The organism is Salmonella sp. HY31 (assembly GCF_042604575.1).
Taxonomy (GTDB): Bacteria; Pseudomonadota; Gammaproteobacteria; order Enterobacterales; family Enterobacteriaceae; genus Salmonella; species Salmonella diarizonae.
Genome location: NZ_CP170479.1, coordinates 3,506,379 through 3,564,049, shown reverse-complemented (window position 1 = coordinate 3,564,049; position 57,671 = coordinate 3,506,379). Strand labels below are relative to the sequence as shown.

General features: G+C 52.9%; 55 protein-coding genes (2 of these 55 cut by a window edge). 32 read left to right on the top strand and 23 right to left on the bottom strand.

Translation table 11 applies throughout. The annotated features are described in order from the left end of the window. The 5 genes from phoB to malZ form a co-directional block, all read left to right on the top strand. Positions 1-429, top strand: partial view of a phosphate response regulator transcription factor PhoB gene (gene phoB, locus ACE15A_RS16945; RefSeq protein ID WP_000113921.1) — the 3' portion only. It extends 261 nt beyond the left edge of the window; only the last 429 of its 690 coding nucleotides appear in the window; the start codon falls outside the window, past its left edge; the stop codon is at positions 427-429. A 69-nt stretch (positions 430-498) separates the two neighbouring features. Then, on the top strand, positions 499-1,794 hold the full coding sequence (gene phoR / locus ACE15A_RS16940) for a phosphate regulon sensor histidine kinase PhoR (protein ID WP_023246143.1): 1,296 nt from the start codon (positions 499-501) through the stop codon (positions 1,792-1,794). Between the two features lie 408 nt (positions 1,795-2,202). Continuing rightward, on the top strand, positions 2,203-3,522 hold the full coding sequence (gene brnQ, locus ACE15A_RS16935) for a branched-chain amino acid transporter carrier protein BrnQ (protein ID WP_023246144.1): 1,320 nt from the start codon (positions 2,203-2,205) through the stop codon (positions 3,520-3,522). Positions 3,523-3,596: 74 nt separating this feature from the next. Next, positions 3,597-4,967: a proline-specific permease ProY gene (proY, locus tag ACE15A_RS16930; RefSeq protein WP_129382466.1), complete on the top strand. Its 1,371-nt coding sequence runs from the start codon at positions 3,597-3,599 to the stop codon at positions 4,965-4,967. Between the two features lie 161 nt (positions 4,968-5,128). Beyond that, complete coding sequence (gene malZ / locus ACE15A_RS16925; RefSeq protein WP_053508577.1) at positions 5,129-6,946, top strand: maltodextrin glucosidase; 1,818 nt, start codon at positions 5,129-5,131, stop codon at positions 6,944-6,946. A 71-nt stretch (positions 6,947-7,017) separates the two neighbouring features. Here the strand turns inward: malZ and ACE15A_RS16920 are convergent, their stop codons facing one another. Next, positions 7,018-7,620 carry a peroxiredoxin gene (locus ACE15A_RS16920; protein ID WP_023246147.1) on the bottom strand — a complete coding sequence of 201 codons (603 nt, stop codon included), beginning with the start codon at positions 7,618-7,620 and terminating at the stop codon, positions 7,018-7,020. A 209-nt stretch (positions 7,621-7,829) separates the two neighbouring features. Next, positions 7,830-8,411, bottom strand: coding sequence for an ACP phosphodiesterase (gene acpH, locus ACE15A_RS16915; RefSeq protein WP_001009858.1), 582 nt, complete (start codon positions 8,409-8,411; stop codon positions 7,830-7,832). Positions 8,412-8,504: 93 nt separating this feature from the next. Here acpH and queA point away from each other — a divergent pair, with 93 nt between their 5' ends. The 6 genes from queA (at position 8,505) to yajD (ending at position 14,620) form a co-directional block, all read left to right on the top strand. Further along, on the top strand, positions 8,505-9,569 hold the full coding sequence (gene queA / locus ACE15A_RS16910; RefSeq protein ID WP_053508575.1) for a tRNA preQ1(34) S-adenosylmethionine ribosyltransferase-isomerase QueA: 1,065 nt from the start codon (positions 8,505-8,507) through the stop codon (positions 9,567-9,569). 196 nt (positions 9,570-9,765) lie between these two features. Beyond that, positions 9,766-10,893 carry a tRNA guanosine(34) transglycosylase Tgt gene (tgt, locus tag ACE15A_RS16905; protein ID WP_000667308.1) on the top strand — a complete coding sequence of 376 codons (1,128 nt, stop codon included), beginning with the start codon at positions 9,766-9,768 and terminating at the stop codon, positions 10,891-10,893. Between the two features lie 22 nt (positions 10,894-10,915). Next, complete coding sequence (gene yajC, locus ACE15A_RS16900; protein WP_000007628.1) at positions 10,916-11,248, top strand: preprotein translocase subunit YajC; 333 nt, start codon at positions 10,916-10,918, stop codon at positions 11,246-11,248. A gap of 27 nt (positions 11,249-11,275) precedes the next feature. After that, the gene (secD, locus tag ACE15A_RS16895) at positions 11,276-13,123 is read left to right on the top strand and encodes a protein translocase subunit SecD (RefSeq protein WP_000934813.1); all 1,848 of its coding nucleotides are present in this window, start codon (positions 11,276-11,278) and stop codon (positions 13,121-13,123) included. Between the two features lie 10 nt (positions 13,124-13,133). After that, positions 13,134-14,105 (top strand): protein translocase subunit SecF, encoded by a 972-nt coding sequence (gene secF, locus ACE15A_RS16890; RefSeq protein ID WP_000046648.1) that lies wholly within the window; start codon positions 13,134-13,136, stop codon positions 14,103-14,105. Positions 14,106-14,272: 167 nt separating this feature from the next. Next, positions 14,273-14,620 carry an HNH nuclease YajD gene (yajD, locus tag ACE15A_RS16885; protein ID WP_053508574.1) on the top strand — a complete coding sequence of 116 codons (348 nt, stop codon included), beginning with the start codon at positions 14,273-14,275 and terminating at the stop codon, positions 14,618-14,620. Between the two features lie 76 nt (positions 14,621-14,696). Here yajD and ACE15A_RS16880 read toward each other — a convergent pair whose 3' ends face one another. Together ACE15A_RS16880 and ACE15A_RS16875 are read right to left on the bottom strand one after the other, a co-directional pair. Then, on the bottom strand, positions 14,697-15,560 hold the full coding sequence (locus ACE15A_RS16880) for a nucleoside-specific channel-forming protein Tsx (RefSeq protein WP_023246150.1): 864 nt from the start codon (positions 15,558-15,560) through the stop codon (positions 14,697-14,699). A 298-nt stretch (positions 15,561-15,858) separates the two neighbouring features. Beyond that, complete coding sequence (locus tag ACE15A_RS16875; RefSeq protein WP_053508571.1) at positions 15,859-16,398, bottom strand: DUF3251 domain-containing protein; 540 nt, start codon at positions 16,396-16,398, stop codon at positions 15,859-15,861. 151 nt (positions 16,399-16,549) lie between these two features. Between ACE15A_RS16875 and nrdR the strand changes: the two genes are divergently transcribed. The 6 genes from nrdR to pgpA all read left to right on the top strand — a co-directional run bounded on the left by nrdR (position 16,550) and on the right by pgpA (position 20,654). Then, positions 16,550-16,999 (top strand): transcriptional regulator NrdR, encoded by a 450-nt coding sequence (gene nrdR / locus ACE15A_RS16870; protein ID WP_000543533.1) that lies wholly within the window; start codon positions 16,550-16,552, stop codon positions 16,997-16,999. A 3-nt stretch (positions 17,000-17,002) separates the two neighbouring features. Further along, positions 17,003-18,106, top strand: coding sequence for a bifunctional diaminohydroxyphosphoribosylaminopyrimidine deaminase/5-amino-6-(5-phosphoribosylamino)uracil reductase RibD (gene ribD, locus ACE15A_RS16865; RefSeq protein WP_023246152.1), 1,104 nt, complete (start codon positions 17,003-17,005; stop codon positions 18,104-18,106). A gap of 88 nt (positions 18,107-18,194) precedes the next feature. Further along, the gene (ribE, locus tag ACE15A_RS16860; protein WP_053508569.1) at positions 18,195-18,665 is read left to right on the top strand and encodes a 6,7-dimethyl-8-ribityllumazine synthase; all 471 of its coding nucleotides are present in this window, start codon (positions 18,195-18,197) and stop codon (positions 18,663-18,665) included. Between the two features lie 20 nt (positions 18,666-18,685). Then, the gene (nusB, locus tag ACE15A_RS16855) at positions 18,686-19,105 is read left to right on the top strand and encodes a transcription antitermination factor NusB (protein ID WP_000801129.1); all 420 of its coding nucleotides are present in this window, start codon (positions 18,686-18,688) and stop codon (positions 19,103-19,105) included. Between the two features lie 78 nt (positions 19,106-19,183). Next, positions 19,184-20,161, top strand: a complete 978-nt coding sequence (thiL, locus tag ACE15A_RS16850) for a thiamine-phosphate kinase (RefSeq protein WP_023246154.1) — start codon at positions 19,184-19,186, stop codon at positions 20,159-20,161. After that, complete coding sequence (gene pgpA / locus ACE15A_RS16845; RefSeq protein ID WP_023246155.1) at positions 20,139-20,654, top strand: phosphatidylglycerophosphatase A; 516 nt, start codon at positions 20,139-20,141, stop codon at positions 20,652-20,654. Before thiL ends, pgpA begins: the two co-directional genes overlap by 23 nt. A gap of 73 nt (positions 20,655-20,727) precedes the next feature. On the opposite strand, the gene ACE15A_RS16840 is transcribed toward pgpA, so the two are convergent. The 4 genes from ACE15A_RS16840 to xseB are packed head-to-tail and all read right to left on the bottom strand — an operon-like array spanning position 20,728 to position 24,787. Continuing rightward, entirely contained in the window at positions 20,728-21,702 is a 975-nt protein-coding gene (locus ACE15A_RS16840; protein ID WP_023246156.1) for an aldo/keto reductase, read from the bottom strand. 56 nt (positions 21,703-21,758) lie between these two features. Beyond that, the gene (gene dxs, locus ACE15A_RS16835; protein ID WP_023246157.1) at positions 21,759-23,621 is read right to left on the bottom strand and encodes a 1-deoxy-D-xylulose-5-phosphate synthase; all 1,863 of its coding nucleotides are present in this window, start codon (positions 23,619-23,621) and stop codon (positions 21,759-21,761) included. A gap of 23 nt (positions 23,622-23,644) precedes the next feature. Beyond that, positions 23,645-24,544, bottom strand: a complete 900-nt coding sequence (gene ispA, locus ACE15A_RS16830) for a (2E,6E)-farnesyl diphosphate synthase (RefSeq protein WP_023246158.1) — start codon at positions 24,542-24,544, stop codon at positions 23,645-23,647. Next, on the bottom strand, positions 24,545-24,787 hold the full coding sequence (gene xseB / locus ACE15A_RS16825; RefSeq protein WP_023246159.1) for an exodeoxyribonuclease VII small subunit: 243 nt from the start codon (positions 24,785-24,787) through the stop codon (positions 24,545-24,547). Positions 24,788-24,996: 209 nt separating this feature from the next. Between xseB and thiI the strand changes: the two genes are divergently transcribed. Continuing rightward, complete coding sequence (gene thiI / locus ACE15A_RS16820) at positions 24,997-26,445, top strand: tRNA uracil 4-sulfurtransferase ThiI (protein WP_129382465.1); 1,449 nt, start codon at positions 24,997-24,999, stop codon at positions 26,443-26,445. 47 nt (positions 26,446-26,492) lie between these two features. Here thiI and ACE15A_RS16815 read toward each other — a convergent pair whose 3' ends face one another. The 3 genes from ACE15A_RS16815 to panE form a co-directional block, all read right to left on the bottom strand. Continuing rightward, positions 26,493-26,828 carry a hypothetical protein gene (locus tag ACE15A_RS16815; RefSeq protein WP_223232419.1) on the bottom strand — a complete coding sequence of 112 codons (336 nt, stop codon included), beginning with the start codon at positions 26,826-26,828 and terminating at the stop codon, positions 26,493-26,495. Between the two features lie 287 nt (positions 26,829-27,115). Then, entirely contained in the window at positions 27,116-27,706 is a 591-nt protein-coding gene (gene yajL, locus ACE15A_RS16810; RefSeq protein ID WP_053508563.1) for a protein deglycase YajL, read from the bottom strand. Then, on the bottom strand, positions 27,669-28,580 hold the full coding sequence (gene panE, locus ACE15A_RS16805; protein ID WP_000705814.1) for a 2-dehydropantoate 2-reductase: 912 nt from the start codon (positions 28,578-28,580) through the stop codon (positions 27,669-27,671). Before panE ends, yajL begins: the two co-directional genes overlap by 38 nt. Positions 28,581-28,705: 125 nt before the next feature. Here panE and ACE15A_RS16800 point away from each other — a divergent pair, with 125 nt between their 5' ends. Next, positions 28,706-29,197, top strand: coding sequence for a YajQ family cyclic di-GMP-binding protein (locus ACE15A_RS16800; protein ID WP_023246164.1), 492 nt, complete (start codon positions 28,706-28,708; stop codon positions 29,195-29,197). Positions 29,198-29,243: 46 nt separating this feature from the next. On the opposite strand, the gene ACE15A_RS16795 is transcribed toward ACE15A_RS16800, so the two are convergent. From ACE15A_RS16795 to ACE15A_RS16755, 9 genes are all read right to left on the bottom strand, one after another. Next, entirely contained in the window at positions 29,244-30,608 is a 1,365-nt protein-coding gene (locus ACE15A_RS16795; RefSeq protein ID WP_053508561.1) for an MFS transporter, read from the bottom strand. A gap of 320 nt (positions 30,609-30,928) precedes the next feature. Next, a complete protein-coding gene (locus ACE15A_RS16790; RefSeq protein ID WP_053508559.1) occupies positions 30,929-31,987 on the bottom strand; it encodes a peptidase inhibitor family I36 protein in 1,059 nt (352 codons plus the stop codon). Positions 31,988-32,318: 331 nt separating this feature from the next. Beyond that, positions 32,319-33,209 (bottom strand): heme o synthase, encoded by an 891-nt coding sequence (cyoE, locus tag ACE15A_RS16785; RefSeq protein ID WP_000971352.1) that lies wholly within the window; start codon positions 33,207-33,209, stop codon positions 32,319-32,321. 11 nt (positions 33,210-33,220) lie between these two features. Continuing rightward, positions 33,221-33,550: a cytochrome o ubiquinol oxidase subunit IV gene (locus ACE15A_RS16780; protein WP_000019878.1), complete on the bottom strand. Its 330-nt coding sequence runs from the start codon at positions 33,548-33,550 to the stop codon at positions 33,221-33,223. Then, on the bottom strand, positions 33,550-34,164 hold the full coding sequence (locus ACE15A_RS16775; protein WP_064055903.1) for a cytochrome o ubiquinol oxidase subunit III: 615 nt from the start codon (positions 34,162-34,164) through the stop codon (positions 33,550-33,552). The genes ACE15A_RS16780 and ACE15A_RS16775 overlap by 1 nt, the downstream gene beginning before the upstream one ends. Next, the gene (gene cyoB / locus ACE15A_RS16770; RefSeq protein ID WP_000467156.1) at positions 34,154-36,145 is read right to left on the bottom strand and encodes a cytochrome o ubiquinol oxidase subunit I; all 1,992 of its coding nucleotides are present in this window, start codon (positions 36,143-36,145) and stop codon (positions 34,154-34,156) included. The genes ACE15A_RS16775 and cyoB overlap by 11 nt, the downstream gene beginning before the upstream one ends. Before the next feature lie 10 nt (positions 36,146-36,155). Next, entirely contained in the window at positions 36,156-37,112 is a 957-nt protein-coding gene (gene cyoA / locus ACE15A_RS16765; RefSeq protein ID WP_023246683.1) for a cytochrome o ubiquinol oxidase subunit II, read from the bottom strand. A gap of 452 nt (positions 37,113-37,564) precedes the next feature. Then, entirely contained in the window at positions 37,565-39,040 is a 1,476-nt protein-coding gene (ampG, locus tag ACE15A_RS16760; RefSeq protein ID WP_053508554.1) for a muropeptide MFS transporter AmpG, read from the bottom strand. 43 nt (positions 39,041-39,083) lie between these two features. Next, positions 39,084-39,662: a lipoprotein gene (locus ACE15A_RS16755; protein ID WP_023182804.1), complete on the bottom strand. Its 579-nt coding sequence runs from the start codon at positions 39,660-39,662 to the stop codon at positions 39,084-39,086. 303 nt (positions 39,663-39,965) lie between these two features. Here ACE15A_RS16755 and bolA point away from each other — a divergent pair, with 303 nt between their 5' ends. From bolA to fadM, 9 genes are all read left to right on the top strand, one after another. Next, positions 39,966-40,283 (top strand): transcriptional regulator BolA, encoded by a 318-nt coding sequence (gene bolA / locus ACE15A_RS16750; RefSeq protein ID WP_000973433.1) that lies wholly within the window; start codon positions 39,966-39,968, stop codon positions 40,281-40,283. 346 nt (positions 40,284-40,629) lie between these two features. Then, the gene (gene tig / locus ACE15A_RS16745) at positions 40,630-41,928 is read left to right on the top strand and encodes a trigger factor (protein WP_023246685.1); all 1,299 of its coding nucleotides are present in this window, start codon (positions 40,630-40,632) and stop codon (positions 41,926-41,928) included. Between the two features lie 246 nt (positions 41,929-42,174). Further along, entirely contained in the window at positions 42,175-42,798 is a 624-nt protein-coding gene (gene clpP / locus ACE15A_RS16740; RefSeq protein ID WP_000122251.1) for an ATP-dependent Clp endopeptidase proteolytic subunit ClpP, read from the top strand. A 126-nt stretch (positions 42,799-42,924) separates the two neighbouring features. Continuing rightward, positions 42,925-44,196 (top strand): ATP-dependent protease ATP-binding subunit ClpX, encoded by a 1,272-nt coding sequence (gene clpX / locus ACE15A_RS16735; protein ID WP_053508553.1) that lies wholly within the window; start codon positions 42,925-42,927, stop codon positions 44,194-44,196. 185 nt (positions 44,197-44,381) lie between these two features. Next, a complete protein-coding gene (lon, locus tag ACE15A_RS16730; protein WP_001067727.1) occupies positions 44,382-46,736 on the top strand; it encodes an endopeptidase La in 2,355 nt (784 codons plus the stop codon). A 208-nt stretch (positions 46,737-46,944) separates the two neighbouring features. Next, positions 46,945-47,217: a nucleoid-associated protein HU-beta gene (gene hupB, locus ACE15A_RS16725; protein WP_001043544.1), complete on the top strand. Its 273-nt coding sequence runs from the start codon at positions 46,945-46,947 to the stop codon at positions 47,215-47,217. A 290-nt stretch (positions 47,218-47,507) separates the two neighbouring features. Continuing rightward, positions 47,508-49,379, top strand: a complete 1,872-nt coding sequence (gene ppiD, locus ACE15A_RS16720) for a peptidylprolyl isomerase (RefSeq protein ID WP_053529239.1) — start codon at positions 47,508-47,510, stop codon at positions 49,377-49,379. A gap of 149 nt (positions 49,380-49,528) precedes the next feature. After that, the gene (locus ACE15A_RS16715) at positions 49,529-49,903 is read left to right on the top strand and encodes a helix-hairpin-helix domain-containing protein (protein ID WP_023246687.1); all 375 of its coding nucleotides are present in this window, start codon (positions 49,529-49,531) and stop codon (positions 49,901-49,903) included. A 103-nt stretch (positions 49,904-50,006) separates the two neighbouring features. Next, complete coding sequence (fadM, locus tag ACE15A_RS16710; protein ID WP_001194543.1) at positions 50,007-50,405, top strand: long-chain acyl-CoA thioesterase FadM; 399 nt, start codon at positions 50,007-50,009, stop codon at positions 50,403-50,405. A gap of 108 nt (positions 50,406-50,513) precedes the next feature. Here the strand turns inward: fadM and queC are convergent, their stop codons facing one another. Both queC and ACE15A_RS16700 read right to left on the bottom strand, forming a co-directional pair. Next, positions 50,514-51,209, bottom strand: coding sequence for a 7-cyano-7-deazaguanine synthase QueC (gene queC / locus ACE15A_RS16705; protein WP_053508549.1), 696 nt, complete (start codon positions 51,207-51,209; stop codon positions 50,514-50,516). Positions 51,210-51,273: 64 nt separating this feature from the next. Then, positions 51,274-52,974 (bottom strand): SgrR family transcriptional regulator, encoded by a 1,701-nt coding sequence (locus tag ACE15A_RS16700; protein WP_053508547.1) that lies wholly within the window; start codon positions 52,972-52,974, stop codon positions 51,274-51,276. Between the two features lie 100 nt (positions 52,975-53,074). Between ACE15A_RS16700 and cof the strand changes: the two genes are divergently transcribed. Continuing rightward, complete coding sequence (cof, locus tag ACE15A_RS16695) at positions 53,075-53,893, top strand: HMP-PP phosphatase (protein ID WP_053508545.1); 819 nt, start codon at positions 53,075-53,077, stop codon at positions 53,891-53,893. Positions 53,894-53,943: 50 nt separating this feature from the next. Here cof and cdsH read toward each other — a convergent pair whose 3' ends face one another. Beyond that, positions 53,944-54,999, bottom strand: coding sequence for a cysteine desulfhydrase (gene cdsH / locus ACE15A_RS16690; protein ID WP_072158679.1), 1,056 nt, complete (start codon positions 54,997-54,999; stop codon positions 53,944-53,946). A 112-nt stretch (positions 55,000-55,111) separates the two neighbouring features. On the opposite strand from cdsH, the gene decR reads away from it, so the two are divergent. The 3 genes in view from decR to ACE15A_RS16675 are tightly spaced (at most 40 nt apart) and all read left to right on the top strand, a layout consistent with a single transcriptional unit that may run on beyond the window. Further along, positions 55,112-55,570: a DNA-binding transcriptional regulator DecR gene (gene decR / locus ACE15A_RS16685; protein ID WP_023246692.1), complete on the top strand. Its 459-nt coding sequence runs from the start codon at positions 55,112-55,114 to the stop codon at positions 55,568-55,570. 40 nt (positions 55,571-55,610) lie between these two features. Further along, positions 55,611-57,383: a SmdA family multidrug ABC transporter permease/ATP-binding protein gene (locus tag ACE15A_RS16680; protein WP_053508541.1), complete on the top strand. Its 1,773-nt coding sequence runs from the start codon at positions 55,611-55,613 to the stop codon at positions 57,381-57,383. Continuing rightward, positions 57,376-57,671, top strand: partial view of a SmdB family multidrug efflux ABC transporter permease/ATP-binding protein gene (locus ACE15A_RS16675; protein WP_023246694.1) — the 5' end (the start) only. 1,486 nt of this gene lie beyond the right edge of the window; the window shows 296 of its 1,782 coding nt (coding positions 1-296); it begins with the start codon at positions 57,376-57,378; its stop codon lies off the right edge, out of view. Before ACE15A_RS16680 ends, ACE15A_RS16675 begins: the two co-directional genes overlap by 8 nt.

Genomic DNA, 57,671 nt, shown 5'->3' with positions numbered 1-57,671 from the left:
GAAGAAGATCGCGTGCGCGGGCTGGAAACCGGCGCCGACGATTACATTACCAAGCCGTTTTCCCCCAAGGAGTTGGTGGCGCGCATTAAGGCCGTTATGCGGCGTATCTCACCGATGGCGGTCGAAGAGGTGATCGAGATGCAGGGACTGAGCCTTGATCCTGGCTCTCATCGCGTGATGACCGGCGACAGCCCACTGGATATGGGGCCGACCGAATTTAAATTACTCCATTTCTTTATGACGCATCCGGAACGGGTTTATAGTCGCGAACAGCTACTCAACCATGTCTGGGGCACCAATGTGTACGTTGAAGACCGGACGGTCGACGTGCATATTCGCCGTTTGCGTAAGGCGCTGGAGCACAGCGGCCACGACCGGATGGTGCAAACGGTACGCGGGACAGGGTATCGTTTTTCGACCCGCTTTTAATGCCTTTTCCGCCAGTAGATCACAGGCTTCTGGCGGAGAAGGCTTTCCATTCTTGAGGGAGTATGACGCGTGCTGGAACGGCTGTCATGGAAAAGGCTGGTGCTGGAGTTGGTGCTCTGTTGCATCCCCGCGCTTATCCTTAGCGCTTTTTTTGGTTATCTGCCGTGGTTTTTACTGGCGGCGGTGACGGGACTGCTTGCCTGGCATTTCTGGAATTTATTGCGCCTCTCCTGGTGGCTGTGGGTCGACAGAAGTATGACGCCGCCGCCGGGACGGGGAAGTTGGGAGCCGCTGTTATACGGTTTACACCAGATGCAGTTGCGAAATAAGAAGCGCCGCCGCGAGCTGGGGAACCTGATTAAACGTTTTCGCAGCGGCGCGGAGTCGCTGCCTGATGCAGTGGTACTGACCACAGAAGAGGGCGGCATTTTTTGGTGTAACGGTTTGGCGCAACAGATACTGGGGCTACGCTGGCCGGATGACAGCGGGCAGAATATTCTCAATCTGCTGCGTTACCCGGAGTTTACCCAGTATTTAAAAACGCGTGATTTCACCCGTCCGCTTCATCTGGTGCTGAATACCGGGCGGCACCTGGAGATCCGTGTCATGCCTTATACCGATAAACAACTCCTGATGGTGGCGCGCGATGTGACGCAAATGCATCAGCTTGAAGGCGCCAGGCGTAACTTTTTCGCCAACGTTAGCCATGAGTTGCGTACGCCATTGACGGTATTGCAAGGCTATCTGGAAATGATGCAGGAACAGGCGCTGGAGGGGGCGACGCGAGAGAAAGCGCTGCATACGATGCGCGAGCAAACGTATCGTATGGAAGGGCTGGTAAAACAATTGCTTACGTTGTCTAAAATTGAGGCGGCCCCGGCGCTGTTATTAAATGAAAAAGTGGATGTACCGATGATGCTGCGGATCGTGGAGCGTGAAGCGCAGACGCTCAGCCAGCAGAAGCATACCTTTACGTTTGAGGTCGACGATAGTCTTAGCGTTTTGGGCAACGAAGAGCAGCTACGCAGCGCGATCTCAAACCTGGTGTATAACGCGGTAAACCATACGCCGGCGGGAACGCATATTACGGTGAGCTGGCGACATGTCGCGCATGGCGCTGAGTTTTGCATACAAGATAACGGTCCGGGGATTGCCGCTGAGCATATTCCTCGTCTGACCGAACGCTTCTACCGTGTCGATAAAGCGCGTTCGCGTCAAACGGGCGGCAGCGGCCTGGGGTTGGCGATTGTGAAACATGCGCTGAATCATCATGAAAGCCGCCTTGAAGTCGACAGTTTGCCTGGTAAAGGAACGCGATTTAGCTTTGTTCTGCCGGAACGTTTAATTGCCAAAAATAGCGTCTAATTACCTTTCGTAAGTATAACTTTCCATAAGCCAGCGGATGCTGGCTTATTTTCTTTGCAGTTAATGCGGGGGCGCTGAAACTTTCAACGTCTGGTGGTTTTTTGTTCGCATGATTAGCCATAACTTTTTCATGAGAATGGTGTTTTATTCTGGTTGTAAATTTCATATCGCTATATTCATCTGGTTTTTAGATCCCACCTTGCTTTAAAACGTTATAAGCGTTTAAATTGCGCTCCAGGTGCTGTCATTACGGCTGCATTTGCGCGGTAAATCGAAAAACAATTCTTCGCCGCATCGGTCCGGGAGTTTTTCCCGCTGAAATTGATAAAAAACGCCGCTTTATAATCCTCCGGGAAAGGCAAAAATTTTAATGTTTACAACATCACCATCCACAGGCAGTAAGACTTTATGACCCATCAGTTAAAATCGCGCGATATCATCGCCCTGGGCTTTATGACATTTGCGCTGTTCGTTGGCGCAGGCAATATTATTTTTCCTCCTATGGTCGGTTTGCAGGCGGGTGAACACGTCTGGACAGCCGCTATTGGCTTTCTGATTACCGCCGTGGGTCTACCGGTTCTTACCGTTGTGGCGCTGGCGAAAGTCGGCGGCGGCGTAGACAGCCTCAGTACGCCGATTGGTAAAGTGGCGGGCCTCCTGCTGGCGACCGTTTGTTATCTGGCCGTCGGGCCATTATTTGCGACGCCGCGTACCGCGACGGTGTCGTTTGAGGTCGGTATCGCTCCGTTGACCGGCGATTCTGCAATGCCGTTGCTGATTTACAGCGTGGTCTATTTCGCTATCGTTATTCTGGTTTCCCTCTATCCGGGTAAGCTGCTGGATACGGTAGGGAATTTCCTGGCGCCGTTGAAAATTATTGCGCTGGTCATCCTTTCCGTTGCGGCTATCGTTTGGCCTGCCGGTCCAATCAGCAACGCCCTGGACGCTTATCAGAATGCGGCCTTTTCTAACGGATTTGTGAACGGCTATCTGACGATGGATACGCTGGGCGCGATGGTGTTTGGTATCGTTATTGTGAACGCGGCGCGTTCTCGCGGCGTTACCGAAGCGCGCCTGTTGACGCGTTACACGGTCTGGGCCGGCCTGATGGCGGGCGTGGGGCTGACGCTGCTTTACCTTGCCTTGTTCCGCTTAGGCTCTGACAGCGCGACGTTGGTCGATCAGTCAGCGAACGGCGCGGCGATTCTTCATGCCTACGTTCAGCATACCTTTGGCGGCGCGGGAAGCTTCCTGTTGGCGGCGCTAATCTTTATCGCCTGTCTGGTGACGGCGGTGGGGCTGACTTGCGCCTGCGCTGAGTTCTTCGCGCAGTATATTCCGCTGTCTTACCGGACGCTGGTCTTTATCCTCGGCGGCTTCTCTATGGTGGTGTCAAACCTCGGACTGAGCCATCTGATTCAAATCTCCATTCCGGTGCTGACGGCTATCTATCCGCCGTGTATCGCACTGGTTGTATTAAGTTTTACCCGCTCATGGTGGCATAATTCCACCCGCATCATCGCACCGGCAATGTTTATCAGCCTGCTTTTTGGTATCCTTGACGGCATCAAAGCATCTGCCTTTGGCGATGTGTTGCCAGCCTGGAGCCAGCGTTTGCCGCTGGCGGAACAAGGACTGGCGTGGTTGATGCCAACGGTGGTGATGGTGATCCTGGCGATTATCTGGGATCGCGCGGCGGGTCGACAGGTGGCCTCCAGCGCTCACTAAAATCGCTGACATATGTGTACACCACGGGGCTTAACGCCCCGTGGTTTTTTATTGTGTTGATAGGTCAGAAATTGATGGAAAGCAATAATAAGCTAAAGCGTGGGCTGAGTACCCGGCACATTCGCTTTATGGCATTAGGTTCGGCAATCGGCACCGGCCTGTTTTACGGCTCGGCGGACGCCATCAAAATGGCGGGGCCGAGCGTGCTGTTGGCCTATATTATTGGCGGGGTCGCGGCATATATCATTATGCGCGCATTGGGGGAAATGTCCGTTCACAACCCTGCCGCCAGCTCATTTTCGCGCTATGCGCAGGAAAACCTCGGCCCGCTGGCGGGCTATATTACCGGCTGGACCTACTGTTTTGAGATCCTGATCGTCGCTATTGCCGACGTGACCGCGTTCGGCATTTATATGGGCGTCTGGTTCCCCGCCGTGCCGCACTGGATTTGGGTTCTTAGCGTGGTGCTGATCATTTGCGCCATCAATCTGATGAGCGTCAAGGTGTTCGGCGAGCTGGAGTTTTGGTTCTCCTTCTTCAAAGTCGCCACCATTATTATCATGATTGTCGCGGGTATCGGTATCATTGTGTGGGGAATTGGCAACGGCGGGCAGTCCACCGGCATTCATAACCTGTGGAGCAACGGCGGGTTCTTCAGCAATGGCTGGCTGGGAATGATCATGTCGCTGCAAATGGTGATGTTCGCTTACGGCGGGATTGAGATTATCGGTATCACCGCCGGGGAAGCGAAAGACCCGGAGAAATCCATTCCGCGGGCCATTAACTCGGTACCGATGCGTATCCTGGTATTTTATGTCGGCACGTTGTTCGTCATTATGTCTATCTATCCGTGGAATCAGGTCGGCACGGACGGTAGCCCATTTGTGCTGACGTTTCAGCATATGGGGATTACCTTTGCCGCCAGCATTCTGAACTTTGTGGTATTGACTGCCTCGCTTTCCGCTATCAACTCCGATGTGTTTGGCGTAGGCCGTATGCTGCATGGTATGGCGGAGCAGGGGAGCGCGCCGAAAATCTTTGCCAAAACGTCACGCCGTGGTATTCCGTGGGTCACTGTGCTGGTGATGACGATTGCGCTGCTGTTTGCGGTTTATCTGAACTACATCATGCCGGAAAACGTTTTCCTGGTGATTGCCTCCCTGGCGACGTTTGCGACAGTATGGGGGTGGATTATGATCCTGCTGTCGCAAATCGCCTTCCGTCGTCGTTTACCGCCGGAAGAGGTAAAAGCGCTGAAGTTTAAGGTGCCGGGCGGTGTCGTAACGACGATAGTGGGTCTGATTTTCCTGGTCTTCATTATTGCGCTTATCGGCTATCATCCGGATACCCGCATCTCACTATATGTGGGCTTCGCCTGGATAGTTTTGCTGTTGATTGGCTGGATGTTTAAACGCCGTCGCGACCGTCAGTTGGCGCAGGCGTAGTCGTTTTTCTCTGCCTTATCCGGTCTGCAGGCAACTGTAGGCCGGATAAGCGGAGCCGCTTCTCCTCCTTGCGTCTCCTCCCCTAATAAACCCTCGGATGATGAGTTATCCTTTAAATCCCTATGGCAAGGTGACCCCATTTTCAGTAGAGGGGATACGAGATGTTGAATGCCTGGCACCTACCGGTTGCCCCATTTGTGAAGCAACATAACGATAAATTAATCATTACGTTGTGGCTGAGGGGAGAAGATCCGCCTTCTCGCGTGACGTTGCGCTCAGAATTTGATAATGAAGAAATCTCGCTGGCGATGCGCAAACAGCGCCGCCAGCCGCAGCCGGGCGTGACGGCGTGGCGAGCGACGCTCGATATCGCGTTAGGGCAGCCCCGTCGCCGTTACAGCTTTAAATTGCTTTGGCATGACCGTCAGCGATGGTTTACGCCGCAGGGATTTAGCCGTTTTCCGCCTGCGCGTCTGGAACAATTTGCGGTTGATGCGCCGGATAGCGGCCCACAGTGGGTCGCCGATCAAATTTTTTATCAGATCTTCCCGGATCGTTTTGCCCGCAGCGAGACGCGTGAAGCAGATCAGGACCGAGTGTATTACCATCATGCCGCGGGGCAGGAGATTGTGCTGCGTGACTGGGACGATCCTTTAACCATCCAGGCGGGCGGTTCTACCTTTTACGGCGGCTGTCTGAATGGCATTTGCGAGAAGCTACCGTATCTGAAAAAACTGGGCGTCACAGCGCTATATCTGAACCCGGTATTTACCGCGCCGAGCGTCCATAAGTATGACACGGAAGATTATCGCCATGTCGATCCGCAATTTGGCGGCGATCGGGCGCTGCTGCGCCTGCGGCGTGAAACGCATTCGCAGGGCATGCGACTGGTGCTGGATGGCGTGTTTAACCATAGCGGCGACTCGCACGCGTGGTTTGACAGGCATAACCGCAGCACTGGCGGCGCGTGCCATCATCCGGACTCGCCGTGGCGCGACTGGTACTCCTTTTCACCACAAGGCGTGGCGCTGGACTGGCTGGGTTATCCGAGCCTGCCGAAATTCGATTATCAATCAGAAACGCTGGTGGATGAGATCTATCGCGGTGAGGACAGTATTGTTCGTCACTGGCTAAAGGCACCGTGGAATATGGACGGCTGGCGGCTGGATGTCGTACATATGCTGGGCGAGGCGGGTGGGGCGCGCAACAATTTGCAGCATGTCGCCGGCATTACCCGGGCGGCAAAAGAGGCGCAGCCCGAAGCCTATATTGTGGGAGAACATTTCGGCGATGCGCGGCAGTGGCTACAGGCCGACGTGGAAGATGCCGCCATGAATTATCGCGGTTTTACCTTCCCGCTGTGGGGATTTCTCGCCAAAACTGATATCGCTTACGAGCCGCAGCATATCGATGCCCGGACCTGTATCGCGTGGATGGATAACTACCGCGCCGGATTATCGCACCAGCAACAACTGCGCATGTTTAATCAACTCGACAGCCATGATACCGCGCGCTTTAAGACCCTGCTGGGTAAAGACAAGGCGCGCCTGCCGCTGGCAGTGGTCTGGCTGTTTACCTGGCCCGGCGTGCCATGTATCTATTATGGCGATGAAGTCGGCGTAGACGGCGCGAATGATCCGCTGTGCCGCAAACCGTTCCCGTGGGACGAACGCAAGCAGGACGGTAACTTGCTGGCGCTGTACCAGCGTATGGTGAAACTGCGCCAGCGCAGTCTGGCGCTGCGTCGTGGCGGATGCCAGGCGCTGTATGCCGAAGGTGATGTAGTGGTGTTCGTGCGGGTTTATCAGCAGCAGCGGGCGCTGGTGCTGATTAACCGGGGCGAGGCCTGTGAAGTGGCGCTGGAAGCGTCGCCGTTGCTGAACGTGGCCGGATGGCAATGTAAAACGGGAAGCGGTGACATCCGCGAGGGGAGGCTTACTTTACCCGCGATTTCCGCGACGGTATGGATGAATCGTTGAGGCGAAGTGGTTCGTAAAACCTCACGCATAAAAAAGGCTCGCGATAGCGAGCCTTTTGTCAATGCACTGACTTACAGGCTGGCAATGTTCTCAGCCAGGTATTTAGCCACGCCGTCCGGAGAGGCGTTCATGCCTTCTTTTCCTTTTTCCCACTGCGCCGGGCAGACATCGCCGTGCTCTTCGTGGAATTGCAGCGCGTCAACCATACGCAGCATTTCGTCGATATTACGACCCAGCGGCAGATCGTTTACAACCTGGTGGCGAACAATACCGTTAGCGTCAATCAGGAAAGAGCCGCGCAGCGCAACGCCTTCATCAGGATGTTCGATACCATAAGCTTTCTGAATTTCACGCTTCACGTCCGCGACCATCGCGTATTTCACCGGGCCAATGCCGCCTTTATCGACAGGGGTGTTACGCCATGCGTTGTGGACGAATTCAGAGTCGAAAGAAACGCCGACCACTTCAACGCCGCGCTTCTGGAATTCTTCATAACGTTTATCAAAGGCGATCAGCTCAGACGGGCAAACAAAAGTGAAGTCCATCGGCCAGAAGAACAGAACGGTCGTTTTACCATTGGTGTGCTGTTTGAAGTTGAATTTATCAACAATCTCACCGCTACCCAGTACCGCTGCAGCGGTGAAGTCTGGGGCCTGACGAGTAACCAGTACCATAATAATTCTCCTGCAATATTAAGGGTTTTAGAACGCAACGCGGGCAGTATAGGGAGGGCGAAGCGACAAAACAATGCGGTCTTGACAATCAATGAGACAGCTTTTGCCTATCGATCGGATCATTATAAATTGTAATGATGACCCCTTTATGACAACGGACGATCTTTTTGCCAACGGCGCATCTGATGCGCGCCCTCGCTATCAGGCGGTCAAAGCGCTTTGCGGGCGGCCTGTGCCATCATACGCGGATAAAAATGCCAGAAGCGTTCTTCTAACGCGTCGTAGTGCGCGTCCAGATCGTACCAGGAATCACGCAAAGCATCCAGCCGGGGACGGCGATTCGCCATGCCATTCAGCACGTTTTGAATGAAATCCATATCGCGATAACGCTCTAACCATTTTTCTGACCAAAGATAATCATTCAGGTTGACAAAGCGCGGCGGGGAGTCGGGCAAAATAGTCGCGACCTGCGCATGGGCATAGCCGACAAACGCCTGAAGTGGAAAATCGGGAGAGATTTGCGTCCAGTGGCGCGATAAAAAATGATCCCACATGACGTCCAGCGTAATGGGCGCCACACGCCTCGTTTCATGGCGGAACCACTCTCGCGCCTCACGAACTTCCGGCAGGTTGTCGGTCATGACGTCAATACGCCGATGCATATAAATACCCTCTACGACGTCAGGAGGATAATGCGTTGCCGGGTTTCCCCGGACAAAATCGGCCAGAAGATTACCGGAAAGCGAGCTGTCGGCAAGGTGCGCCAGATGCAGGTGAGCAAGAAAATTCATTATTGATTCTCTGTCCAAAACGCGGGTAACGGTTGCAGCGGGAACGCCCCGGCACTAGACTACCCGCCTCTTATTTTAGTCTGAGTCAGAGTCATGCGCGTTACCGATTTTTCCTTTGAACTACCCGAATCCCTGATTGCCCACTACCCACAGCCGGAGCGCAGTCGCTGCCGTTTGCTGTCATTAGAGGGGCCGACGGGCGCGCTGACGCACGGTACTTTCACCGATCTGCTCGATAAGCTCAACCCTGGCGATTTGCTGGTCTTTAACAATACCCGCGTGATCCCGGCGCGGCTCTTTGGCCGTAAAGCCAGCGGCGGCAAGATTGAGGTGCTGGTCGAGCGTATGCTTGATGATAAACGCATCCTGGCGCATATTCGCGCCTCTAAAGCGCCAAAACCGGGTACGGAACTGCTACTGGGCGATGACGAAAGCATTCACGCGACCATGACCGCGCGTCACGGCGCTCTGTTTGAAGTTGAGTTTAATGACCAGCGTCCGGTGCTGGATATTCTCAACGCCATCGGCCATATGCCGCTGCCGCCGTATATCGACCGTCCGGACGAAGACGCCGACCGCGAACTGTACCAGACGGTCTACAGTGAAAAACCGGGCGCTGTTGCCGCGCCGACTGCCGGGCTGCACTTTGATGAGCCACTGCTGGCGGCGCTTCGGGAAAAAGGTATCGAAATGGCGTTTGTCACGCTACACGTAGGAGCGGGCACTTTCCAGCCGGTGCGTGTCGATACAATCGAAGATCACATCATGCATTCCGAATATGCGGAAGTGCCGCAGGAGGTGGTCGACGCGGTGCTGGCGGCAAAAGCGCGCGGCAAGCGGGTTATCGCCGTGGGCACGACCTCGGTACGCTCACTGGAGAGCGCGGCGCAGGCGGCAAAAAGCGATTTGATAGAGCCGTTCTTTGGCGATACGCAAATTTTTATTTATCCAGGTTATCAATACAAAGTGATTGATGCGCTGGTCACCAACTTCCACCTGCCGGAATCTACGTTGATTATGCTGGTTTCCGCGTTTGCCGGTTATGAGCACACCATGAATGCTTATAAGGCTGCGGTGGAACAAAAATATCGTTTTTTTAGCTACGGGGACGCGATGTTTATCACGTACAATCCGCAGGCTATTTTTGAGCGTCCGTAAGAAGGCTATCTCACTTGCCATTTTGACGCCGGGCAGTGCTCGCCATCCTCACGTACTGCGTGTACGCTCCGGTGGCTGTGTGCTGGCCGACCCCAAACTGGCTGCGCCGATGACGCCTTCGGGAATTTATTAGCTATGGAATAATTCCGTAGCGAGTCGTTAAACGTCAGACTGTTTTTCTGACGCAGGAGTGATAATGAAATTTGAGTTAGATACCACCGATGGTCGCGCGCGTCGCGGTCGTCTGGTGTTTGATCGTGGCGTAGTGGAAACGCCTGCTTTTATGCCCGTTGGGACTTACGGTACGGTAAAAGGCATGACGCCGGAAGAAGTGGAAGCGACCGGCGCGCAAATCATTCTCGGTAATACTTTCCACCTGTGGCTGCGTCCGGGTCAGGAGATCATGAAGCTGCATGGCGATCTGCACGATTTTATGCAGTGGAAAGGGCCGATCCTCACCGATTCCGGCGGCTTCCAGGTCTTCAGCCTTGGAGATATTCGTAAGATTACCGAGCAGGGCGTACATTTCCGTAACCCGATCAACGGCGATCCGATTTTCCTCGATCCGGAAAAGTCGATGGAGATCCAGTACGATCTCGGTTCCGATATCGTGATGATCTTTGATGAATGTACGCCGTACCCGGCAGACTGGGACTATGCTAAACGCTCGATGGAGATGTCGTTGCGTTGGGCGAAGCGTAGTCGCGACCGTTTTGATAGCCTTGGCAATAAAAATGCGCTTTTTGGCATCATTCAGGGCAGCGTTTACGAAGATTTACGCGATATCTCGGTGAAAGGTCTGGTAGAGATTGGCTTTGATGGCTACGCTGTCGGCGGTTTGGCTGTCGGTGAGCCGAAAGAAGATATGCACCGCATTCTGGAGCACGTCTGTCCGCAGATCCCGGCTGACAAACCGCGTTACCTGATGGGCGTTGGTAAACCGGAAGATTTGGTGGAAGGCGTGCGTCGCGGTATTGATATGTTTGACTGTGTCATGCCAACGCGAAATGCCCGTAATGGTCATCTGTTTGTGACCGACGGCGTGGTGAAGATTCGTAATGCGAAGCATAAAAGCGACACCAGCCCGCTTGACGCCGAGTGCGATTGCTACACCTGTCGCAATTATTCACGCGCTTACTTGCATCATCTTGACCGTTGCAACGAAATATTAGGCGCGCGTCTCAATACCATTCATAACTTGCGTTACTACCAGCGTTTGATGGCGGGTTTACGCAAGGCTATTGAAGAGGGTAAATTAGAGAGCTTCGTAACCGAGTTTTACCAACGTCAGGGGCGACCCGTTCCACCTTTGAACGTTGATTAATTTTAATAATGAGGGAATTTGAATGAGCTTTTTTATTTCTGATGCGGTAGCGGCAACAGGTGCTCCGGCGCAGGGCAGCCCGATGTCTCTGATTTTAATGCTGGTGGTGTTTGGTCTGATTTTCTATTTCATGATCCTGCGCCCGCAGCAGAAGCGCACCAAAGAGCACAAAAAGCTGATGGACTCCATTGCGAAAGGTGATGAAGTTCTGACGAATGGCGGTCTGGTCGGTCGAGTGACTAAAGTAGCAGAAGCTGGCTACATTGCCATCGCGCTGAATGACACCACGGAAGTGGTTATCAAACGTGACTTCGTAGCTGCCGTTCTGCCGAAAGGCACCATGAAGGCGCTGTAATATTCCGTTTTCCCAAAGGGAACTGCCGTGTTAAACCGTTATCCTTTGTGGAAGTACATTATGCTGGTCGTCGTGATTGTCGTCGGCCTGCTTTACGCACTTCCCAACCTGTATGGTGAGGATCCGGCTGTTCAAATCACTGGCGTGCGCGGCGTCGCCGCCAGTGAGCAAACGCTGATCCAGGTCCAGAAAACGTTACAAGAAGAAAAAATTCCCGCTAAGTCTGTGGCACTGGAAGAGGGCGCTATTCTTGCGCGCTTCGACACCACCGATACCCAGCTACGCGCCCGCGAAGCGCTGATGAGCGTGCTGGGGGATAAATATGTCGTGGCGCTTAACCTTGCGCCGGCTACGCCGCGCTGGTTGGCGGCTATTCACGCCGATCCGATGAAGCTTGGTCTTGACCTGCGCGGCGGCGTTCACTTCCTGATGGAAGTGGATATGGATACCGCGTTGGGTAAACTCCAGGAACAAAATATCGATAGCCTGCGCAGCGATCTGCGTGAAAAAGGCATTCCTTATACCACTGTTCGTAAAGAAGATAATTATGGGCTGAGCATCACGTTCCGTGACAGCAAAGCGCGTGATGAGGCGATTGCCTATCTGACGCCGCGTCATCGTGACCTGGTGATTTCCAGCCAGAGCGGCAATCAGCTTCGCGCGGTAATGACCGATGCGCGTCTGAGCGAAGCGCGCGAATACGCCGTTCAGCAGAACATTAATATTCTGCGTAACCGTGTTAACCAACTGGGCGTCGCGGAGCCTGTCGTACAACGTCAGGGCGCGGACCGTATTGTGGTTGAGCTGCCGGGCATTCAGGATACCGCCCGTGCGAAAGAAATTCTGGGCGCGACAGCAACGCTGGAATTCCGTCTGGTGAATACCAACGTTGACCAGGCCGCCGCCGCCGCCGGGCGCGTACCGGGTGATTCCGAAGTGAAGCAGACCCGCGAAGGTCAGCCGGTTGTATTGTACAAACGCGTGATCCTCACCGGCGACCATATCACCGACTCTACGTCCAGCCAGGATGAGTACAACCAGCCGCAGGTTAACATCTCGCTGGATAGCGCAGGCGGCAATATCATGTCTAACTTCACTAAGGACAACATCGGCAAACCGATGGCGACCCTGTTTGTGGAGTATAAAGACAGCGGTAAGAAAGATGCTAACGGTCGCGCCGTACTGGTGAAACAGGAAGAGGTGATTAACATCGCCAACATCCAGTCTCGCCTGGGTAACAGCTTCCGTATTACCGGCATTAGCAATCCAAACGAAGCGCGCCAGCTCTCGCTGTTGCTGCGCGCGGGCGCCCTGATTGCGCCGATTCAGATCGTTGAAGAGCGCACCATTGGCCCGACCCTGGGTATGCAGAACATTAAGCAAGGTCTGGAAGCGTGTCTGGCCGGTCTGGTGGTCTCCATTCTGTTCATGATCTTCTTCTATAAGAAGTTTGGTCTGATTGCGACCAGCGCGTTAGTGGCTAACCTGGTGTTGATTGTCGGTATCATGTCGCTGTTGCCGGGAGCAACGCTCAGTATGCCGGGGATTGCGGGTATCGTGTTAACCCTTGCGGTCGCGGTTGACGCCAACGTTCTGATTAATGAACGTATCAAAGAAGAGTTGAGTAATGGCCGCACGGTACAGCAGGCGATCAACGAAGGCTATGCCGGCGCGTTCAGTTCCATCTTCGATGCGAACATCACGACGCTGATTAAAGTCATCATTCTGTATGCCGTCGGTACCGGGGCAATTAAAGGGTTCGCGATTACGACTGGTATCGGTGTGGCGACGTCGATGTTCACCGCGATTATCGGTACGCGTGCTATCGTAAACCTGCTATATGGCGGCAAGCGCGTCACTAAGCTGTCAATCTGAGGAGTGCGATGTGGCACAGGAATACACTGTTGAACAACTAAACCACGGCCGTAAAGTCTATGACTTTATGCGCTGGGACTACTGGGCATTCGGCATCTCCGGACTGTTGCTGATCGCGGCTATTGTCATTATGGGCGTGCGCGGGTTTAACTGGGGGCTGGATTTCACCGGTGGCACGGTGATTGAAATCACGCTGGAAAAACCGGCTGAAATGGACGTGATGCGTGAAGCGCTGCAAAAAGCAGGCTTCGAAGAGCCGCAGTTGCAGAACTTTGGCAGCAGCCACGACATTATGGTGCGTATGCCGCCAACCGAAGGCGAAACCGGCGGTCAGGTACTGGGCAGCAAAGTAGTGACGATCATTAATGAAGCCACCAACCAGAATGCGGCCGTGAAGCGTATTGAATTCGTGGGGCCAAGCGTGGGCGCCGATCTGGCGCAAACCGGCGCCATGGCACTGCTGGTGGCGTTGATCTCTATCCTCGTTTATGTCGGTTTCCGCTTTGAGTGGCGACTGGCGGCAGGGGTGGTTATCGCGCTGGCGCATGACGTGATCATTACGCTGGGAATACTGTCGCTTTTCCATATCGAGATTGACTTGACCATTGTGGCATCGTTGATGTCGGTGATCGGTTACTCGCTGAACGATAGTATCGTGGTCTCTGACCGTATTCGTGAAAACTTCCGCAAAATCCGTCGCGGAACGCCTTACGAAATCTTTAACGTGTCGCTAACCCAGACGTTACACCGTACGTTGATTACCTCCGGTACGACGTTAGTGGTGATTCTGATGCTGTACCTCTTCGGTGGTCCGGTACTGGAAGGCTTCTCGTTGACAATGCTGATCGGCGTTTCTATCGGTACGGCATCTTCTATCTATGTCGCATCGGCGCTGGCGCTGAAACTCGGTATGAAGCGCGAGCATATGCTGCAGCAGAAAGTCGAAAAAGAAGGGGCGGATCAGCCGTCTATTCTGCCGTAAACAGGCTTTGATGCCACACTCTACATCCCGGTCAGAATGACCGGGATTTTTTCTATATGCCTCCAGCACGAAAAGATGACGTAACTGTCTCTTCTTTTCGGGGATTGCCAAAAACCCGGCTTCGCGGGAAACTGTGTATAACCCTTTCTATTATCCAGGTATCTGACATGGCGATTATCCCTAGAAATTATGCGCGGCTGGAAAGCGGCTATCGTGAAAAGGCGTTGAAACTGTTCCCGTGGGTGTGTGGACGTTGTTCCCGTGAGTTTGTGTATTCAAATCTGCGTGAATTAACGGTGCATCATATCGATCACGACCATACCAATAATCCGGAAGACGGCAGTAACTGGGAACTGCTGTGCCTCTACTGCCACGATCATGAACATTCCAAATATACCGAAGCCGATCAGTACGGTTCGACGGTCATTGCCGGGGAAGATGCGCAAAAAGATTTCGGTGAGGCGACCTGGAACCCGTTTGCCGATCTGAAGGCGATGATGAATAAGAAGAAGTGAGAACAAAGATGCCGGAGCGCAGTCTGTCCGGCATGTTATGGTTAATACGCCGGAGATTTCCGGCGTATTACGCGAATCAGAAGTTGTAACCCACGACCAGGTAGCCGCCCCAGCCGGTAGATTTCGCGCTGAAATCGCCGTCGCCCCAGTTCAGTTTTGCGCCATTCTGCCACTGTCCGCCGTTATGGAAGTAACGCGCGACGACCGAGTAATGCCAGTGATCGTAGTTCAGTGCCAGGATATGGCTGGAAGCGATCGAGTTGCTGGTACGGTTCGGATCGTCGCCTAAATCAGATCCCCAGTCAAAGTTGGTAAAGCCGATATAGCTCAGTTTACCGCCCCACAGATCGGTGATGGGGACGAAGTATTTCACTTTGAAACGGTAGCCGTCCCATTCGTTTTCATTGGAAGCGCCGTAGTTTTGCCACTGATATTTTGCATACACGTTCAGCGACAGGCCCATCGGCAGACCGGTGTCGATATCGGTCCCCAGCCCCATATACCACGTGCTCTGACGACCGGCTTTGTTATCGCCCATATCGTAGATGTAGTTGTTGGCGAAATACCACTCTTTAAACGGGCCGAAACCCAGGTTGACGCCGGTCAGTTTATCAATTGAGAAACGCGGTTCGATCTCCATGAACATCGGGGAGCCGTCATCCCATGCGCCTTTATCGTTGCCGTTGCCCCAATCGAAGGTTTTGGGAATATCGATATAGCCGTAGAAATCAAACCAGTCTTTTTTGGCAAAAGCTTCATATTCCAGATAGACGTCGTTGTTCAGCTTCGGCGAGAAGCGGGTATGGTAGCTGCCTACTACGTTTACGCTCTGATGCCACCAGTCGGAAAGATACTGCGGCTGATCGTTTTCTGCTGCGTTAACAGTAAAAGATGAGGTGAGCGCCAGCGCTGCGCTGGCTGCGAGTAAAGTTTTTTTCATATGTATGCCACTGTTTGAAATCCCTTACGGGAGTGAAAAAAGCGCAATTTGCGTTTCTAAATATTTCGTGTTTCTGCGGACCCTATTATAAAAATCATTGCTCACAAAAATATGTCTTGTTTCACATATCTATCATTTACGTAATCGATTGCGTTCACGTTTGCGCATTTTAGGCGCGATAAGGGTAGTAGCTTTCATAAATATTTACAATACGTGCTATAAATGCCGAAAATGTCAGAAGGACAACAAAAGAGCGTGAAGCGTGTTGCGGAACGCACAAAACGCTCCGCCAGAACGTTTATTGATTAACAGGCTGAATGTCATGGATGCGAATAAAACCTAACCGCGCCGGTGTGATTCCCTTCAACTGTAACGAAATATTGACATCACTGGGCGCCAGCAAGCTGGCAGGCGCATTTACCAGAAGGCTCTGCGCATTCACCTCTTGATAGTTCTCCGTAGTGCCCTGAATCTGCCCATACTCTACGGTAGCGCTGAATGCCGGAAGCGGATCGTGGGACTCGCCCTGAATGCGTAACGTTGCCAGGGCACCGTCAGTGACAGGCGTAACTTCCAGCAATGTCATACGTAGCGTACCGATCTGACTCTCCAGCCGGGCAGGCGTATTGGCGCCAGGCAACAGATAGACGCCGCGGGTTGAATCTGCATTCAGCTTATTTTGTTGGGTAATTTTTACCGTTTCCTGATTCAGTTGGTTCATCTCTTTATTCAGAGTGCTAATGCTTTGATGCATCTGGCGAACCTCGCTCTGCGGCGCGCAGGCGGTCAGGCTCAAGAGACTTCCCACCAGGAGAACTCTTAGGTAACGTCTTGTCATGTCGATCATTTCCTTCATGGTCCGATAGCGTAATGGTAGTGTGCTATACGAACAAAGGCACCGATCCTTTATCTCAAAAGCGCTCTGCCTTTGTTGTCGCGCCAGTTCAGGGTAAAATAGCGTTTTCTAAGTCACCTGGTCAGGACGCCGTATGCATTGCCCATTTTGTTTCGCCGTAGATACCAAAGTCATTGACTCTCGTCTTGTAGGCGAGGGCTCGTCCGTACGCCGCCGTCGGCAGTGCCTGGTTTGTAATGAACGCTTTACGACCTTTGAAGTGGCTGAACTGGTCATGCCGCGCGTGATAAAAAGTAACGATGTGCGCGAACCCTTTAATGAGGATAAGCTGCGCAGCGGCATGTTGAGAGCGCTGGAAAAAAGGCCCGTCAGCGCGGATGATGTTGAAATGGCGTTGAACCATATTAAGTCACAATTACGCGCCACTGGGGAGCGTGAAGTTCCCAGCAAGATGATTGGCAATCTGGTCATGGAGCAGCTGAAAAAACTCGATAAAGTCGCGTATATTCGCTTTGCCTCCGTCTATCGCAGTTTCGAAGATATCAAAGACTTTGGCGAAGAAATCGCTCGCCTACAGGACTAAGCCATGCAGGATGAGTTTTACATGGCGCGAGCGCTAAAACTGGCGCAGCGTGGACGTTTCACCACTCACCCGAATCCTAATGTCGGCTGCGTCATTGTTAACAATGGCGACATCGTCGGCGAAGGTTATCACCAGCGCGCCGGAGAGCCGCACGCCGAGGTACATGCGCTGCGGATGGCGGGCGCAAAAGCCAAAGGCGCAACCGCCTATGTCACGCTTGAACCCTGTAGCCATCACGGACGAACGCCGCCATGCTGCGATGCGCTGATTGCGGCCGGCGTCGCGCGCGTTGTCGCCGCGATGCAGGACCCGAACCCACAGGTCGCCGGACGCGGGCTGTATCGCCTGCAACAGGCGGGTATTGCGGTCAGCCACGGTTTAATGATGAGTGAAGCGGAGGCGCTCAATAAAGGCTTCCTCAAGCGGATGCGTACCGGATTCCCTTATCTTCAGCTTAAACTGGGCGCCTCCGTGGACGGACGGACGGCGATGGCCAGCGGCGAGAGCCAGTGGATCACCTCGCCGCAGGCCCGGCGTGATGTTCAGCGCTTGCGTGCGCAAAGCCACGCTATCTTAACCAGTAGCGCGACGGTATTGGCTGACGATCCGGCCTTGACGGTGCGTTGGGCGGAGTTAGACGCATCTACGCAGGCTTCTTACCCACAGGAAAATCTGCGCCAGCCGGTGCGAATTGTTATCGACAGCCAAAACCGGGTAACGCCTGCGCATCGTATTGTGCAACAACCTGGCGAAACGTGGATTGCGCGTACCCAGGAAGATAGCCGCGCGTGGCCCGATTCGGTTCGTACTATCAGCGTGCCGGTGCACAACGGACATTTGGATCTGGTTGTGTTGATGATGCAGTTAGGCAGGCAGCAGATTAATAGTATTTGGGTTGAAGCCGGACCGGGGCTGGCGGGCGCGTTGTTGCAAGCCGGGCTGGTGGATGAACTGATTGTCTATGTCGCGCCTAAATTGTTGGGAACCCAGGCGCGGGGATTATGTGAATTACCGGGGCTTGAGAAGCTCGCCGACGCGCCGCAATTTACCTTCAGCGAAATACGTCATGTCGGCCCGGATGTTTGCCTGCATATGGTGAGCGCATGAGTTCTCCCGTCGAAAGGGGAGCAGCGCTCAAATTATTATGATAAAATCCGCCCCCCTGCGGGGCCAAATGAACCCTGGAAGAGAGAATATGAACATTATTAAAGCTAACGTTGCAGCCCCTGACGCTCGCGTCGCCATCACTATTGCGCGTTTCAATCAGTTTATCAACGACAGCCTGCTGGATGGCGCGGTTGATGCCCTGACGCGTATTGGTCAGGTAAAAGATGATAATATTACCGTAGTGTGGGTGCCAGGCGCTTATGAACTGCCGCTGGCGACCGATGCGCTGGCGAAAAGCGGTAAATATGACGCCGTGGTTGCGTTGGGAACCGTGATTCGCGGGGGGACTGCGCACTTTGAATATGTGGCAGGCGGCGCCAGCAATGGCCTGGCAAACGTTGCCCAGGACAGCGGCGTGCCGGTAGCTTTTGGTGTTCTGACCACCGAGAGTATTGAACAAGCCATCGAACGTGCTGGTACAAAAGCCGGTAATAAAGGCGCAGAAGCTGCGCTGACCGCGCTTGAAATGATTAATGTATTGAAAGCCATTAAGGCCTGATTTTTTGTAAGGGGAATTCCGTGAAACCTGCTGCTCGTCGCCGCGCCCGTGAGTGTGCCGTCCAGGCGCTTTACTCCTGGCAGTTGTCCCAGAACGACATCGCTGATGTTGAATACCAGTTCCTGGCGGAACAGGACGTAAAAGACGTCGACGTTCTCTATTTCCGTGAACTGCTATCCGGGGTGGCGACTAACAGCGCGTACCTGGATGGTTTAATGAAACCGTATCTGTCCCGCCTGCTTGAAGAGCTGGGACAGGTTGAAAAAGCCGTGTTGCGTATTGCGCTGTTTGAGCTGTCAAAACGCAGCGATGTGCCTTATAAAGTGGCCATCAACGAAGCGATTGAACTGGCGAAAACCTTTGGCGCTGAAGATAGCCACAAATTTGTCAACGGCGTGCTGGATAAAGCAGCTCCTGTGATTCGTCCCAACAAAAAGTGATTCACAGGCCGGAAAGATAGCGGGCGATCGATACCCGTCGTCTCCGGCCTTTTCTTTTTTTCTGCTGAGGCATAACGTATGGCATGTGGCGAGTTTTCCCTGATTGCCCGTTATTTTGACCGTGTAAGAAGCTCTCGTCTTGATGTTGAAACCGGTATTGGCGACGATTGCGCGCTCCTGAATATTCCTGAAAAGCAGACCCTGGCGATCAGTACCGATACGCTGGTGGCGGGCAACCACTTCCTCCCTGATATCGATCCTGCCGATCTGGCTTATAAAGCGTTGGCGGTGAATTTAAGCGATCTGGCCGCGATGGGGGCCGACCCGGCCTGGTTAACTCTGGCGTTAACATTGCCGGAAGTGGATGAGCCGTGGCTGGAGGCTTTTAGCGACAGTCTGTTTGAGCTATTGAATTACTACGATATGCAGCTCATTGGCGGCGACACCACGCGTGGACCGCTGTCGATGACGCTGGGTATCCACGGTTATATCCCGGCAGGGCGCGCGCTCAAGCGATCTGGCGCGAAGCCAGGTGACTGGATTTATATCACCGGTACGCCGGGCGACAGCGCTGCCGGGCTGGCGGTTTTGCAAAACCGGCTCCAGGTATCGGAGGAGACAGACGCTCACTATTTTATTAAACGTCATTTACGCCCGACGCCGCGTATTTTACACGGCCAGGCGCTGCGTGATATCGCCAGCGCGGCTATCGATCTTTCCGACGGCCTGATTTCCGATCTGGGGCATATCGTCAAGGCCAGCGGTTGTGGGGCAAGAGTAGATGTTGATGCGCTTCCCAAATCCGACGCGATGATGCGCCATGTTGATGCCGGGCAGGCGCTGCGCTGGGCGCTTTCTGGCGGCGAAGACTATGAGCTGTGTTTTACTGTGCCGGAACTGAACCGCGGCGCGCTGGATGTCGCCATCGGTCAACTGGGTGTTCCCTTTACCTGCATAGGTCAAATGAGCGCAGATATTGAAGGGATGAATTTTGTACGTGACGGAATGCCTGTCACCTTCGACTGGAAAGGATATGACCATTTTGCCACGCCATAAAGATGTTGCGAAAAGCCGCCTGAATTTGCGCAATCCGTGGCATCTGCTCGCTACCGGCTTTGGCAGCGGGCTGAGCCCCGTGGTGCCGGGCACGATGGGCTCGCTGGCGGCGATCCCCTTCTGGTATCTGATGACGTTTCTGCCGTGGCAGCTTTATTCGCTGGTCGTGATGTTTGGGATCTGTATTGGCGTTTATCTTTGCCATCAGACGGCGAAAGATATGGGGGTACATGACCACGGCAGTATTGTCTGGGATGAATTTATCGGTATGTGGATAACGCTGATGGCGTTGCCGACGACTGCCTGGCAGTGGGTAGCTGCCGGGTTCGTTATCTTTCGCATTCTGGATATGTGGAAACCCTGGCCGATCCGTTGGTTTGATCGCAACGTGCACGGCGGCATGGGGATCATGATCGATGATATCGTCGCCGGCGTGATATCCGCCGGAATACTGTATTTTGTCGGTCATCACTGGCCGATCGGGGGCATTTAACGCGATCTGCCGGATGGCGGCGTGAACGCCTTATCCGGCCTATAACAGAGCGTAGTGCCATCGGATACCACTTTTATTTAAATCCGACCACCGGATGTTGTTTGTACGGTGTTTCGAGCTCGGCAATCTGCTCCGGTTTGAGCGTTAAATCAACGGCATTCAGCAATTCATCTAACTGCTCTTCACGCGAAGCGCCGATAATCGGCGCGGCGACGCCTCGTTTGCTGAGCAGCCAGGCCAGCGCGACCTGCGCTCGCGTTGCGCCAAGCGCCTCGCTGACGCCAGCCAGCCGTTCCGCTATCTGCGCATCATTTTTATCGCTTTCATCGTATAAATTTTTGCCCACGTCATCCGAGACCAGCCGGGCCGTGGTTTCTCCCCAGGGGCGAGTTAAGCGCCCGCGCGCCAGTGGACTCCACGGAATCACGGCGACGCCTTCCTGCCAGCATAGCGGCAGCATCTCACGCTCTTCCTCGCGGTAGATCAGGTTATAGTGATCCTGCATGGTGACAAACGGCGCCCAGCCGTGTTGTTTTTGTAGCGCCAGCGCCTGGGCAAATTGTGAGGCGTGCATTGAGGAGGCGCCGATATAGCGGGCTTTACCCGCCTTCACCACTTCATTTAGCGCGTTCAGCGTTTCTTCTATCGGCGTGGTGTAATCCCAGCGGTGGATTTGCAGGATATCGACATATTCCATTCCCAGACGGGCGAGGCTATCGTCAATGGAGCGCAGGATTTGCGCGCGGGACAAACCTTCCGGCAGATCGCCAACGCGATGAAAGACTTTCGTCGCCACCACCACCTCGTCGCGCCGGGCAAAATCACGCAACGCGCGACCGACAATCTCTTCGCTGCTGCCGTCGGAGTAGCTGTTAGCGGTATCAAAAAAGTTAATGCCGCCCTCAAGGGCGCGCTTGATGATGGGACGGCTGCTCTCTTCGGGAAGCGTCCAGGCGTGATTGCCGCGACTCGGCTCGCCGAATGTCATACAGCCCAGACAAAGGCGGGAAACCTGAAGATCCGTATTTCCTAAGGTGTTGTATTGCATTACTCCGCTCCTGTTATACCCGTCACTCTTTAAGCATAGCAGGAGCGAAGAGGGGATTATGCCAGCCAGGCCTTGATTTTGGCTTCAATGCCTGCGGCGTCGAGCCCCAGTTCCGCGCGGGCTTCTTCCTGCGTTCCTTGCGGGATAAAGAAATCCGGAAGGCCGATATTCAGCACAGGTACAGGTTTACGATGGGCCATTAGCACTTCGTTTACGCCGCTGCCAGCGCCGCCCATAATAGCGTTTTCTTCCAGCGTCACCAGCGCTTCATGCTGCGCGGCCATCTCCAGAATTAACGTGTCGTCCAGCGGTTTAACAAAGCGCATGTCGACCAGCGTGGCGTTCAGCGCTTCGGCGACTTTCGCCGCCTCAGGCATTAAGGTGCCAAAGTTCAGAATCGCCAGTTTTTCGCCAAGACGCTTCACAAGGCCTTTACCAATAGGCAGTTTTTCCAGCGGGGTTAGCGCCACGCCCTGTGCATTACCGCGTGGATAACGTACTGCCGTCGGGCCGTCGTTATAGTGATACCCGGTAAATAACATCTGGCGACATTCGTTCTCGTCGCTTGGCGTCATGATCACCATATCCGGGATGCAGCGCAGATAGGAGAGATCGAACGCGCCCTGGTGCGTTTGTCCATCCGCGCCAACGATACCGGCGCGATCGATGGCGAACATAACCGGCAGTTTCTGGATAGCGACGTCATGGATGACCTGGTCGTAGGCGCGTTGCAGGAAAGTAGAGTAGATCGCCACGACGGGCTTATAGCCGCCAATCGCCAGACCTGCGGCGAAGGTGACGGCATGCTGCTCGGCGATGGCGACGTCAAAATAGCGATCCGGGAATTTACGTGAAAATTCCACCATGCCGGAGCCTTCGCGCATTGCCGGGGTGATCGCCATCAGCTTGCTGTCTTTGGCGGCAGTTTCACACAGCCAGTCACCGAAGATTTTTGAATAACCTGGCAGACCGCCGCTACTTTTCGGCAAACATCCGCTGGAAGGATCAAATTTAGGCACCGCATGGAAAGTGATCGGATCTTTTTCCGCGGGCTCATAGCCGCGGCCTTTTTTGGTCATGATATGCAGGAATTGCGGGCCTTTCAGGTCGCGCATATTCTTCAGCGTGCTGATAAGCCCCATTACATCGTGACCATCGACCGGCCCGATGTAGTTAAAGCCGAGTTCTTCGAACAATGTTCCCGGCACAACCATACCTTTAATATGTTCTTCGGTACGCTTGAGCAGTTCTTTGATCGGCGGTACGCCCGAGAAGACCTTTTTTCCGCCTTCGCGCAGGGAAGAGTAAAGCTTACCGGAAAGTAGCTGCGCCAGATGGTTGTTGAGTGCGCCGACGTTTTCCGAAATCGACATTTCATTGTCGTTCAGAATGACCAGCATGTCGGGCCGGATATCGCCTGCATGATTCATCGCTTCAAACGCCATACCGGCAGTGATTGCGCCGTCGCCAATCACGCAGACGGTGCGGCGATCTTTGCCTTCTTTCTCCGCCGCCACGGCAATACCGATACCGGCGCTGATGGAGGTGGAGGAATGCCCAACGCTCAGTACGTCGTATTCGCTTTCGGCGCGCCACGGGAACGGGTGCAGACCGCCTTTCTGGCGAATGGTGCCGATTTTGTCGCGACGGCCGGTAAGGATTTTATGCGGATAAGCCTGGTGACCAACATCCCAGATCAACTGGTCAAACGGGGTGTTGTAGACATAATGCAGCGCCACGGTAAGTTCTACCGTGCCCAGCCCGGAAGCGAAGTGCCCACTGGAACGGCTTACGCTGTCGAGTAAGTAGCGGCGTAGCTCGTCGCAGAGTTTCGGCAGACTCTCTTTCGGTAACAGTCGTAACTCCTGGGTGGAGTCGACCAATGCCAGGGTAGGGTATTTGGCTATATCAAAACTCATCGCAAGCTCATTGGATATGGGGTTTATTTATCACGCTGGATTATGTAATTCGCTAGCGCTTCCAGTGCCGAGGTGTCCAGTGATTGTGCGGCCAGTTGATTTAACGACTGACGGGCGTCCTCTATCAGGTCCCGGGCTTTATTCCGGGCTTGCTCAAGACCCAGAAGTGCAGGATAGGTACTTTTGCCAAGCTGCTGGTCTGCGCCCTGACGTTTACCTAACGTTGCAGTATCGCCCACCACATCCAGAATGTCATCCTGAACCTGGAAGGCAAGGCCGATACTCTCTGCGTAGCGGTCAAGTATCGGCAGAGTATTCCGTCCTTTATCGCCCGCACTCAACGCGCCAAGTCTAACGGCGGCGCGAATGAGCGCGCCAGTCTTATGGCGATGAATGCGTTCCAGCGCGTCCAGAGTTATCTGTTGGCCTTCTGCCGCCAGATCCAATGCCTGACCGCCGCACATTCCGGCGATACCGCTGGCGTTAGCCAGTTCGGCGATCATCGCGATACGATCGCGATCGGCGACTTCCGGCATCGGCGCGTCACTGATAATGGCAAAGGCCAGAGTTTGCAGCGCATCTCCCGCCAGGATGGCGTTGGCTTCGCCAAATTTAATATGGCAAGTCGGCAGGCCGCGGCGCAAATCGTCATCGTCCATTGCCGGCAAGTCATCATGGATCAACGAATATGCATGGATGCATTCGACCGCTGCGGCTGGCGCATCCAGCGTTGCCGTACTGACGCCAAACATTTGACCGGTGGCGTAAACCAGAAACGGCCGCAGGCGCTTACCGCCTAATAATGCGCCATACTGCATAGCTTCGACCACGGGAGTGTTCTGAAAGGGCAGTGGCGCGATAAAACGGCTCAGCGCCTGATTCGCTTGCGCTACGCAAGCCTGTAGCTGCTGCGTAAAGTCCATTTACTCATTATCCGCGATAAAAGGCTCAGGTGAAGCCCCTTCATTATCAGACAGCAAAATTTGCACGCGCTGTTCCGCTTGCTGCAGTTTTGCCTGCCCCTGACGCGCCAGTTGTACGCCGCGCTCAAATTCATTCAGCGCGTCTTCCAGCGGCAAATCGCCGCTTTCCAGGCGGGTAACGATATGTTCCAGCTCGCTCAGCGCAGTTTCAAAGCTGGCGGGCGCCTCATTTTTCTTCGGCATAATGACTGTTTGACTCTCTGTAATGGCAGCACAAGTCTATGGTAACGGACTCACACTGATAAGCAAATAACGCGCAATGGTAAGGGGAAATGCGCAAGATGTCCGTGATAGTGATATACTTCCGCGCCTGGATGCAGCCGTAGGTATGGGCTGCTGTACTATTTCTCCACGACAAGCCTTAGATAGCTTGCTAAAGAACCATTGCCGCCATGAAGTTTATCATTAAATTGTTCCCGGAAATCACTATCAAAAGCCAATCTGTGCGTTTGCGCTTTATAAAAATTTTAACCGGGAACATCCGTAACGTTTTAAAGCACTATGATGAGACCCTCGCAGTTGTCCGTCACTGGGATAACATTGAAGTTCGTGCCAAAGATGAAAACCAGCGTCTGGCGATTCGTGACGCGCTGACCCGCATTCCGGGGATTCACCATATTCTTGAAGTCGAAGATGTGCCGTTCACTGATATGCACGATATTTTCGAGAAAGCGTTGGCGCAGTATCGCGAGCAGCTTGAAGGCAAAACCTTCTGCGTGCGCGTAAAACGTCGCGGCAAACATGAGTTTAGTTCCATTGAGGTGGAGCGCTATGTGGGCGGCGGATTAAATCAGCATATTGAATCGGCGCGCGTGAAGCTCACTAACCCGGATGTGACAGTGCATCTGGAAGTGGAAGATGACCGCCTGCTACTGATCAAAGGGCGTTATGAAAGTATTGGCGGTTTCCCGATTGGCACCCAGGAAGATGTGCTGTCGCTGATCTCTGGCGGTTTTGACTCCGGCGTCTCCAGCTATATGCTGATGCGTCGCGGCTGCCGTGTACACTACTGCTTCTTTAACCTTGGCGGCGCGGCGCATGAAATCGGCGTTCGCCAGGTGGCGCATTACCTGTGGAACCGCTTTGGCAGCTCACATCGCGTGCGTTTTGTGGCGATTAACTTCGAGCCGGTAGTCGGCGAGATTCTGGAGAAAGTCGATGACGGTCAGATGGGCGTCGTACTCAAGCGCATGATGGTGCGCGCGGCGTCGAAAGTGGCGGAACGTTACGGCGTACAGGCGCTGGTGACCGGCGAAGCGCTGGGCCAGGTGTCCAGCCAGACGCTAACCAACTTGCGCTTGATCGATAACGTGTCTGACACGCTGATCCTGCGTCCGCTGATCTCTTACGATAAAGAGCATATTATTAATCTCGCCCGTCAGATCGGCACCGAAGATTTTGCCCGCACCATGCCGGAATACTGTGGCGTGATTTCAAAAAGTCCGACGGTGAAAGCCATTAAAGCGAAAATTGAAGCCGAAGAAGAAAATTTCGACTTCAGTATTCTCGATAAGGTGGTAGAAGAAGCGAACAACGTCGATATCCGTGACATCGCCCAGCAGACCCAGCAGGAGGTGGTGGAAGTAGAAACCGTTAGCGGTTTTGGCGCCAACGATGTGATTCTGGATATCCGTTCTGTCGATGAGCAGGATGATAAGCCGCTGAAAGTGGAAGGCGTAGACGTCGTTTCTCTGCCGTTCTACAAGCTGAGCACTAAATTCGGCGACCTCGACCAGAGCAAAACCTGGCTGCTGTGGTGCGAACGCGGCGTAATGAGCCGGCTACAGGCGCTCTATCTGCGCGAGCAGGGGTTTGCGAATGTGAAGGTGTATCGCCCGTAATGGCCGTTTGTCCCGGACCAGTGCGTGCCGGGGCAAAGCGCATTCCGTTAATGTAGCGGGGCGAGCGCGTGTAGTAACTGGCTGGCGATGTGTGGAATGGCTTCTGCGCTAAAAAATCCCATTGTCACCGCAATCGCAATTAACTTCTCTTTATTATCCAGAAGCGGGCAGGCAATAAACTGCGCGCCAGAGATCCCTTGCGTTGGAGGGTAGCGAACCGCATAACCCTCCATTCTCGCCTGGTTAATCGGCTCTGCTCGTGCTTCGTCTTGCGCCTCAACATCGGTAAAACTCATCAACACTTGTCCTGCACCGCTGGCATGGAGCGGAACCGGCGTATTGGGAAGAAAATCGATATCATGTTCCGGGTGCCGACGCGACAATCCCGTTACTCTGGTGGCAATTATGCGCCAGCCTCTGTGTGGCGGTATAGGATGATTCGCGTTTGCGCTACGGTACGCATAGTTGAGTGTGAGGCGCTTTCGTTGTGACCAGTGAGCTGGCGGGAAGAATGCTGTTTTATAGCAATGTGATGAGCGGAGCGCCGTGGTTCTAATTAGCACGGAGACCGGATAGAGCTCGCCCGGTGGCGCTACGCTTACCGGGCCTACAGAACCAAGCATGTTGCAGGCCGGATAAGGCGCGTCAGCGCCGCCATCCGGCAATGCATTTATTCGTAGTAGTTATAAATCCCCGCAGCCATCACCAGTTGCGAAGCCACTTCATGCGCTTTTTCACGACCGACCAATAGGTCGATGATTTTCAAGCCAAAATCGATAGTGGTACCCGGTCCCTGGCTGGTTAATAATTTTACCCGCGCATCCCACACCACACGCTTATCCTGCCACTGTTCGGCGGGGATATTATCCTTCAGTGCCGGAAAACCGGTCATATTGCCGATAGAGAAGATATTATGCGGCACGAGCACCGTAGCGGCTGCGGCGCAAATGGCTGCGACAATGCGCCCGGAGCGGTGAAACTGTTTTACGGTTTCGACCAGCAGCGGGCTGTCGCGAAAGCACTCGGCACCCTTAAGACCGCCGGGCAACACGATGATGTCATAATCGCCGTCGGCAACTTCAACCAACGGCGCATCCGCCAGCAACTTCACGCCGCGCGAGCAGACAATAGTCAGGTTGCCATCGCTGGCGACGCTGGCGGTGGTGACGTGGATTCCGCCACGAACCAGCAGATCGATAGTGGTGACCGCTTCGGTCTCTTCACTACCAGGGGCGAGGCATACCAGTGCCTGAGCGCTCATACTCACTCTCCTTTCGCTTTACCATTTCAAACAGGCGGCTATTTTCCGGAACGGCGAGACCATGCACGCGGGCGCGCTTGAGTAAATAACCGGTGATGTAGTCAATTTCGGTATGGCGCATGGCGCGCACGTCCTGCAACATGGATGAGATGTTTTCTGCCGTACTGTCAATCACTTGCTCAACATAATAGCGTAAATCGTCTGCCGATGTGTGGTAGCCTTCACGTTCAATCACCGCAGCGACCTCTTCGCAAATCGCGTTGATTTCATCAGGATGATGGCGCAGCTCGCCGTTCGGGCAGTTCCAAAGCGCGGTGAGCGGGTTGATAACACAGTTGACTGCCAGTTTGCGCCACATCTCTGCGCGGATATTGTTATGCCAGGCGACATCGGGCAGTACCCCCTGCAGGATATCGGCGAGATAACTGTAATCGCCGTCTTGCTCGCGCGCCGGGCCAATATGCGTAGTACCGTTGGCGACATGAATAATGATATTACCGTCGCGGCGCGCAGCGTGAGTAATAGTCCCCATCAACATCGGCTGCTGGATATTTTGTAGTTCTTCTATGGTTCCCATTCCATTATGAATGAGCAGGATCGGCGACGTCACCGGTAGGGTTGACGCCAGGGTTCGTACTGCGTCGGAAACCTGCCACGCTTTCAGCGTGACTAACAAGAGTTCGCTCTTCGCCAAAAAATCCGGATCGTTTGCCGTCAGTGATTCGTTGAAAAAAGAACCATCGGTGTCGATCAGATTTACGCTGCAATAAGGTTGTGGCACCCGTAGCCAGCCCTGTACGTCATGTCCGTGTTTGCACAGCGCCGAAAGCCAAAGTTGTCCTAAGGCTCCGCATCCCAGTACAGTAATTTTCATTGTTCCTCCTCACCTGCAACAGCGCCAGGTGTTATGGCGCTAATTATAGCGTCATCAGCTAAGCTTCTCGTTAAGCCTCGTTGCAGGTATTATGCAACGCAACGAAAATGAAGGGAGAAGAAAAGATGCCATCTTTCGATATTGTTTCTGAGGTTGATCTGCAGGAAGCGCGTAACGGCGTGGATAACGCGGTCCGCGAGGTTGAGTCTCGTTTTGACTTTCGTGGCGTAGAGGCGAGCATTGAACTGAACGATGCCAATAAAACCATCAAGGTGCTGAGCGAGTCCGATTTCCAGGTCAATCAGTTGCTCGACATTCTGCGCGCCAAGCTGCTTAAACGCGGCATTGAAGGCGCTTCGCTGGATGTACCGGATGAGTTCGTGCACAGTGGTAAAACCTGGTATGTGGAAGCGAAGCTCAAGCAGGGCATTGAAAGCGCCGTGCAGAAGAAAATCGTCAAGCTGATTAAAGACAGCAAACTGAAGGTGCAGGCGCAAATTCAGGGGGAAGAGATTCGCGTGACGGGCAAATCACGTGACGATCTGCAATCGGTAATGGCGCTGGTACGCGGCGGTGATTTAGGCCAGCCGTTCCAGTTCAAAAACTTCCGCGATTAAGTTGTTATGCCGGATAAGGCCTCACCGCCATCCGGCAATTCTGCATTCATCCTTTGCTGATAAGCTGTTCAACTTCAAAGCGATTGGTCACTTTACTGTCGATTTTGACGTAAGCGGAATGCTCTTCCGCCACGATCAGCGCTTCGCTTACGCCTTTCATTGCCAACAGTCGCTGTTTTAGCCTGTCGTCAGCAACGATATCCGCTGGAATTTCCACGCGCAGGCTGCTGACATAGGGCGGTTCTTTCATGGTACTTGCCACCGCCAGCCATACCATCGCCAGTACGGCCCCGGCAAGGAAGACGGTTTGCCCATCAAACGTGCCGTCTATCCAGCCGCCCAGCGAGCCTCCAAGCGCCACGCCAAGAAACTGACTGGTAGAATAGACGCCCATCGCCGTTCCTTTATACCCTGCGGGCGACTCTTTGCTAATAAGAGAAGGTAGCAGCGCCTCCATCAAATTAAAGGCGAGGAAAAAGAGTTGTACGCCAATTACCAGCTCCCAGAAATGCTGGCCCGCTCCCCACAACACGATTTCTGCGACGATAATGAGCCCCACGCAGAACAGGAATACCTGTTTCATCCGCCGTTTGACTTCAGCGTAGATGATGAAGGGCACGACGGCGGCAAAGGCGATCACCATGGTCGCCAGATACACCTTCCAGTGTTCGGCGGCAGGGAAACCGGCATCGGCAAGTTGACCGGGCAGGGCGACAAAGGTGGACATTAATAAAATATGCAGACACATGATGCCGAGATTGAGTTTGAGCAGCCTCGGTTCCGCCAGCACTTTACTGAAGCTGCCTTTGACCATCCCGGACTCTCGATTCAGCACATGGTTGGTACTGTTGGGAACTACCCAGATCGTCAGAATAATGCCCAGGGTGGCGAGGGTGGCGATCATCCAGAACAGCGCGTTCAATCCCAGACTATGGGTAACGATCGGCCCTAATACCATCGCAATCGCGAAAGTGATACCAAAGCTGACGCCGATAAACGCCATCGCTTTGGTGCGGTTTTGCTCGCGGGTGAGGTCAGACAGTAGTGCCATGACGGCGGCGGCAATAGCGCCGGACCCCTGTAGTGCGCGCCCCAGAATAATGCCCCAGATTGAGTGGGAGAGAGCGGCAATGACGCTACCCGCGACAAATACAGCCAGTCCGCCGACAATTAGCGGCTTACGGCCAATGCGGTCGGAAAGCAGTCCAAAGGGAATTTGAAAGATAGCCTGCGCCAGACCGTAAATGCCGATCGCAATACCGATTAATGCTTCGCTGGCGCCCTGTAGCGCCATGCCGTATGTGGTCAGAACCGGCAGGACCATAAACATGCCCAGCATACGCAACGAAAAGACGGTCCCTAAACCCCAGGTGGCGCGCAACTCCCCAGGCGTCATTTTGTAATCGTTCATTCCCACCTCTGTATAAAATTCGTACCTAGTGTAAAGCGCTACGTTGGTTGGGTAAATATGCGCTTTATTAACAAATGTTGTGGTGGTGAGGGGAGGCGAAGGAAGACGAAAATGCCGGATGGCGATACTCACGTATCTTATCCGGCCTACAAAAGCACGTTACCTGTAGGCCGGATAAGCGTAAGCCGCCATCCGGCATAAAAGGTGGGACGATTTACTGCGAATATAAGCAAATATTCACTTCAACATATATCTTAACTTTGTTTAGGCACTTTCACCCGAAAAGGTGAAAGTGCCTGTATTGACGAGTAAGCAGATGATTAACCTTTCTGCATCAGTCGCAGATTTTTCAGCGTCTGATAATCAGTAGATTGGTTTGGATAGATAATTTGAATATCCAGTTCAATATCTTTCTCTGGAGCGATAACGTGGCCTGGTTCACTATCCAGATAGACGTTGCCATTGACTGATTTTTCGGTATTTAACTGAACCCAACTGCTTTCAGTTTCTAACCATTCAGGGGATACTTCAGTCCCCTCAGGCAATAAGAAAGACAGCTCCCATTTATCAACTTCAGTATCAGCAGAGCTGAGAATAAGTTTATAACTATAAATATAATTTGTGCTGGGCCAGGTATCGGCCCAATCCCCGGCGAAGGATTGAGTCACTTGTAATGCGCGAGTTTCGCTTACGGTAACAGTGGTTTGTGTCATATTGTTGCCACTGTTAATAATACCCAAAGGCATTGTAAGCTGGCAGGTTAGCGTTGCTTTTCCCTGACCTTTACCCTCTACAGGAATACGTACATTGACCGTTTCATTGCCCGGAATATTCAGAGTTTGTGAATAAAATTCGGCAGAAAAAACGGCGGAGTTACTGGAAGATGCTGAGACAGTCACCCCTTCCACAGCTTCACTGGTATTGTTATGGATTTGCAGTAGTGCAGAATATTCTTCTCCCTCCTCCAGAACAATTTCACTTTCGATACTCATGCTTAAATCAACGTTGCGGGTGCCTGCGGAAACAACGGAGTTCACCTCATCGTTCCAGTTTCCTGTCGCCAAAGGAAAATCAATAAGAGAGGATATGCGGAGCCCCGGCGAAACGGTCAAAGTAGCTCCGTCAAGGTACAAACCGGAAACCAGCGTGGCGTCTTGATCCATATTATTAACAACGGAAGAAACACCATCATGTTCACCCACGATAAAACCATAACCTTCCAGGTCTTGTTTAGTAAGAGCAACATTCGGTGAGATAATTAAGATGTCACCCATTTCCCCCCCGTTAAAATCGACATTGGTATAAAGTGCCAGTTTGCCTGATGGGCATTTATCGGCACCGGATTCGTTTTTAATTAAATAGACATCTTGCTCGCTCATAAGAGACTCCTGTTTATCAAATTGAAATTGTATGGGTTGTTAATTAACGGAGAGAGTAACTCTGCCGTGGAATTACTTTATCTTCATTTCATCGATATACAGGAATCATTTGAGATAATTATATATAACAGCGTATATAAGCTAATTAATTTTATTTTTATCACATCTAAAATTAACAGTGATAAGCAGATAAAATTTATAAATTGTTTTATTTTTAAACGAAAAATGCCGGATGGCGATACTCACGTCTCTTATCCGGCCTACAGTAACGTGCTTTGTAGGCCGGATAAGGCGTCAGCCGCCATCCGGCATAGAAGGTGTGACGATTAGCTTACCAAACGTAAGTCAGCAGATTCTGTGAATTCGGCACCATAAAATCAACGGACATCATGATGCTCAGCGCGGTAATGGCAATGATAGAGAAGCCGAACAGCTTGCGCGCCCAGACTTTATCATCTTCCACTTTGTAACCGCGCAGCGCCATGCCGAGCCACCAGACGCTGACCGCCGCGGCGACCACCAGGTATTTGTAACCGGCATAGCCGCCCAGGGTCAGCATTAGCGTAGCAACCGCAAACGCGATGATATACAGCGTGATGTGGTTTTTAGCGACTGAGATCCCTTTTACCACCGGCAGAACCGGAATATTGGCCGCCTGATAGTCCTTAAAGCGGAAAATGGCGATGGCATAAGAGTGCGGCATCTGCCAGAGGCTAAAAATTGCCAACAGGATCGCCGCGCCGCTGTCGAAGTCGCCCGTTACGGCGCAGTAGCCAATCACCGGCGGCGCTGCGCCGGAGAGAGAACCAATCAGCGTTCCGTAGACGGAGTGCCGTTTCATGTACAAGCTGTACACGCCAACGTAGACCACGAAGCCCATTACCCCCAGCCAACAGGCCAGAGGATTGGCGCCAAACCACAGCAGCATAAAGCCAGCAATACCCAGCAGGGTGGCGTATACCAGCGAGACGCCAGGAGAAATCAGGCCTTTGACCAGCACCCGATTCTTGGTCCTTTCCATCTTCCTGTCGATATCCCTGTCGATGTAGTTGTTAAATACACAACCCGACGCCACAACCAGTGACACCCCGACCAACGTGTAGATAAACAGGGGGTAGTCAATGCTGCCCTTTGAGGCCAGCAGAAATCCCCCGATCACTGAGATCAGGTTGCCAAAGATGATGCCTGGTTTCGTTACTTGCAGGTATTGCTTAAACATCATACTCGCCGCTCTTAGTGCATCATCATGTTGTAGTTGAGGTTCCACATAATCCAGATGGAGCCAACAACCAGGATGGCGATGATCAGCACGGTAAAGATAAAGGCCGTCATGTTCCAGCCTTCATCAGATTTGGTGTTCATGTGCAGGAAACACACCAGATGCACCAGAATCTGTACCACTGCCATTGCCAGGATAGATCCCAGAATAACGGCCGGAGAGGCAGCGCCAGTCATTACCATCCAGAATGGGATAACCGTCAGGATGACCGACAGAATGAAGCCGGTCATGTACGTTTTTACGCTGCCGTGGGATGCGCCGCCGCTCTCGGTAGAATGACTCATTACATCGCCCCCATCAGATAAACAACAGTGAACACGCAAATCCAAATCACATCCAGGAAGTGCCAGAACAGGCTCAGGCACATGATGCGGGTACGGTTAGTGCTGGTCAGACCGCGACGGGCGACTTGCACCATCAGCACCGCCATCCAGATAAGACCGGAAGTGACGTGCAGACCGTGAGTACCGACCAGCGCGAAGAAGGCCGACAAGAAGCCGCTGCGATCCGGGCCCATACCGTTAACAATCAGGTGATGGAATTCATAGAGTTCCATCCCGATGAATCCGGCGCCAAACAAGAAGGTCAACGCCAGCCAGGAGATAACCTGGCTCTTGTTGTTCTTGTGCATGGCGATCGCCGCCATGCCGTAGGTGATGGAGCTAAACAACAGCAGGAAGGTTTCGACCAGAACGAACGGCAGTTCGAAAATGTCCTTACCTGTCGGGCCACCAGCGGTGCCGTTCACCAGAACGGCATAGGTTGCGAACAGAATAGAGAACAGAATGCAGTCGCTCATCAGGTAGATCCAAAATCCGAAGATTTTGTTCTGGCCTGCGTCATGGTGCCCGTGTTCGTGCGCGTGGGCAGTCACGTGCGTTAAAGTATCAGTTGCCATTTTTCAGCCCTGCCTTAGTAATCTCATCGAAATGCTGGTTTTCCAGTTTTTCGACGTCGCGAACCGGCACGTAGTAGTCCACATCTTCATCAAAGCTTTTTACAATCCAGCTGATGATCATGCCTGCGAAACCCACTATCGCCAGCCACCAGATATGCCAGATCATGGCGAAGCCAAATACCGTCGCGAAGGCGGCGATAACAATACCGGCACCGCTATTTTTCGGCATATGGATCTCTTCATACTGTCCAGGCTGTTGGTACGCTTCGCCTTTTTCTTTCATTTCCCAGAAGGCGTCACGTTCGTGAACGTGCGGCACAACGGCAAAGTTATAGAACGGCGGCGGAGAAGAGGTTGACCACTCCAGCGTACGCCCCCCCCATGGGTCGCCGGTCAGATCGCGGTTCTGATCGCGGTCGCGAATAGAAACGAAGATCTGAATCAGTTGGCACAGGATACCCAGCGCAATCAGCGCGGCGCCGGCGGCGGCAACCATCAGCATCGTATGGAACTGCGGATCAATTTGCTGGCTCAGGCGACGGGTCATGCCCATGAAGCCCAGTACGTACAGCGGCATAAAGGCCACAAAGAAACCGATAATCCAGAACCAGAAGGCGCGTTTACCCCAGGTTTCGTTCAGTTTGAAGCCAAACGCCTTCGGCCACCAGTACGTCATACCCGCGAAGCAGCCAAACACCACGCCGCCGATGATCACGTTATGGAAGTGCGCAATCAGGAACAGACTGTTGTGCAGGACGAAGTCCGCGCCCGGTACCGCCAGCAGAACGCCGGTCATACCGCCGACCGAGAAGGTCACGATAAAGCCGATGGTCCACAGCATTGCGGAATGGAAGACGATACGGCCCTGATACATGGTGAACAACCAGTTGAAGATCTTCACCCCGGTCGGGATGGCGATAATCATGGTCGTGATACCGAAGAAGGCGTTAACGTTCGCGCCCGCGCCCATCGTGAAGAAGTGGTGCAGCCAAACGATAAACGACAGTACGGTAATACAGACGGTCGCCCAAACCAGCGAGGTATAGCCGAACAGACGTTTACGCGAGAAGGTCGCTGCGATTTCGGAGAATACCCCGAAGACCGGCAGAATCAGAATGTACACTTCCGGATGGCCCCAGGCCCAAATCAGGTTGATGTACATCATCATGTTGCCGCCCATATCGTTGGTAAAGAAATGGGTGCCCAGATAGCGATCCAGGGTCAGCAAAGCGACGGTAACCGTCAGAATCGGGAAAGAGGCGATGATCAGTACGTTGGCGCATAAAGAGGCCCAGGTAAAGACCGGCATCTTGAACATTGTCATACCCGGTGCACGCATCTTCAGGATCGTCACGAAGAAGTTGATACCGGTTAACGTCGTACCAATACCCGAGAGTTGCAACGCCCATATCCAGTAATCGACCCCGACGCTGGGACTGTACTCTATTCCCGATAGCGGCGGATAAGCCAGCCACCCCGTCTGCGCGAATTCACCCACGCCCAGCGAGAGGTTAACCAGGATAACGCCGACAACGGTGAACCAGAAGCTCAGGTTGTTCAGGAAAGGGAAAGCAACGTCGCGCGCGCCGATCTGCAGCGGAACCACCAGGTTCATCAGACCGATAACGAAGGGCATTGCCACGAAGAAGATCATGATTACGCCGTGAGCGGTAAAGATCTGATCGTAGTGGTGCGGCGGTAGAAAACCCGCTTCGCCTGCGGAGGCAAGCGCCTGCTGGCTACGCATCATGATGGCATCGGCGAAACCACGTAACAGCATTACAATCGCAACGATGATATACATGATGCCGAGGCGTTTATGGTCAACCGACGTTAACCACTCTTTCCATAGGTAGGTCCACTTACCGAAGTAAGTAATCGCTGCCAGTATCGCCAGTCCCCCGACGATAATTGCAGCGATCGTTACCATGACGATGGGTTCATGGAACGGTACTGCATCCAGTGATAATTTTCCGAACATCTTATCTTCCTCAACCCTTGGAGTTGGCGGATTCCGCGTGGCTCATGTCCATGCCTTCCATCCCTTCATGCGAGCTGTGCTCACCTTCAGGTTGGGTCATGTCCATACTCTTACCGTGGTCCATGAATTTGTTAATAACATCCTTGAACAAATCCGGTTTCACGCTGGAGAAATATTCCACCTTGTTGTACTCGCTTGGCATAGCCACTTTCTCGAACGCCGCCATATCATTCATGGTGTTCGGAGACTGCTTCGCTTTTGCGACCCATTGGTCGAACTCTGCGCGGTCTCTGGTGGCGATAGCTTTAAACTTCATACCAGAGAAGCCCGGGCCGCTATAGCTGGCGGAAATGCCATCGTAGCTTCCGGGTTCGTTGGCGATCAGATGCAAACGCGTTTGCATACCGGCCATGGCATAAATCTGGCTACCCAGACGCGGGATAAAGAAGGAATTCATCACGGAGTTGGAGGTCACTTTGAAATAAACCGGCGTGTTCGCCGGGAAGGCGATCTCGTTGACGGTGGCGATACCCTGCTCCGGATAGATGAAGAACCATTTCCAGTCCATGGAAACCACTTCGATGGTGATCGGTTTTTCGTCATGCACCAGCGGCTTGCTTGGTTCAAGCGCGTGCGTGGTTTTCCAGGTCAGTACGGCAAGGAAAATGATGATTAAGATAGGCACCGTCCAGACCACAGCTTCCACTTTATTGGAGTGTGACCAGTTCGGGCTATACTTCGCATCTTTATTACTCGCACGATACTTCCAGGCGAAACCAACAGCCATCAAGATGGCGGGAATAACGACGATCAACATCAGGCCAAATGCCGTCAGTATCAGCGAACGTTGCTCCAGTCCAATCTGTCCTTTGGGATCCAGCAGCGCAGAATTACAGCCACTGAGTAATGCAGTGCCTGCAATTAATGACAACCATCCCAAACTTTTATTGTATTTCCTGAGTCTCATTTAACGACCTCAATTCCACGGGACCTGGTGGCGTTTAAAGTGTAGGGGCATTTTACGGTAAGGTTACATTACTGTAAACATGATTGGTTCTGTGTTACCAAGTTCTGCCGTGCGTGTCACATATGTTGCCAAGTGTGTCGAAATAACTTTAAGACACTGTTGAAACTTTGCGTTATAACGGATGAGGTCTGTAAGAGGGGGGGGTGAGGGGTAATTGGTATAACCAATGCAAAAATAAAACAATTACTTAACAACTTATTATCAATAAAAAGACAATCAACGGTGGAAATTTAAATACAACGGGCTGAATCGTGTAAAGAAAATAGATAGCATAGAAATTACCAATAATTTCCAAAATTCTGTTGCGCACAAAAAGACAAATATATTTTTATCAATTGATGTTTATTTAGCCGTTATAATTCCGGGTCGTTATTACAACGGCTAATAATGTTTTAGATCAGGCGTGTTTTTCGTAGCGCCAGGTAGTCCAGCAACCCGCCAAAGACAATGCCGCCTACGGCAACCGCTACCGCAGTCTCAAGCAATCCGGGCAGGAATGAGAAGTTAGTGTAATCCACCGCATTCATGGTCAGCAGGAGTATCCAGACTGCCAGTAAAGCGACGCCTGCAAGCAGGATTGAAAGCGCGAGGTTGTAGGCGCTACGGTATTCCGTACGGGGAATGAAACGCTCGCTCTGCCAGCTATATTCCAGCGTTTGCCGACAGACCAACAACAGCACGAGTCCGGGAACGGCGGCGACAACCGAGAAGAGGTAGAATGTCGGCCAACCGTGCGTTTCAACGAACCAGCCCGCCACAGGACCAACGTAAACGCGGCCTACCGCGGAGAGGGCTGACAGTAGGGCAAACTGCGTTGCGGAAAACGACTTATTACATAGCGTCATTAATAAGGCGACAAAGGCGGCAGTACCCATCCCCCCGCACAGATTTTCGAAAAAGACCGCAGCGCCCATGCTGAACATGTTTTTATCGGTAATGGAGAGTAACCAGTAACCGGCGTTGGACGCGCCTTGTAAAATGCCGAAAATCAGCAGCGCGCGGAACAGCGAAAGACGCTGCATTAACATGCCGCCGTATAATGCGCCGACGATCGTCGCCAGCAGGCCCAGCGTTTTATTGACCACGCCGACTTCGCCTGCGTCAAACCCGACGCCGCGAATCAAAAAGGTGGTGGTCAGGCTCATGGCGAAGGCGTCGCCCAATTTATAAAGCACAATGAGCAGTAAAATCAGCCAGGCGTTATTGCGGCCAAAGAAATCGCGTAGCGGCGCGACGACCGCCTGTTCCAGCGATTTCGGGGCCGGGATGGTATCGGTCGGTTCCGGCGCCAGTAAGGTGGCGATAATGCAGGGGATCAGCAATGCCGCCATCAGCCAGTACATGCCCTGCCAGCCGAGCCAGCGATCGGCCAGCCACAGCGCCAGGCCGCCGGAAACCAGCATCCCCAACCGGTAGCCAAGCACGCTGATTGCCGCGCCGGCGCCGCGTTCTTCTGCGGGTAAAACATCGGTTTTCCAGGCGTCGAACACGATATCCTGCGAGGCGGAGCAAAAAGCAATCACCACCGCCAGCGCCGCCATCCAGCGTAGCTGCGTGCCGGGTTCAAGAAAGCCCATCGCCGCAATTGCCGCCAGTAATAACAGTTGTGTGGCGAGTAGCCAACCGCGACGACGGCCTAAAAAAGGCGGCGTGTAGCGGTCCATTAGTGGGGACCAGAGAAACTTAAACACATAGGCCTGACCGACCAGCGAGAAGAAGCCAATCGTTTTAAGATCGATATTCTCGACGGTCATCCACGCCTGTAGCGTACCGGAGGTGAGCGCCAGCGGGAGACCGGAGGCAAAACCTAATATCAGCAGAATGGCTGAGCGCGGTTGCTGGAAAATGCGTAAATATTGACTTGACATAGGCATCTACAGGCCCGGCTTCCGCCAGGCCTTGCTGTTGCTATTAACGGGCGTTTTGCTTGATAAAATCGTGAATGCTGGTGTCCTGAGACATATCAGCAATGGTATCAGTCAGAACGCTGTTCACCGCGTCGGCAATATTCTGGTTAGAGGCCTGGAACGCCCCTTCAATAGAGTAACTGGCGCGATAGTTTTTGGTCATCTTGTTGCCATTTGCCGCAGTCGCAATAATCGCGATATCCGCTTTGGTTGCGATGTTGTAGCGCACGCTGCCCTGAGAAACATCAGCATACAGTTGGTTAACAATAATCTGCAGATTAACCGCGCCGTTAGGCCCGATCATATAGCCCCGCGCCGTCATCTGTTTTTCCAGTACTTCTTGTAACAGGAAGCGTAAATCGCGGGAGGCAGTTAACGTTACCAGTTGGTTGTTACGCGTGACCTTCGCTAACGCCTGATCCTGGCGTTGGTCCGCGCCGTTAATGCTAACGGTAACGCCCATCAGGCTCGGGTCCTGCTGTGGTAAGGTGATCTTCGGCGCGACGTCGATGGTCGTCGGCGGCGTGGCGCATCCTGCCAGCATAAACAGAGCGACTAACGGAAAGAGAAGTTTTTTTAACATATTCAGGCTCTCAATGACGCTTAAAACGTGATAGGTAAAAATTCCCGCCATCATAACACCGCTAACGGCGAGGGGAAGTGGTCAACGCAGGTAAATTCGTCGTAATGTCCGATTTGTTATTGATAACGGCGCGAGCGGAGATTTTGACCGCTAAGCGAATGATTAAGTCAGTAAACTTCATACGTTTGGTTGAAATAATCAGACGAAAGCTAAATTTTTGTTGTCATGCTGTAATGGAAACGGTAAAAGCGGCTAGTATTTAAAGGGATGGGTGACATCACAGCGTTGTCGGAGGAGATTTTCATGATGATACGTGAGCAAATAGAAGAAAAATTAAGGACAGCGTTCGACCCCGTGTTTCTCGAAGTTGTGGATGAAAGCTATCGTCACAATGTTCCAGCAGGATCGGAAAGTCATTTTAAGGTCGTGCTGGTGAGCGATCGTTTTACAGGCGAGCGTTTTCTTAATCGTCATCGGATGATTTACGGTACGTTAACGGCGGAACTCTCCACAACCGTACATGCGCTGGCACTGCATACTTATACCCTTAAAGAGTGGGAAGGATTGCAGGATACTATCTTCGCGTCGCCTCCTTGTCGCGGCGCGGGAAGCATCGCGTAGCAAAACGGATTTGCAACTACCTCCGCTTTTCCAGTATGTTGCTACAGAATTATGTGAAAACGGCCTGCGGGCCGTTTTGTTTTGTCTGAATTTTGAGCGTGTCGTACAGTATTCAGACAAAAATTAGCCGGGAATTGTGAAAACCGCCGCAGCATCGCGCAATCACCGTTCTCGACTCACAAAAGTGATGCCGCTATAATGCGCCGTCTTATATATGAACGTCTTCGGGATGATTCTGACAACAGGGAATGTGATTGATTATGAGAACATCCCGGTTCCGCGAAGCAAATAGCACGTGCTTGCGGAGTAGAGTTGACCGAGCACTGTGATTTTTTGAGGTAACAAGATGCAAGTTTCAGTTGAAACCACTCAGGGCCTTGGCCGCCGTGTAACGATTACAATCGCTGCTGACAGCATCGAGACCGCTGTAAAAAGCGAGCTGGTCAACGTAGCGAAAAAAGTACGTATTGACGGCTTCCGTAAAGGCAAAGTACCGATGAATATCGTCGCTCAGCGTTATGGCGCTTCTGTTCGCCAGGACGTGCTGGGCGATCTGATGAGCCGCAACTTCGTTGACGCGATCATCAAAGAAAAAATTAACCCGGCAGGCGCGCCGAACTATGTTCCGGGCGAATACAAAGTGGGTGAAGACTTTACTTACTCCGTCGAGTTTGAAGTCTATCCGGAGGTTGAGCTGACCGGTCTGGAGTCCATTGAAGTTGAAAAACCGGTTGTTGAAGTCACCGATGCTGACGTTGATGTAATGCTGGACACCCTGCGTAAGCAGCAGGCGACCTGGAAAGAAAAAGACGGCGCTGCTGATGCGGAAGACCGCGTGACCATCGACTTCACCGGCTCTGTAGACGGCGAAGAGTTCGAAGGCGGTAAAGCGAACGATTTCGTTCTGGCGATGGGCCAGGGCCGTATGATTCCGGGCTTTGAAGACGGCGTCAAAGGCCACAAAGCCGGCGAAGAGTTCACCATCGACGTAACTTTCCCGGAAGAGTACCACGCTGAAAACCTGAAAGGTAAAGCCGCTAAATTTGTCATCAACCTGAAAAAAGTTGAAGAGCGCGAACTGCCGGAGCTGACCGAAGAATTCATCAAACGTTTCGGCGTTGAAGATGGTTCCGTTGCGGGTCTGCGTGCTGAAGTGCGTAAAAACATGGAGCGCGAGCTGAAAGGCGCCGTGCGTAACCGCGTTAAGTCTCAGGCGATTGACGGTCTGGTAAAAGCGAATGACATCGACGTTCCGGCTGCGCTGATCGACAGCGAAATCGACGTCCTGCGCCGTCAGGCTGCTCAACGTTTCGGTGGCAACGAGAAACAGGCTCTGGAGCTGCCGCGCGAACTGTTCGAAGAACAGGCTAAGCGTCGCGTTGTTGTTGGTCTGCTGCTGGGCGAAGTCATTCGTACCAACGAGCTGAAAGCGGACGAAGAACGCGTTAAAGGCCTGATCGAAGAGATGGCGTCTGCTTACGAAGATCCGAAAGAAGTGATCGAGTTCTACAGCAAAAATAAAGAGCTGATGGACAATATGCGTAACGTCGCTCTGGAAGAACAGGCTGTTGAAGCGGTTCTGGCGAAAGCGAAAGTGACTGAAAAAGCCACTTCCTTCAATGAGCTGATGAATCAGCAGGCGTAATTCGCCGCGTTAAAAGTACGAAATTCGCACAAAAACCCGTCACCTTCCAGTGACGGGTTTTTTTTGTCACGCATTTTGCATGGTAAGGGTGCGAAAACCGCGTTTCAGTGTTAGCGTTAGAGCAAAAGATTGTTATGCTTGAATTATGGCGATGCCGTACCCATTACAGAGGGACTGGCTGATAATCCGTCCATCAGGTTACAATCAGTACAGCAGGTTTTTTCAATTTTTATCCAGGAGACGGAAATGTCATACAGCGGAGAACGAGATAATTTTGCCCCTCATATGGCGCTGGTGCCGATGGTCATTGAACAGACCTCACGCGGTGAGCGCTCTTTTGATATCTATTCTCGTCTACTAAAGGAACGCGTCATATTTCTGACCGGCCAGGTCGAAGACCATATGGCTAATCTGATTGTGGCGCAGATGCTGTTTCTGGAAGCGGAAAACCCGGAAAAAGATATCTATCTGTACATTAATTCTCCTGGCGGCGTAATTACTGCGGGGATGTCTATCTATGACACCATGCAGTTTATTAAGCCAGACGTCAGCACCATTTGTATGGGACAGGCGGCCTCTATGGGGGCGTTTCTGCTGACTGCCGGGGCGAAAGGCAAACGTTTCTGCTTGCCGAACTCTCGCGTCATGATCCACCAGCCGCTGGGCGGTTACCAGGGCCAGGCGACGGATATTGAAATTCACGCCCGTGAAATTCTGAAAGTAAAAGGGCGCATGAATGAACTTATGGCGCACCATACGGGTCAATCTCTTGAGCAGATTGAGCGTGATACTGAGCGCGATCGCTTCCTCTCCGCGCCTGAAGCGGTAGAGTACGGTTTGGTTGACTCAATTTTGACCCATCGTAATTGATGCCCTGGACGCAAGTGTGCCGCTATAATAGGTAAAGGCGGCACAACGCTGATTAGCGGCTTGCGCCTGAGAATGGCATTTGCGTCGTCGTGTGCGGCACAAAGAACAAAGAAGAGGTTTTGACTCATGACAGATAAACGCAAAGATGGCTCGGGCAAATTGTTGTACTGCTCTTTTTGCGGCAAAAGCCAGCATGAAGTGCGCAAGCTGATTGCCGGTCCATCCATGTATATCTGCGACGAATGCGTCGATTTATGTAACGACATTATTCGCGAAGAAATTAAAGAAGTTGCTCCGCACCGTGAACGCAGTGCGCTGCCGACGCCGCATGAAATTCGCACCCACCTGGACGATTACGTTATCGGTCAGGAGCAGGCGAAAAAAGTGCTGGCGGTGGCGGTCTATAACCACTACAAGCGTCTGCGTAATGGCGATACCAGCAATGGCGTCGAGTTAGGCAAAAGCAACATTCTGCTGATTGGACCGACCGGTTCCGGTAAAACGCTGCTGGCGGAAACGCTGGCGCGTTTGCTGGATGTGCCGTTCACTATGGCGGATGCTACCACGCTGACCGAAGCGGGTTACGTGGGTGAAGACGTCGAGAATATCATTCAGAAACTGTTGCAGAAATGCGACTACGACGTGCAAAAAGCGCAGCGCGGGATTGTCTACATTGATGAAATCGACAAGATTTCGCGTAAGTCAGACAATCCGTCCATTACCCGCGATGTTTCCGGCGAAGGCGTACAGCAGGCGTTGCTGAAACTGATCGAAGGCACCGTCGCCGCGGTTCCACCGCAGGGCGGTCGCAAACATCCGCAGCAGGAGTTCTTACAGGTAGATACCTCTAAGATTCTGTTTATCTGCGGCGGCGCGTTTGCCGGTCTGGATAAAGTGATCGCTAACCGTGTTGAAACCGGCTCCGGCATTGGTTTTGGCGCGACGGTGAAAGCGAAGTCCGACAAAGCCAGCGAAGGCGAGCTGTTGTCGCAGGTTGAACCGGAAGATTTGATCAAATTTGGTCTGATTCCTGAGTTTATCGGTCGTCTACCGGTGGTGGCGACGCTGAACGAACTGAGCGAAGAAGCGCTGATTCAAATCCTGAAGGAGCCGAAAAATGCGCTGACCAAGCAGTATCAGGCGTTGTTTAACCTGGAAGGCGTCGATCTGGAATTCCGTGACGAAGCGTTGGACGCTATCGCCAGGAAAGCGATGGCGCGTAAAACCGGCGCCCGAGGTCTGCGTTCTATCGTCGAAGCGGCGCTGCTGGATACCATGTACGATCTGCCATCTATGGAAGACGTCGAAAAAGTGGTGATCGACGAGTCTGTTATTGACGGTCAGAGTAAGCCGTTGCTGATTTACGGCAAACCGGAAGCGCAGGCTTCTGGCGAATAATTAAACATTCATACAATCAGTTAGCCAAAAAAGGGGGGATTTTATCTCCCCTTTCGTTTTTCCTGTAAACACGCCGTTGAATGTGTGGGAAACATCCCCATATACTGACGTACATGTTAAAGGTGGTATGGAGCACAGCTATACTATCTGATTACCTGGCGGACACTAAACTAAGAGAGAGCTCTATGAATCCTGAGCGTTCTGAACGCATTGAAATCCCCGTATTGCCATTGCGCGATGTGGTGGTTTATCCGCACATGGTCATACCCTTATTTGTAGGGCGGGAAAAATCTATCCGTTGTCTGGAAGCGGCTATGGACCATGATAAAAAAATCATGCTGGTCGCCCAGAAGGAAGCATCAACGGATGAGCCGGGTGTAAACGATCTTTTCACCGTCGGGACCGTGGCCTCTATTTTGCAGATGCTGAAACTGCCTGACGGCACCGTAAAAGTGCTGGTCGAGGGGTTACAGCGCGCGCGCATTTCCGCGCTGTCTGACAATGGCGAACATTTCTCCGCGAAGGCGGAGTACCTTGATTCACCAGCCATTGATGAGCGTGAACAAGAAGTGCTGGTGCGTACCGCTATCAGCCAGTTCGAAGGCTACATCAAGCTGAACAAAAAAATCCCGCCGGAAGTGCTGACGTCGCTCAATAGCATTGACGACCCTGCACGTCTGGCTGACACCATCGCCGCGCATATGCCGCTGAAGCTGGCGGATAAACAGTCCGTACTGGAGATGTCCGACGTTAACGAACGTCTGGAATATCTGATGGCGATGATGGAATCTGAAATCGATCTGCTGCAAGTTGAGAAACGCATTCGCAACCGCGTGAAAAAGCAGATGGAGAAATCCCAGCGCGAGTACTATCTGAACGAGCAAATGAAAGCGATTCAGAAAGAACTCGGCGAGATGGATGACGCGCCGGACGAAAACGAAGCGCTGAAGCGTAAGATCGACGCGGCGAAAATGCCGAAAGAGGCGAAAGAGAAAGCAGAAGCGGAACTGCAGAAGCTGAAAATGATGTCTCCGATGTCGGCGGAAGCGACCGTGGTGCGCGGCTACATCGACTGGATGGTGCAGGTGCCGTGGAATGCGCGTAGCAAGGTCAAAAAAGACCTGCGTCAGGCGCAGGAAATCCTTGATACCGACCATTATGGTCTGGAGCGCGTTAAAGACCGTATCCTTGAGTATCTCGCGGTACAAAGCCGTGTAAATAAAATCAAGGGGCCGATCCTGTGCCTGGTGGGGCCGCCAGGGGTAGGTAAAACCTCGTTGGGTCAGTCCATCGCCAAAGCGACAGGGCGTAAATATATCCGTATGGCGCTGGGCGGCGTGCGTGATGAAGCGGAAATCCGCGGTCACCGCCGGACTTACATTGGCTCTATGCCGGGTAAACTGATCCAAAAAATGGCCAAAGTGGGGGTTAAAAACCCGCTATTCCTGCTCGATGAGATCGACAAAATGTCCTCGGATATGCGTGGCGATCCGGCGTCAGCGCTGCTTGAAGTACTGGACCCGGAGCAGAACGTGGCTTTCAGCGATCATTACCTGGAAGTGGATTACGATCTCAGCGATGTGATGTTCGTCGCCACCTCCAACTCCATGAACATTCCGGCGCCGTTGCTGGATCGTATGGAAGTGATCCGCCTGTCCGGTTATACCGAAGACGAGAAGCTGAATATTGCTAAACGCCACCTGCTGCCGAAGCAGATCGAGCGTAACGCGCTGAAGAAAGGCGAACTGACGGTCGACGATAGCGCGATTATTGGCATTATCCGCTATTACACGCGTGAAGCGGGCGTACGTAGTCTGGAGCGCGAAATCTCCAAACTGTGCCGCAAGGCCGTTAAGCAACTGCTGTTGGATAAGTCATTAAAAAACATTGTGATCAATGGCGATAACCTGCACGACTACCTCGGTGTGCAGCGCTTTGATTATGGCCGGGCGGATAGCGAAAACCGCGTAGGTCAGGTGACGGGGCTAGCGTGGACGGAAGTGGGCGGCGATTTGCTGACCATCGAAACCGCCTGCGTACCGGGCAAGGGCAAGTTGACTTATACCGGCTCGCTCGGTGAAGTGATGCAGGAATCCATTCAGGCGGCGCTGACCGTGGTGCGCGCGCGCGCAGAAAAACTGGGTATTAATCCGGACTTTTACGAAAAACGCGACATCCACGTTCACGTGCCGGAAGGCGCAACGCCGAAAGACGGTCCAAGCGCCGGTATCGCTATGTGTACCGCGCTGGTTTCCTGCCTGACCGGTAATCCGGTGCGCGCAGATGTGGCAATGACCGGTGAGATCACGCTGCGTGGTCAGGTATTGCCGATCGGCGGCCTGAAAGAAAAACTGTTGGCGGCGCATCGCGGCGGGATTAAAACGGTCTTAATTCCATTCGAAAATAAACGTGATCTGGAGGAAATTCCGGACAACGTAATTGCCGATCTGGATATTCATCCGGTGAAGCGTATTGAGGAAGTTCTGACGCTTGCTCTGCAAAACGAACCGTCTGGAATGCAGGTTGTAACCGCAAAATAGTGACCTCGCGCAAATAGCGCTAATAAAAACAGGGCTGGCAGGCTATTTCGGACTTGCCAGCCTTTTTTTGTATAGCTAATTTAGATGGTTGATTGGGTCTGCCACCATTAACGGGTGTTGTAAGGGCGTGGCAGGCCTGATATAACTGCTGCGCGGTCGTACTTCGAAGGATTCAAGTGCGATATAAATTATAAAGAGGAAGAGAAGAGTGAATAAATCTCAACTGATCGAAAAAATTGCTGCAGGGGCTGATATCTCTAAGGCTGCGGCTGGACGTGCGTTAGATGCGATTATTGCTTCTGTTACCGAATCTCTGAAAGAAGGGGATGACGTTGCACTGGTAGGTTTTGGTACTTTTGCTGTTAAAGAGCGTGCTGCCCGTACTGGTCGCAACCCGCAAACAGGTAAAGAGATCACCATCGCCGCTGCAAAAGTGCCGAGTTTCCGTGCAGGTAAAGCGCTGAAAGACGCGGTAAACTAAGCGTGATCCCCTCGGGGGATGTGACAAAGTACAAGGGCGCATCAACTGATGTGCCTTTTTTATTGGTTATTCGGGACTTTCTGCGCGTTGCGGGCTGACAATTGCCCTCGTTTCTTGTCACAATAGGCTTTTGCGCGCTGCGTTCAGAAAATGCGATGCGCGTGAAATATATATACGCAAATCATTCAAGTTGCGTCGACGCGGCAACTGAGCGAATCACTCGGTAGTCTGCAGAGAAGCCGCCTGAAAGATAAAGTGTAAAGTCACCTACAGCGGAGTGTGGTTACACCATGATGGACAGCTTACGCACGGCTGCAAACAGTCTCGTGCTCAAGATTATTTTCGTTATCATTATCGTGTCGTTCATTTTGACCGGCGTTAGTGGTTACCTGATTGGCGGAAGCAATAACTACGCCGCAAAAGTGAATGGCCAGGAAATCAGCCGGGCACAGTTTGAGAATGCGTTTAACAACGAACGTAACCGTATGCAGCAGCAGTTGGGCGACCGGTATTCTGAACTGGCGGCCAACGAAGGTTATATGAAAAGTCTGCGCCAGCAGGTGCTGAATCGTCTGATAGATGAAGCGCTGTTGGATCAATATTCCCGTGAACTGAAACTGGGCATCAGCGATGAGCAGGTAAAGCAGGCGATTTTCGCCACTCCCGCTTTTCAGGTGGACGGTCGGTTTGACAACAACCGCTATAACGCGATTGTGAATCAGATGGGAATGACGGCCGATCAGTATGCTCAGGCGCTGCGTAACCAGCTTACCACTCAGCAACTGATCAACGGCGTGGCCGGTACTGATTTTATGCTGAAAGGGGAAACCGACGAGCTGGCGGCATTAGTCTCTCAACAGCGCGTGGTGCGTGAAGCCGCTATTGATGTCAACGCGCTGGCGGCGAAGCAGCAGGTGACCGATCAGGAAGTGTCCAGCTACTACGATCAGAATAAAGCCCGCTTTATGACGCCGGAACAGTTCCGTGTAAGCTACATCAAGCTGGATGCTGCGACGATGCAGGCGCCGGTCAGCGATGCGGATATTCAGGCCTATTATGATCAGCATTTGGATCAGTTTACCCAGCCGGAGCGTAATCGTTACAGCATTATTCAGACCAAAACGGAAGATGATGCGAAAGCGGTACTGGATGCGCTGAACAAGGGCGAAGATTTCGCCACGCTGGCGAAAGAGAAATCTACCGACATCATCTCTGCGCGTAATGGCGGCGATATGGGCTGGCTGGAAGAGTCTGCCACGGTGCCGGAACTGAAAAATGCCGGTTTGAAAGAGAAAGGCCAGATATCTGGCGTGATTAAGTCGTCTGTCGGTTTTCTGGTGGCGCGTCTGGATGATATTCAGCCTGCCAAAGTGAAACCGTTAAGCGAGGTTCGCGACGACATTGCCGCGAAAGTGAAACAAGAGAAAGCGCTGGATGCTTACTATGCGTTACAGCAGAAGGTGAGCGATGCGGCAAGCAATGACAATGAGTCGTTAGCAAGCGCTGAACAGGCCGCTGGCGTAAAAGCGGTTGAAACCGGTTGGTTTAGCCATGACAACTTGCCGGAAGAGCTGAACTTCAAACCGGTAGCCGATGCTATCTTTAATGGCGGTCTGGTGGGCGAAAACGGTACGCCGGGGCCGAATTCAGACATTATCACCGTGGATGGTGACCGGGCTTTTGTCGTGCGCGTGAGCGAGCATAAACCTGAAGCCGTGAAGCCGTTGGCAGAGGTGAAAGAACAGGTCACTGCCCTGGTGAAGCATAATAAAGCTGAACAACAGGCGAAGCTGGATGCAGAAAAACTGCTGGTCGAGCTGAAAGCGGGCAAAGGCGCGGAAGCGATGAAAGCGGCGGGGCTGAGCTTTGGCGAGCCTAAAACGTTAAGCCGTACCAGTCAGGATCCGGTGAGTCAGGCGGCCTTTGCGTTAAGCCTCCCGACGAAAGATAAGCCAGTCTATGGCGTGGCGAACGATATGCAGGGTAACGTTGTTCTGCTGGCGTTTGACGAGGTGAAAGCGGGCTCCATGCCGGAAGCGCAGAAAAAAGCGATGGTGCAGGGCATCACGCAGAACAATGCGCAAATTGTCTTTGAGGCGCTGATGAGCAATCTGCGTAAAGAGGCGAAAATCAAAATCGGCGACGCTCTGGAACAGCAGTAATCGTCGAGGCGCTTCGCAAAAAATTGCAAAACGTTGTATCCCACAAAGGCCGCTTTCGCGGCCTTTTCCATTTTTGAGAATTGCCGTTTGTTCGTTTTTCTCCGTCCCGCTATCGTGGCTTCACTGTTAACAAACAAGGAGAAAACAGCATGAAACACGGAATTAAAGCACTGCTTATTACGCTTTCTTTAACCTGCGCGGGCATGACCCATAGCGCGCTGGCGGCGACGCCTGTTGCAAAAAACGCAGCGGTGGAAACAAAAGCGGATACGCCTTCTTCATCCTCCACCAAAGCGGCATTACCTGCTAAAGCCAGCGATGATGAAGGTACCAGGGTGAGCATTAATACCGCGTCAGCGGAGGATCTGGCGCGGGTGATGAACGGTGTTGGGCTGAAAAAAGCGCAGGCCATTGTAAGCTATCGAGAGGAGTATGGTCCTTTTAAAACGGTGGATGATTTAAAGCAGGTGCCGGGAATGGGAAGCGCGCTAGTAGAGCGTAATCTGGCAGTTTTAACATTGTAATAACTTGCACAGTGGCAAAAATTTGCCAGACTGTAGAGGTCATACCAGTTATGGCCTCTGTACTTGTCGTTTACTTATAACAACAACGTAAGGTTATTGCGCTATGCAAACACAAATCAAAGTTCGTGGTTATCATCTTGATGTTTATCAGCATGTTAATAATGCCCGCTATCTGGAGTTTCTGGAAGAAGCCCGCTGGGATGGGCTGGAAAACAGCGACAGCTTTCAGTGGATGACGGCCCGCAATATTGCGTTCGTGGTGGTAAACATCAATATAAATTACCGTCGCCCGGCGGTATTGAGCGATCTACTGACCGTTACCAGTCAGGTACAACAGCTTAACGGTAAAAGTGGCGTATTAAGCCAGACGATCACGCTGGAGCCAGAAGGGCAGGTGGTGGCGGATGCGCTCATCACATTTGTCTGCATTGATTTAAAAACGCAAAAAGCGCTGCCGCTGGAAGGCGAATTGCGTGAAAAGCTGGAACAGATGGTGCAATAACGCCTCGCAGCCTGATGGCGCTGCGCTTATCAGGCCTACGGGCGATATTGACCACGGTGAATGTCGCCAGGCCGGATAAGGTGCGTGCACCGCCATCCGGCAAAACAATCACCTTAACCCGGTTTTCTGCTTCATTGCCGCCATTACCGTCGCTTTATTCGCCAGATAATGATTCAGGCCGTTGGCGCGCAGATTACAGGCAGCACAATGACCACAGCCGTCGCCTTTGATGCCGTTATAACAGGTCAGCGTCTCTTCGCGAACTAAATCCAGTTTGCCCCAATAATCGGCCAGCGCCCAGGTTTCAGCTTTATCAATCCACATTAAGGGCGTTTCGAAACGGATATCTTTCGCCATGCCCAGATTCACAGCGTGATTCAGCGCCTTGACGAACTCATCGCGGCAGTCTGGATAGCCGGAAAAATCGGTTTCGCAAACGCCGGTGATCACTGCCTCGGCTTTGACCTGATAAGCGTAAATCGCCGCCAGCGTCAGAAAGAGAATATTGCGTCCCGGTACGAAAGTATTGGGGATGCCGTCAGCGTTCGGTTCATAATCCGGCACCGGAATGCTATCCCGCGTCAGGCTGTTGACCGCCAGTTCGTTCAGCAAAGTGACATCCAGCACCTTATGCGCGCGCGCGCCAAGTTTTAACGCCAGAGAGCGTGCGACATCAATCTCTGCGCGGTGGCGCTGACCATAATCAAACGTGACACAATGCACTTCATCATACTGATGTCGCGCTTGCGCCAGACAAGTGGTGGAGTCCTGACCTCCACTAAATACAACAACGGCGCGTTTCATAGTTATCCTGATAAATGACGAAAACCAATATGGTAACGCGTGCGGATAATACCGACCAGCTTCTTCACGGCGAAGGCGGCGGAAGCCAGGCTTCGCTAAATTCAAACCAGCCGCGAGGGGTGAGCCGAACGCCGTTAACGCCAGGTGGAGCGCTGATGCGATAGTGATAATTAAACAGCGGCGTAAGTGTGGCGTCATCCATCAGGTTGGCAAAAACTTGTTGCAGGGCAGTGCGGCGATCCTTTTCATTGGGCTGAATTTGCAGGGCGTCAAGCGTAGCCTGCAGATGGGAAAACGCAGGCGCGTCCAGGACATGCGGCCAGATCTGATCGCAACGTAGCCACTGCTCCAGCGTATATTCCGGCGCTTCGCCGATCAGCCTGTCGCCCATCATCAGATCCGCTTGCGCCAGCGCAGGGCAGTCATCCCAGTTTTTGGCGTTATGAAAAATCAACGTTAACTCACAGCCGAGCGTCGCAAGGTAATGTCGAAGCTGCTCCGCCATCGTATGAAGCTCTACGGGAAGGTGGTACGCCAGGGTGAGTTTTTTAGGCAATGGCGTTTCATCAACAACCTGCCATTGCGGGATTGTCCAGCCGGGTAGCAGCCCCTGACTTGGCGTAATCAAATTCTCATCTACCGGCAATGTTTTCAGCAGAGAAGTATGATGGATAATATGTACCAGACGTCGTGCCTGTTGTACGTTGAGCCGTGAGCCCTTTTTGATAGTTAAATAGCAAAAGCCCAGACTGATACCACTACTTACCTGACTCAGCGTCGCCAGCTCTTCCGGTTTGCCGATGGCGATCTGCACCGGATGGCGGCAACTGGTGCCCAGATCCTGGGCAAACAGTTGCGGGGTGATCCAGAATTCAATCGCTTTCAGCAGCGGATGGTTAAGGTGATAATGGTCATGACTTTCCAGACGTACCAGTTCCGGCGTGAACAACGTCAGGCGAAAAGGGCCGGTGCCGATAAGCGGCAGGTCAGGATGTGCCAGACCGCTACAATAGCTGGCCAGACGATGCGCCAGCCAGTAATCAGGCCGGTGAAGGAGAAAGGTAAGGCACTGAGGATGCGTTATTTCGATACGGGCGACGCTAATAAACAATTTGCTTAGCGCGGGTAGGGTAAGCAGCCTTTCCAGGCGTTCGTGTAGCTGCGCGGTGTCCACCGTATCGCCATTATGCCAGTGCAGCGTGGAGCGAATATAAAAATCCCAGCGTAAACCGTCGGCGGAAACCTCCCAGTGATGCGCCAAATCCCCGCAAGGATATTGGCTGTCGCGGTCGAAGCGCGTTAACCCGGAAAAAATTTGCCCTGCGAGATGTTGTTCCGCGCGTCCTGGCAGGAAACCCGAATGCAGCGGTTCAAGCGGACGATAGTAGGGAATACGCAATGTCGGCGTATCGTTTTGCCATTGGCCGCCCATAAAAGGCTGGAGCATCGCCCGTAATTCGCCAGGTGCCAGTTGCGCCAGTTCCAGTACGTTGAGCTGCTGCCCTTTTTCCAGCGCCTGTTCCATCATGGCGGTACGGAGCGATTCCGGCGTGACCAGAAACTGTAGCCGTCCACGTTTCCCGCGCCCGGACTGTGCTTCCCATTTTAGCCAACCCGCCTGCTGGGCCTGACGCAGCAGCGTTCGCAGGTGGCGCTCGCTACAAAAACAGCGTTCAGCCAGTTCGCTAACGGTGACATGTTGTGTTTCTCCGGCGGAAGGCTGCCAGAGGCGTTGATATTGATTAAGCCGATTCAGTAGCCTCATAGAAACCCGGAACACTTCATTTTATCTGTTCACTATTACTTCCGTATATCTCAGGTAATACTGAATGACAAGTTAACCGCGTCACAGTGTGGAGAAAGAGATGGCCCGTCTGGCAGCATTTGATATGGATGGCACGTTATTAATGCCTGATCACCATTTGGGTAGAGAGACGATCGCCACGCTGTCGCGTCTGCGCGAACGCGATATCACCCTGACATTTGCCACGGGTCGTCATGTTCTGGAAATGCGGCATATTCTGGGGACGCTTTCACTGGATGCTTATCTTATTACCGGTAACGGGACGCGAGTTCACTCGCTGGAAGGCGACGTGCTGCATCGTCAGGATCTCGATCCTCAGGTTGCCGATACGGTGATGCACCATGCCTGGGATACCCGGGCCAGTATGCATGTTTTTAATGACAACGGCTGGTTTACAGGCCAGGAGATCCCCGCGCTACTCCAGGCGCATGTCTACAGCGGCTTTCGTTATCAGGTTATCGATGTAAAAAGCATCCCGGCCCATCAGGTGACGAAGATCTGTTTTTGCGGCGATCATGAAGATCTGATTCGCTTGCGCATTCAGCTCAATGAGGCGCTGGAAGAACGCGCGCACCTCTGTTTTTCTGCCGTCGACTGCCTGGAAGTGTTACCACTGGGGTGTAATAAAGGCTCTGCACTGGCGGTATTGAGCGGCCATTTGGGGCTTTCACTGGCAGATTGCATGGCGTTTGGCGATGCGATGAACGATCGGGAAATGCTGGGCAGCGTCGGGCGGGGGCTCATTATGGGCAATGCCATGCCGCAACTTATCGCCGCGCTGCCGCATTTGTCGGTCATCGGACATTGTGGTAATCAAGCGGTAGCACACTTTTTGACACATTGGCTGGACAATCCGCATCTACCTTATTCCCCCGAATGAGAGATCTCTTCCAGCAAGCCAGACGTTCAGTCTGGCTTTTTTTTTAATTTTTAGTCGACGGTAAGTAATCTTGCGATGGCTGCTGACCACGGCGTCAAGTCGCCGATATGTTCGCTAACCCATGCCGGATGGTAATAGGTATCCAGATAACGATCGCCGCTATCGCACAATAACGTCACGATAGCGCCGGTTTCTCCGGCCTCGCGCATCCGGGCCGCAAGCTGCAGCGCTCCCCACATATTCGTGCCGGTAGAGGCGCCGACTTTACGGCCTAGCTGCGTTTCCAGCCAGTGTGCGGTGGCAATGCTGGCGGCGTCCGGCACACGCAGCATCTCATCAACGACATCCGGAATAAAAGAAGGCTCTACCCGCGGGCGACCAATCCCTTCAATTTTGCTGCCCACCGGGCTGCGTAATGAAGCGTCGCGATCTTGCCAGTAAGGTAAAAAGACGGAATTTTCCGGATCCACCACCATTAGCTGAGTATCATAGCCCTGACAGCGAATATAGCGCCCAATCGTCGCAGAGGTTCCGCCCGTTCCGGCGCTCATAACGATAAATCGCGGTACCGGATGGGGTTCGTTGCGCATCTGTCTGAAAATACTGTCGGCAATATTATTGTTGCCCCGCCAGTCGGTAGCCCGTTCTGCGTAGGTAAACTGGTCCATATAGTGACCGTTCAGTTCATGCGCCAGCCGCTCGGAGGCGGCATAAATTTCGCAGGCGCTCTCCACAAAATGACAGTGGCCGCCGTAAAATTGAATCTGTTCGATTTTACGTTTTGCGGTACAGGCGGGCATGACGGCGATGAACGGCAGTCCCAGTAAACGCGCGAACCAGGCTTCGGAAATCGCCGTTGAGCCTGATGACGCTTCAATAATTGGAGTGCCTTCTTTAATCCAGCCATTGCACAGCCCATAAAGGAACAGCGAGCGCGCCAGGCGGTGCTTGAGGCTACCGGTGGGATGCGTGCTTTCATCTTTCAGGTAAAACTGAATACCTGGAAATGCCGGCAGGGGCAGACGAATAAGATGCGTATCGGCCGAGCGCTGGTGGTCAGCGTTAATTTCATTAATGGCATTTTTAACCCAATTGCTACCCATCATTAATATCCGTTTATCATTTTGTGCCCAGATTAGCGAAAAGCACGGAAAAAATTGTTGCTATTTGACCTTTAAATTACAATGTAAGGAGAAAAATATTCTCTACGGGATGGGTATGTTAGATAAAATTGACCGTAAACTGCTTTCCTTATTGCAGCAGGACTGTACCCTCTCTTTGCAGGCGCTGGCGGATGCCGTTAATCTGACGACAACGCCTTGCTGGAAGCGGCTTAAACGCCTGGAAGACGACGGTATTCTTCTTGGCAGGGTCGCGCTGCTGGACCCGGAAAAACTGGGTCTGGGATTAACCGCTTTTGTATTGATAAAAACGCAGCACCACAGCAGTGAATGGTACTGTCGGTTCGTGACTGTCGTCACTGAGATGCCGGAAGTGCTTGGTTTCTGGCGGATGGCGGGGGAATACGATTATCTGATGCGGGTTCAGGTTGCCGACATGAAGCGGTATGACGATTTCTATAAACGTCTGGTCAATAGCGTTCCAGGACTGTCAGACGTCACCTCCAGTTTTTCGATGGAACAGATTAAGTACACCACTTCTCTGCCCATTGAATAATTCTCCCGGTATTGCCGGAAATCATATCAGGAAATAACGCGTGCGATTATTTGCTCAATTAAGCTGGTACTTTCGCCGGGAATGGCGTCGCTATCTTGGCGCGGTGGCCCTGCTTATGCTTATTTCGATTCTTCAGCTGATCCCACCCAAAGTGGTGGGGATCGTCGTGGATGGCGTAACCGCACAGCATTTTACTTCTGGCCGGATAGCGATGTGGATTGGCACCATTGCCCTGATCGCCGTGGTGGTCTATTTGTTGCGCTATGTCTGGCGCGTGCTGCTATTTGGTGCCTCTTATCAATTAGCCGTTGAACTGCGTGAAGATTATTATCGCCAGCTTAGTTGCCAGCATCCTGAATTTTATCAGCGCCATCGGACGGGCGATCTTATCGCGCGCGCGACGAATGATGTGGATCGCGTGGTATTTGCGGCAGGCGAGGGCGTTCTGACGCTGGTTGACTCGTTGGTAATGGGCTGCGCGGTACTGATTGTCATGTCGACGCAAATTAGCTGGCAGCTAACGCTATTAGCGTTGTTGCCGATGCCGATTATGGCGCTGATGATCAAACGTTACGGCGATCGGCTGCATGATTACTTCAAACTGGCGCAGGCCGCCTTCTCCAGCCTGAACGACCGCACGCAGGAGAGTCTGACCAGCATTCGCATGATAAAAGCGTTTGGCCTGGAGGACCGCCAGTCCTCGCTGTTTGCGGCGGATGCCGAAGATACTGGCAAGAAAAATATGCGAGTGGCGCGTATTGATGCGCGTTTTGATCCAACTATTTACATCGCCATTGGCATGGCGAACCTGCTCGCGATTAGCGGCGGAAGCTGGATGGTGGTTAACGGCAGCCTGACGCTGGGCGAACTCACCAGCTTTATGATGTATCTGGGGGTGATGATTTGGCCCATGCTGGCGCTGGCCTGGATGTTTAATATCGTGGAGCGAGGTAGCGCCGCTTACAGCCGCATCCGCGCCATGCTGGCGGAAGCGCCGGTAGTTAAGGATGGCGAAGAGCCGGTCCCGGCGGGGCGGGGCGAATTGACGGCGGCCATTCGTGAGTTTCGCTATCCGCAAACGACGCATCCGGCGCTGGAGAATGTGAACTTTCGTCTTAAACCGGGTCAGATGCTGGGGATATGCGGTCCGACCGGCGCGGGGAAAAGCACAATATTGTCGCTTATCCAGCGCCATTTTGATGTGACGCAGGGAGAAATCCGTTTCCATGACATGCCGTTGACGCATCTGCAGCTTGATAGCTGGCGTAGCCGACTGGCGGTGGTCAGTCAGACGCCGTTTTTGTTCTCGGACTCTATTGCCAATAATATTGCGCTCGGACGCCCGGAGGCGACCCAGGAAGAGATTGAACAGGTGGCGCGTTTAGCCAGCGTACATGAGGATATTCTCCGTCTTCCTCAGGGCTACGACACGCAGGTAGGCGAACGCGGCGTAATGTTATCGGGAGGGCAAAAACAGCGTATCTCGATTGCCAGAGCGCTACTGTTGAATGCGGAAATTCTGCTTCTCGATGATGCGCTCTCGGCAGTAGATGGTCGCACGGAGCATCAGATTTTGCATAATTTGCGCCAGTGGGGCGAAGGGCGCACGGTCATCATAAGCGCGCATCGTTTATCTGCGTTGACCGATGCCAATGAAATTATGGTGATGCAACATGGTCATGTTGTTCAGCGCGGCGATCACGATCAACTGGCGCAGCAGCTTGGCTGGTATCGCGATATGTATCGCTATCAGCAACTGGAGGCCGCGCTGGATGACGCGCCGGAAAGCGGCGAGGAGGCGGCGAATGCGTAGTTTTGGACAGCTATGGCCGACGCTGAAACGGTTGCTGGCGTATGGCTCGCCCTGGCGAAAACCGCTCTCTGTCGCGGTGATTATGCTGTGGATTGCGGCGGCGGCGGAGGTTAGCGGTCCGCTGCTGATCAGCTATTTCATTGACAACATGGTGGCCCAACACCATTTACCTCTGGGTAAAGTCGCGGGGCTGGCGGCCGCCTATGTGGGACTACAGTTTCTGGCGGCGGGCCTGCATTACGCCCAGTCTTTATTATTTAACCGGGCGGCCGTTGGCGTGGTTCAGAC

Coding starts and splice junctions, on each gene's coding strand:
- yajC (WP_000007628.1), top strand. CDS start 10,916: ATGAGCTTTTTTATTTCTGATGCGGTAGCGGCAACAGGTGCTCCGGCG.
- tgt (WP_000667308.1), top strand. CDS start 9,766: ATGAAATTTGAGTTAGATACCACCGATGGTCGCGCGCGTCGCGGTCGT.
- fadM (WP_001194543.1), top strand. CDS start 50,007: ATGCAAACACAAATCAAAGTTCGTGGTTATCATCTTGATGTTTATCAG.
- ACE15A_RS16755 (WP_023182804.1), bottom strand. CDS start 39,662: ATGTTAAAAAAACTTCTCTTTCCGTTAGTCGCTCTGTTTATGCTGGCA.
- panE (WP_000705814.1), bottom strand. CDS start 28,580: ATGAAAATTACTGTACTGGGATGCGGAGCCTTAGGACAACTTTGGCTT.
- ACE15A_RS16800 (WP_023246164.1), top strand. CDS start 28,706: ATGCCATCTTTCGATATTGTTTCTGAGGTTGATCTGCAGGAAGCGCGT.
- yajD (WP_053508574.1), top strand. CDS start 14,273: ATGGCGATTATCCCTAGAAATTATGCGCGGCTGGAAAGCGGCTATCGT.
- ACE15A_RS16790 (WP_053508559.1), bottom strand. CDS start 31,987: ATGAGCGAGCAAGATGTCTATTTAATTAAAAACGAATCCGGTGCCGAT.
- dxs (WP_023246157.1), bottom strand. CDS start 23,621: ATGAGTTTTGATATAGCCAAATACCCTACCCTGGCATTGGTCGACTCC.
- pgpA (WP_023246155.1), top strand. CDS start 20,139: ATGACCATTTTGCCACGCCATAAAGATGTTGCGAAAAGCCGCCTGAAT.
- ACE15A_RS16840 (WP_023246156.1), bottom strand. CDS start 21,702: ATGCAATACAACACCTTAGGAAATACGGATCTTCAGGTTTCCCGCCTT.
- cyoB (WP_000467156.1), bottom strand. CDS start 36,145: ATGTTCGGAAAATTATCACTGGATGCAGTACCGTTCCATGAACCCATC.
- bolA (WP_000973433.1), top strand. CDS start 39,966: ATGATGATACGTGAGCAAATAGAAGAAAAATTAAGGACAGCGTTCGAC.
- ampG (WP_053508554.1), bottom strand. CDS start 39,040: ATGTCAAGTCAATATTTACGCATTTTCCAGCAACCGCGCTCAGCCATT.
- nrdR (WP_000543533.1), top strand. CDS start 16,550: ATGCATTGCCCATTTTGTTTCGCCGTAGATACCAAAGTCATTGACTCT.
- queC (WP_053508549.1), bottom strand. CDS start 51,209: ATGAAACGCGCCGTTGTTGTATTTAGTGGAGGTCAGGACTCCACCACT.
- clpX (WP_053508553.1), top strand. CDS start 42,925: ATGACAGATAAACGCAAAGATGGCTCGGGCAAATTGTTGTACTGCTCT.
- malZ (WP_053508577.1), top strand. CDS start 5,129: ATGTTGAATGCCTGGCACCTACCGGTTGCCCCATTTGTGAAGCAACAT.
- ispA (WP_023246158.1), bottom strand. CDS start 24,544: ATGGACTTTACGCAGCAGCTACAGGCTTGCGTAGCGCAAGCGAATCAG.
- lon (WP_001067727.1), top strand. CDS start 44,382: ATGAATCCTGAGCGTTCTGAACGCATTGAAATCCCCGTATTGCCATTG.
- clpP (WP_000122251.1), top strand. CDS start 42,175: ATGTCATACAGCGGAGAACGAGATAATTTTGCCCCTCATATGGCGCTG.
- xseB (WP_023246159.1), bottom strand. CDS start 24,787: ATGCCGAAGAAAAATGAGGCGCCCGCCAGCTTTGAAACTGCGCTGAGC.
- thiI (WP_129382465.1), top strand. CDS start 24,997: ATGAAGTTTATCATTAAATTGTTCCCGGAAATCACTATCAAAAGCCAA.
- ribD (WP_023246152.1), top strand. CDS start 17,003: ATGCAGGATGAGTTTTACATGGCGCGAGCGCTAAAACTGGCGCAGCGT.
- ACE15A_RS16775 (WP_064055903.1), bottom strand. CDS start 34,164: ATGGCAACTGATACTTTAACGCACGTGACTGCCCACGCGCACGAACAC.
- ACE15A_RS16780 (WP_000019878.1), bottom strand. CDS start 33,550: ATGAGTCATTCTACCGAGAGCGGCGGCGCATCCCACGGCAGCGTAAAA.
- queA (WP_053508575.1), top strand. CDS start 8,505: ATGCGCGTTACCGATTTTTCCTTTGAACTACCCGAATCCCTGATTGCC.
- cyoE (WP_000971352.1), bottom strand. CDS start 33,209: ATGATGTTTAAGCAATACCTGCAAGTAACGAAACCAGGCATCATCTTT.
- cof (WP_053508545.1), top strand. CDS start 53,075: ATGGCCCGTCTGGCAGCATTTGATATGGATGGCACGTTATTAATGCCT.
- proY (WP_129382466.1), top strand. CDS start 3,597: ATGGAAAGCAATAATAAGCTAAAGCGTGGGCTGAGTACCCGGCACATT.
- yajL (WP_053508563.1), bottom strand. CDS start 27,706: ATGAGCGCTCAGGCACTGGTATGCCTCGCCCCTGGTAGTGAAGAGACC.
- ACE15A_RS16875 (WP_053508571.1), bottom strand. CDS start 16,398: ATGACAAGACGTTACCTAAGAGTTCTCCTGGTGGGAAGTCTCTTGAGC.
- decR (WP_023246692.1), top strand. CDS start 55,112: ATGTTAGATAAAATTGACCGTAAACTGCTTTCCTTATTGCAGCAGGAC.
- ACE15A_RS16715 (WP_023246687.1), top strand. CDS start 49,529: ATGAAACACGGAATTAAAGCACTGCTTATTACGCTTTCTTTAACCTGC.
- acpH (WP_001009858.1), bottom strand. CDS start 8,411: ATGAATTTTCTTGCTCACCTGCATCTGGCGCACCTTGCCGACAGCTCG.
- ppiD (WP_053529239.1), top strand. CDS start 47,508: ATGATGGACAGCTTACGCACGGCTGCAAACAGTCTCGTGCTCAAGATT.
- brnQ (WP_023246144.1), top strand. CDS start 2,203: ATGACCCATCAGTTAAAATCGCGCGATATCATCGCCCTGGGCTTTATG.
- cdsH (WP_072158679.1), bottom strand. CDS start 54,999: ATGATGGGTAGCAATTGGGTTAAAAATGCCATTAATGAAATTAACGCT.
- ACE15A_RS16880 (WP_023246150.1), bottom strand. CDS start 15,560: ATGAAAAAAACTTTACTCGCAGCCAGCGCAGCGCTGGCGCTCACCTCA.
- thiL (WP_023246154.1), top strand. CDS start 19,184: ATGGCATGTGGCGAGTTTTCCCTGATTGCCCGTTATTTTGACCGTGTA.
- ACE15A_RS16700 (WP_053508547.1), bottom strand. CDS start 52,974: ATGAGGCTACTGAATCGGCTTAATCAATATCAACGCCTCTGGCAGCCT.
- ACE15A_RS16920 (WP_023246147.1), bottom strand. CDS start 7,620: ATGGTACTGGTTACTCGTCAGGCCCCAGACTTCACCGCTGCAGCGGTA.
- ACE15A_RS16795 (WP_053508561.1), bottom strand. CDS start 30,608: ATGAACGATTACAAAATGACGCCTGGGGAGTTGCGCGCCACCTGGGGT.
- ribE (WP_053508569.1), top strand. CDS start 18,195: ATGAACATTATTAAAGCTAACGTTGCAGCCCCTGACGCTCGCGTCGCC.
- tig (WP_023246685.1), top strand. CDS start 40,630: ATGCAAGTTTCAGTTGAAACCACTCAGGGCCTTGGCCGCCGTGTAACG.
- cyoA (WP_023246683.1), bottom strand. CDS start 37,112: ATGAGACTCAGGAAATACAATAAAAGTTTGGGATGGTTGTCATTAATT.